Source organism: Fictibacillus sp. B-59209, assembly GCF_036216745.1.
Taxonomy (GTDB): Bacteria; Bacillota; Bacilli; order Bacillales; family Fictibacillaceae; genus Fictibacillus_C; species Fictibacillus_C marinisediminis.
This window is the reverse complement of the sequence record NZ_JARMMC010000005.1, coordinates 1-45,789: the sequence shown is the minus strand read 5'-3', so window position 1 is coordinate 45,789 and position 45,789 is coordinate 1. Positions and strand designations below refer to the sequence as shown.

Sequence of the window (45,789 nt, the reverse complement as noted above, 5' to 3'; positions counted from 1 at the left end):
TGCCTGAAGGTCAATTTTCGATTTTCCGGACAGCCCCTTCAACTATTACTTGCCAAATACACCTTTTAATACAAACATGACGTTGGCAGGACGTTCAGCCAGACGGCGCATGAAGTAGCCATACCAGTCGTTTCCATAAGGGACATAAATGCGCATTTTGTACCCTTCCTGCATGAGTTGATCCTGGCGCTCTACTTTAATGCCGTAGAGCATCTGGAATTCAAACTGATCCATCGGGATGGAGTGCTTTTCAACAAGCGCTTTTGTATAGTTGATGATTTCGTCATCATGAGTTGCAATAGCCGTATAGTTGCCATTCAACAGGTGTGTTTCAATTAGTTTTTTATAGTTTTCGTCCACATCAGTTTTGTCAGGGAAAGCGACTTCAGAGGATTCCTTATATGCCCCCTTAACAAGACGAAGATTTGGATGGTAATCATTTAAATCCTTCACATCATCAAGTGAACGATAAAGGTAAGCCTGAATAACGGTTGAAATATTATCAAATTCACTTTTCAGCTTTTTGAAGATGTCCAGCGTTTTCCCGCAGCGCGTGTAATCCTCCATGTCGATGGTTACGAATACATTATGCTTCTGGGCAGTTTCCATGATCTTGCGCATGTTCGCCATCACAAGGTCATCACTGATGTCCAGACCCATAGAAGTCAGCTTTAAAGAAAGCTGGGAATTGACGTTCTCTTTTGCGATAGCTTTGATCGCATCGATACAATGCTCCGTCATTTCCTTCGCCTCGAGCTCGTTGTCGACAAACTCTCCTAAATGGTCGATCGTGACAGGCATACCTTTCTCATTCAGCTTTTTGATTGCTGAAATGGAGCTGTCCAGTGATGCTCCGGCAACAAAGCGGCTCGCTCCAAACTTGAGGCCGTACCTCTTTGCAAGCTTCGTCATTGTTTTGTTCTTCGCAAGAAACAGAAAGAAATCTCTCATCGCCTGTTCCATATCTTTTCCCCCTATAAATTCAGTATCAGTAATCATCTATTTTCTCTTTTATCGGTGCCAGGCACCCGAATTACACAAGTGTGTAATTAAGGTGCCTGGCACCGCATAATTTACTGAACTTTCAATGATGTATCCGCTTTAATAATATCATTTATTTTAACAATAATGGCTTTTTTGAAAAATTTCGACATTTTTTGTCGGAAAACCTTCACCTTACAAGACCATCATTGTTTACCTTTATTATATGAGGCATGAAGGGGAATTTCTTCTTTCCAGCCAGCAAAAACCCCCTTCATACCACTATTTTCCACTATTCTGGCGGTGCTGTTCGTTTAGTTGCTTGATCTCTGAAATAATCTCTTTTATTCCTTCTTTGCCTTCTGGATAGCGTTCGTTCCAATGTTTCACAAGAGCAGGCATCGATTTAGCAATATAGGTATATAAAGCCCACATCTTCACTTTTTCTTTCTTGTCCTCATCACTGTCTCCAAGCAGCAATTCTGTATATTTCTCCAATAGACCATCAAACTGTTCGCGAAGCTGCTGTTCCATGTTGATTCCCTCCCATTTTCCGTCATTGTAACAATAGCGATATGGAAAAGAAAGCCCATCAACATGAACTTCTTTTCCTTGTATGTTATTTCCACCAAACCCTTTGGGGGTAATTCTCTGTGCCAATGATAACCGCTTCTCCAATTTGAGGAGCAGCAACGGGAACATTTCTTTTCCCCGCTTCTTTCGTCACGCGTTCGATCGGATCAGTCCAATCATGCAGCGCCAGCGTAAATGCTGACCAGTGAATGGGAATAAGCAAGTCACCTTTCACATCAATAAATGCCTGAACCGTTTCCTCTGGCATCATATGAATCTCTGACCAGCGGTCGTCATACTGTCCGCATTCCATCATCGCTGCATCAAATGGGCCATATCGATCTCCAATATTTTTAAAATGAGGGCCATACCCGCTGTCCCCGCTAAAAAATATTTTAGACTGCTTTCCTTTGATCACCCAGGAACACCATAGAGTCGTGTTCCGATCCATTAAACTGCGCCCAGAAAAATGCCTGGCAGGTGTACAGACAAGATGAAGCCCTTCCCACTCCATTTCATCCCACCAGTCATGTTCACTAATTCGTCCGGATTCTACTCCCCAACTCTCCAGATGGCTCCCCACTCCGAGCGGGACAAAGAACCGCCCTGCTTTCTCTTTCAATTTTTTGATGGAACGGTAATCAAGATGATCGTAGTGATCGTGTGAAAAAAAGACCGCATCAATGAAAGGCAGATCTTCTATAGTAAAAGGCAATATCTTGCTGTACCTCTTCCCTCCGAACATAGGAAAAGGAGAAGGAGTTTGTCCAAACATCGGATCAAGAAGTATGCGCTTGCCATCCATCTCCAGCATGAGGGCCGAATGGCCAAACCAGGTGATCCTTGTGTTCTTTTCGAGACCATCCTGTACTTTGAGTTTTACCATTTTCAGCGGTTGATCAGGTCTTCCCATTGGATTTCCTTTAATAAAATCTTTGGCAATCGAGAGGGTCGTAGATAATGAGGTGTCCATCACAGTCGGTGTCTCATTCACAAAATGATCATGTTTAAATTGAAAAGAGTTTTGAAAAGACTCCCTTTTTTTGCTGATGGTCTTCTGCCAAAATCGGGGTACCCATTCATAAAAAAATACACAAAAAGCAAAAGCACAATAATCGTGAATAAAACTGCCATCATACGATTCTCCACCTGTTCTTTTTTAGTAGTATGTTCCTGTTTTCAGTATACAATGACTCCCGCCCTAAACATCAAAAAAGACCGATGCACGAGGCATGCGGTCTATTATATTCAAATCGATACAGAGAACATAACAGCAAGATACAGCACCAACGCTGATCCAGCAGTCAGCAGGAAAACAAATAATGAACGGACACTCTTTCGGATACAGTAAATGGCGGCCAAAAGTAAAAGAAGAGCACCAGCAGCTAACAGTCCTGTAAGGGCATTTGGACCAAGATGTACTGATGTCCCGGCATGCACGCCCTTTTCAATAAACGCGGTAAAGAGCTGTGACGGCTTTTGAAAAGCCAGCGTTTGCGATACATCATGAGGAGGTTCCTGCTGTACCATAACGGAGGTCGCAATAAAGATAAATAGAAGGAACACACTTTCCAGCCTCATCCACCTGTATGGTGAAAACGAGGGCTCACTCATTTTCCTCCGGATCCAAATCGAGTTGACCAGCGCGTAAAAAATGACAACAACAAGCAGCACATGCTTGATCAAAAGAGCCTGTCCGTAGTTCATCATCCATGAATTATAATATTGCGGAACAATGTAGCTCATGAGCCAGATCCCCGCACCGATGGTCACACTTAGACAAACTAGCGCAAACGGTGTAAACCATTTTAAAAAGACAGGAATCTTCTCACGGTCTTTGGAGAGCCAGCTTACGGCCAACAACGTCCCTGTCCAGCTGGTTACGGCAAGAAAGTGGAGAGAATGAGCAGCAAGGCCTCCCCATTCATTCAGCGTTGCGGCATGGCTCGTATAGCCGACAGCAGCCGTGATCATGACCCCGATAAACAAAGATAGCTTAGCAAGAAACCGGTCCTTGGAGACATCGTTAAAATAAACAAGAACAAACAATAGAAAAGAGAGGGCAAGAATAAAGAACCAGCCCTTTCCGATATCAAAGGAAAATAAAATATCATTCAGTGTGGGCCAGAATCCAAAGTCCTTTCCCAAACTTAACGCAAGCTCAAGAACTTGGGAAAAAGCCGCAACAGGTATGAGGAAGATGCAAGCCAGCAGCCACTTTTTGTGCATATGAATAAAGGGACGTTTCTCAACAGGCATTGAATATAAAAGGAACGTTCCTATAAAAAGTGAAAAAACTAAATATAATACAGCTTTCGCAACAAACAGCATACGAGAAAAAATCCCCCTGTGTAGTTTTGTATATACCTTTAGTAATCTACCATAAATTCACAAGAGACACCACATAGAGGATGCGGCCACCCCGTTGGTTACCTTATAAAAAAAGCAAGCTCCTTAAAGGAAACTTGCTTTATTAATGCATACTAGACTCTTTTTTTCATTCTTTTGGCGGTACTGCGAAATTCTTTCAGTCCTTTTCTTGTGATGTTGAAATTCTGATCCACGTAGCCTGCTTGCAGCAGTGACTCAGATACCTCCTGGCTTATTGTCGGCTGAATGGATTTTACTTTTTGGTTCAATTCATCGAACGTCGCACCTAGAATGACGTCCTTTCCAAGGACCGCCACAAGATCATTGATGCTGTTGACTGTCCCGCTTTCTGCAGGGGAAGGGCCGTTTGCAAATTCATCCGCTTCCTCAAGCTGAGCCGATACCTTGTCCGCTTCCATCTGAATCAGTGCTGCTTCCTTCTCTTTTTGCAGGAGGTAATCAATGTAATCTCTCTTGTCCTCTTGCTCAAGATCTTGACTCAGCAGCAGACGGTCGATGATTTCATTCTGAACCTTTTTTACCCGCTTTAGCTGGTCTTTATGCTCTTCAAGTGTTTGCACCAATTCTTCTTCATTTTTAACAGGCACATTCTCAGCATAAGCCACTGTATTTTCCATTTTCTTGTTTCGTTTCAAGAGCCCCGGCGCGCTGCCTCCTAATAAGCGGACAATCTCGTTTACCTTTGAGTAAAACAGCACCGCGATGGCAATCGCAAATACGGCTAAAATAAATGATAATAAATCCGAAAAATGAAACGTAAATTTTGCTGTCGCTACTTTAAACATGAGTACCATGCAGAACAGGCTGATCAGGATGATCTTAAACCAGCTGTTTCTGTTTTTAATCTTATCGTCCATCGTTTGTTTCATTAAAATGTTCCTCCTTAACTTCCGAAACCACTGCGTTTGAAAATGAGAACTTAACATCAATTCGTGAGCCATTAATCATATATGGCTATATATGTATTGTAAACAAAAGGGAATGAATTAGCCAAACGTAAAGAAACCCCATCCCGATTTTCGGGGAGAGGGCAGTGACATACTGTATGATCCGCCGACTTTCTTTGGACAGCATAGGCTAGATCAAAACAATTGTTTTATTGCTGCTGATAATTGTTCCCGGATTGTGGCCGTTCTTGCAGATCTCCGAAAATGCGCCCTTCTGGTCAAAGTTAAACAAGTGAATCGGAAGCTGAAAGTCCTTTGCCAGTATCATTGCTGTCTGGTCCATGACCTTTAAATTGTTTTTTATGGCTTCTTCATACGAGAGGGAGACGTACCGTTTGGCCTTCTTCTCTACCTTAGGGTCACTGCAATATACACCATCTACCCCATGCTTGGCAACAAGCAACGCTTCAGCCCCCATTTCCAGGGCGCGCTGAACCGCTGGATAATCTGTTGAAACAAAGGGCTGCCCGTTGCCTCCCGCAAAAAGTACAATACTTCCCCGCTCAAGGTACTTTATACTTTTAGCACGGTTATAATGCTCTGCAGCTGCGAGAGGTTCTGAGGCCATGACGATGACTTCTCTGTCCGTCAAACTCTTTAGAGCGCTTTTAAGCATTAAGCTATTGATCACCGTTCCTAACGTTCCAATCTGGTCTGCTTCTACCCTGTTCATTCCCCATTGCTCAGCAAGGCTGCCTCTGAATATGTTTCCTCCCCCTATCACAGCAGATACTTGAACGCCAGAGTTCGCTACATTAATCATTTCCTGTGCAATATGGTTGAGTTTTTGCGGATTGAACCCAAAATTCCCTTGCCCTGCAACTGCTCCGCCGCTTAATTTGATCAGTACCTTCTTATACCTCAACATTTCTTCTCCTCCCTCTAGGTAAAATCAGCATTTGATCTGATGTTGTCTGTCCATGCATAAAAAAAAGAACCAAATCCCTTAAAAGGCTTTGTTCTTCCTATGGCGGGTATGATTCCATTCGCGATCAATTATTCTTACATCCATGAGACCCGCCTCCTTTTTCTTCTACATTATATTGATGAAGGATCCAAAAAGTTCATCGAAAAATAGCAAAAAAAATAAGACATACCACTATGTCTTATGCGGATGCTAATTTTCTTTCGTTGCTTAGAACCGTAATTACGATATCCTGGGTATTGGTCCCATCACATACTGTGCAGCCATCTGTACCATGGTGCAGAATGTTCAAGCAGTCTTTGCAATATTTCATGAAGCATTTCTCCTCTCTTGGTCGCTAACTCATCTACCTGCAATATACCCACATCTATGGAAGTAAAAACACGGTGCCAGGCACCCGCATTACACAAGTGTGTAATTACGGTGCCTGGCACCATGTTTTACTTCGTAGTTAATACTCCCACTGCTGCTTCTTTTCTGTTTTGAACCTTCACCTTTTTCCGTTCAGCATTAAACACCAGGTTTAAAACAATCGCTGTGAGGCTTCCGGCTACAATCCCGTTATCTGTTAAGATTCGTACAGCCTGCGGAAGCTTCGCAAAGAGATCCGGCTCCACTGTTACTCCCAGGCCAAGCCCGACGGAACAAGCGATAATCAGAAGATTTTCCTGTTTGTTAAAATCCACATCACTCAGCATTTTAATTCCAGAAGCGACCACCATTCCGAACATGGCGACCATCGCACCTCCCATAACTGGAGTTGGGATCAAGGTCGTCACTGTTGCAACTTTTGGGACAAGACCGAGAACAATCAACATGCCTCCCGCTGTATAGATGACATTTTTCGTACGGATGCCCGATAGCTGAACGAGACCTACATTTTGTGAATAGGTCGTATAAGGGAAAGCATTGAAAACTCCACCCAGCATTACAGCGAACCCTTCCGCACGGTAACCTTTTGTCATCTGTTCGGGGCTGATCTCTTTGCCGCAGATTTTTCCTAACGCAAGGAATACACCCGTTGACTCAATCATACTCACGATCGCAACGAGAACCATCGTCAATATGGCGCTGGCATGAAACGTTGGAGGACCGAAGTAAAAAGGTTTGACCATATGGAACCAGGAAGCATCCGCAACAGGTCCGAAATCCACTTTACCCATGAAACTGGCAGCAACCGTACCTGCAAGAAGTCCAAGCAAGATGGAAACCGCCCGGATAAAGCCTGTAAACAATCGGTAAACAATAATGATAAACGCAAGAACGCCGAACGAAAGCATCAGATTGTCCGGTGAACCGAAATCTTTGCTGCCCTGCCCCCCGGCCATATCCTGAATCGCGACAGGAATAAGCGTTACACCAATAATCGTTACAACTGAACCCGTAACAACCGGAGGGAACAGTTTAATGATCTTGCCGAAAACGCCAGCAAGCAGCACAACAGCCAGTCCTGATACCAGGATTGAACCATAGATCGCAGAGATCCCATACTGAGACCCAATTGCGATCATCGGTCCGACGGCAGTGAACGTACAGCCGAGAACAACCGGAAGCCCGATTCCGAAAAAGCGGTTATTCCAAACCTGCAAAAGGGTTGCCAGCCCGCAGGTCAACAAATCAATGGAAACCAGATAGGCGAGCTGTTCGGTTGAAAGCTTCAATGCTCCGCCAACGATCAAAGGTACGATAACGGCCCCTGCATACATCGCAAGCACATGCTGAATGCCGAGTGAGAATAACTTGCCGTTGGTCATTTTCATAAACTCCAAGCCTCCTGTCCGCTTCTGGTGAACGTAATGGAACCATTGGAAAGAGAATCGACTCTTGCCAACGACTCAACCCTGTAACCTTTTTTCAAAAGCTTCTCACGTCCAGACTGGAACGATTTTTCAATTACAATGCCAAACCCGGCGACTTCTGCTCCAGCTTCTTCTACAAGGTTCGCCAAGCCGAGTGCAGCTTCTCCATGAGCAAGAAAATCATCAATCACGAGGACCTTCTCACCCGCTTTTAGCCATTTTTTCGAAACGGAGATTTCATTTTCTTCTTCTTTCGTAAACGAATAGACTTTCGCTGTCAAAAGATCACCATTCTGGGTCAGCGATTTGCGTTTCCGGGCAAATACAACCGGAACACCCAGCTCGAGACCGGCCATGACAGAAGGAGCGATACCTGATGATTCAATCGTAAGTACTTTTGTAATGCCCTCGCTTCGATACAGGCGAGCGAACTCCTGGCCAACCTTCTGCATCACTTGAGGATCAATCTGATGATTCAAAAAGGAATCCACTTTGAGCACCTGATCCGAAAGTGCCTGTCCTTCTTTTAGGATTACTTCTTCAAGAAAGTTCATGATATATCTCCTTTACGGTTTACTGACAAAAAAAGACCCGGAAAAGCGCCTCCCTACGTGAGTGAAGCGTTTCTCCGAGCCATCATATGTACCCGAAAGGTAAAAAATCGAAAGGTTTTCACCTGCAGCACGTGCAAATAAAAACAGAACGATTTAAGCGACACCCGTAGTCGGATCATTTACGGCAATCCGGTAGAGACTTGCAGGCCATATCCCTGCTATTATACGAGTCTATGAAGTTAGACACATTATAAAATAATTTCCTCAAAAAAGGAAGTATCGTTCGGAAAAAAAGTGAAAATACCAAAGAATCGCTTTGTACAATATAAAAAAGTTTGAAAAATCCAAACTATCTAATTTAAAAAGCCGGCTCAATTCTAACAGGACGAGCCGGCTTCCAACCTGTTATTTCTTGATAACCCCGCACAGGACGCGGTCTCCCGAATTTCCGGTAGGATCGGTCTTGTAGTCATCCGCTTTTGCATGAACGACAAGTGCAGTGCCACCCTCTTTCAGGAGGGAATTGCTCTTGCCTTCCTGAAGGGTAACGAGGGAAGACATGAGGTCACCTGTCGCTTTACCGGATGAATCTGCTTTTATATTCTTCAGATCCCCCACATGCGGGCCTTTCGGGTTTTTGAAACCATGCATTTTGCTTGTTGGATTAAAATGCTTTCCTGCTGATTCAAACTTCGGCGCTTCACAAACTCCTTTTTCATGAAAGTGGATTCCGTGTTCACCTGGGGTAAGACCTGTCGACTCCACATTTACTTTTACCCCTTCAGCTGCCTGCTCAAGTGTTGCCTTACCGGCTTTCTTGCCTTTCGCATCCATCAACTCCACCGTAACAGGCTTTGCCTTTGTCATGCTGGATGCTCCTTCTGATTTTTTTCCACTGTCCATATTGTGATTTTTATGATTTCCCTGGCCTGTTCCGCCGCACGCAGCGAGCAGCATACAGATCATCAAGACGCATAAAGCGATGGTCCATTTCTTCATAAAAAAAATCCTCCTTTATAGTAAACACATTTATGTGTTTACCTAGTCATCTCATTTATGTATGACCTAGTCTCACATTTATGTGATGACCTTGAAAGAGGATTTTTAAACCTTTAAAAACCTAAATAATCCGTTGGAAGGACTTCTTCGTTAATTTTGCCGCTGACTTTCGAAACCTTGTATCCTTTGGCATGGGGCCTTGAACTTACTGCTTTCGTAAGCTCTCCATTCATAAAATGAAGTGCTGCTCCGTCGTCGGCTGCATACCCTTCCGATAAACCATGCAGAATGAGGTCATGATACGAAGGCCGTCTGTCCTTTTCCCCGTCGTAATGAGGGCAGTTGCTTCCTTTCAGAATCCCGAGACAAGATATCTGGGTCAGCTGGCCTGGGATGGAATCGGTGACTCCTTCTTCAAACCAGCAAAGCGACCCGGCACTGATGCCGGCAAGGACAATGCCCTTTTCATAGGCTTCTCTCAAAATATGATCCAGCCCCCACTCCCTCCATAAAACCATAAGATTTCTAGTGTTGCCCCCTCCAACGTACATCACGTCCTGTTCAAGAACAAAACCTCTAAGATCGGCAGATGGCGGCTTGAACAGTGAGAGATGAGATGGAACACACTCATGCTTTTTAAAGGCTTGATAGAAACGCTCTATATAGCCTTCAGCATCACCGCTCGCTGTCGGCAAAAAGCAAATCTTCGGGTTTTTCTTCAGAGATTGCCGCAAGATATACTGATCCAAAAAAGGGTTTTCGGGTTCCATGGAAAACCCGCCCCCGCCCAATGCTATGATCTGCTTCAACATCAACGCCTCCTTATGTTTTTAAATCCTCTATCGTTAATTTTTTTTGATTCACCAAATAGGCTCATCCTGAATAAACGGATGTTGCCTTGATTTTTCATTAATAAAGTCCATTTCAATATGGTTTGTCAGCCATGTTCCAATGTCTTTTAATTTTGAGTTCATTGATTAGTCTCCCTCTCAAGACATAATTCTTCTGCCTTCATCTTATCAAGAATAGGAAGTTATAGAGTTAACTTTGTAAGAAAAAAACCACCTCTATTGGAAAGGCGGTTTATTGGAATTAAATATCCCTTCCCCAGAACTGGAACAATTCTTTCCTTTGCTTTTTGTCCGATTCGAAACTCATGAGACAGCTGTAGAACGTTAATCATTTCCTTTTCTCCTCCATGTGTAATACTCTATCAGCACGCATGTTACTAACATTTTTTTCCAATGTTAATCCTTCCTTTGAAACCTTCAAACTTTCTTAAGATTTTAAAAGTTTATGGTAGGATAATAGAATCAAGAAAATGAAGGGAAATGAGGAGATCGTATGTTTAGATGGCAAAACAAAGAAGCTTTGACAGCCCTTGTAAAAGAGCTTGTGGAAATTCCGAGTATCTCTCAGCAGCCAGCAGAGATTGCGATGGCCGAACATCTCTATTACACGCTGGGGTCTCTCGATTATTTCAAAGAAAAACCTGATCATTTGCAGCTTCAGCCTATGCCTGATGGTCGAAAACTATTAACCGCTTTTGTACAGAACGGCTCACACGAGGATACAATCATCCTTCTTAGCCATTTCGATGTCGTCAATGTGGAAGATTTCGGAGATTGGAAGCATTTAGCTTTTCGGCCTTCTGAATTAACAGAACAGTTTTACCAAGCTGATACACTGCCTGATGGTTTAAAAGAAGAAATAGAGGAAGAAGATTGGCTGTTCGGACGGGGAACCATGGATATGAAAGCCGGTGTTGCCCTCCATCTGTCTATGGTCGAGCAAGCAGCACACGGTAAATTCCCAGGAAACATCCTCATGGTATCTGTACCCGATGAAGAAGTTAATTCTGCGGGAATGCTTGCTGCTGTACCGGTATTAGAGCAGCTGAAGAAACAGTACAGCATTACGTACAAAGCCTGTTTGAACGGGGAACCTGCCTTTACCCGTTATCCCGGTGACCAGAACCACTATTTGTATACAGGGACGGTAGGCAAAATATTGCCCGGATTTCTTTGTTATGGCCGCGAAACACATGTCGGCGAGCCTTTTGGCGGTTTAAACGGAAATCTCATGGCCTCAGAAATTACAAGAATGCTTGAGTTGAACATGGACTTTTGTGAAACGATGGACGATGAAGCGATTCCTCCTCCAACCAACCTCGTTCAAAAAGACTTAAAAGATCATTATTCTGTCCAGATTCCGCATGTCGCCGTGACCATGTTTAATCTGCTTATGATGGAAAGATCATTGGGGGATATCAACACGCAGCTTTTAACACTCGCCAAGAAAGCAGCAAAGCAGATAGAATCCTTTTTATATGAGCGTTCCCTGCAATATTCGAAACTTGTCCCTTTTGATGTAAAAGAAACCTCCATATCCGTTTTCACTTTTCAAGAACTGTATCAGCGTGCGGTCGAACTGCACGGACAGGAAGAAATCACAAGGCGTGAAAATTATATCCTGTCCAACCATCCTCATCTGGATGACCGCGATGTTACGACCATGCTGGTGAATGACCTGGCAAGCTTATGCAAGCAGTACGCGCCGATGATGGTTTTGTTTTATGCTCCGCCTTTTTATCCGGCTGTCTGTTCCAAGGATGATGCACTCATTCAGCAAACCTCCCGTGAAGTCATTCAGTTTGCAAAAGAAAAGCATCAGATCACTCTAAGAAAACAGAATTATTTTGCCGGGCTTTCTGATCTAAGCTACATCGGCCTACCATATGAAAAGAACGAACTAAAACCATTACTTGAAAACATGCCGATATTCGGTGAGCGGTACAAGCTGCCGATCGATGAGATGGCAGCAATGACAATGCCGGTTATGAATCTCGGTCCGCTGGGACGTGATGCGCACAAATGGACAGAACGGCTTCATGTGAACTCATTCGTTCAAACACAGGACTTGATTTCCTATACCATTTCCAAGCTGTTGACAAATGAATAGTAAGGTTTAATGGCATGTTTTATCCCGTTCGTGGCAAGAATAGCAGATGGAGTCGTTGTCAGCTTTAACCTGCCATGTAAAAGAATTTATGAAAACGGGGGAAAAATATGGCCTGCTATAGTGAGTATGAAGCATTAAAAGACGTAATTCTTTGTCAGCCTAAATTCATGAAAATCCGGGAAGTCATCAACGAAACTCAAAAATATTACGCAGATGAAAACATAGACACTGAATTAGCCATGCAGCAGCATAAGCAGTTTTCCAAAGCATTGGAGGACAGAGGAATTAAAGTCCACCAGCTTCCTCCTCTTGAAAAATATCCGGAGCAGGTGTTTACCCGCGATATCGGATTCACGATCGGCCACACCCTCTACATTTCAGAGATGGGACGGGAGATCAGACAGGGAGAAGAAAAAGTATTAAAAGAATGGATGAATGAAGAACATATCACCATTAAAGACTTAAAGAACGACAGCATTGAAGGCGGTGATGTCCTGCTGGACCGCAAGACGGTCTTTGTAGGCGTCAGCCACAGGACGAGCAGGGCGGCGATAGAAAGCCTGATGCAGCATGAGCCTGATTACAATGTTATTCCGGTGCCCTTCAACGAAAAATACTTGCATCTGGATTGTGTATTCAACATTCTTTCACCTGAGGAAGCGATCATTTATCCGCCCGCTTTTCATGAAGAAGAACTTAAACTACTAACTTCAAGATATAAAACGATCGAGATTAATAAAGAAGAGCAGTTCACGCTTGGCACAAATATTCTCTCGATTGGCAATAAAACGGTTCTTGCTCTGCCCGTCAACAAGGAGATTAACGCAAAATTAAGAGAAAACAGTTATGAAGTGATCGAGGTCGATATATCTGAAATCATAAAATCCGGCGGTGCCTTTCGATGCTGCACTCTTCCACTGGACCGTAAAAGGGACTGTCCAAGAAGTCTGTAAGCTGTTGATTTCCGTTCCAGGCTGCTCGCTTTCCGCGGGGCGTGCGNNGACTTTCTGGACAGCCCCTTTGTTTCTTTCTTATTCGGCGTGCAGACGTTCGAGCCAATCGTTATCAATTCTTGCCACACAGGCGGTGACCAGCTTAACCGTATTTTCAAAATCATCTCGGTGCAGGATGCTGTTGTGGCTGTGGATGTACCGGGTAGGAACGGTGATGGATAAAGCGGGAACGCCCTTGCCATCAAATTGAGCTTCTCCTGCATCCGTTCCTCCATTTTCAAGAGTAGCCAGCTGATAAGGAATGCCTTCCTCCTCCGCCACTTGAATCACAAAGTCTCTTAATCCTTTATGCGGAATATAATAGTTGTCTTTTAAAATAATAGCAGGACCTTTTCCGGTTTTTACTAAACCCCTGTCTCCAGGTACATCATCAGCAACCGTTACATCCACCGCAAACATCACATCAGGTGAGATGGCTGCTGCAGAGGTTTTTGCTCCGCGGGAGCCAACTTCCTCCTGAATGGTCCCTACGCCATAAACGGTATTGCTGTGTTCCTGATTATGCAAGGCTTTCATGACTTCAATAGCTGCAGCACATCCAATCCGGTTGTCCCAAGCTTTCGCTGCTAAATATTTAGAGTTTTCCAAAACAGAAAATTCAGTGTCAGGAACAACAGAGTCTCCAGGCCTTACCCCAAACACTTCCGCTTGCTGTCTGCTCTCTGCTCCAATGTCCACAAACATATCCTTTATTTCTACCGTTTTCTTTAAGTTGCGGACATCCGGAAACTTAAAGCCAAGTATTCCCGTTAACTCTTTCTTTCTCGTAATGACTTTTACCCGGTGAGCCATCATATTTTGCATCCACCAGAAGCCAAGGGCCTCCACTCGAAGAAAACCTTCCTCTGTAATATTGGTGACCATAAATCCGACCTCATCCAAATGGCCTGCGATCATAATACGCGGCCCATCCGAATTCCCCTTCTTCTCTGCGATCAGGCTTCCAAGATAATCATGGGCCATACGGTCAGCATAGGGAGATATGTAGTTTTCCATCACTTTTCTGGCAGCTCTCTCATTCCCGGGCACACCGGGTGCATCTGTTAAATCTTTCAGCATCGTCAGCAGTTGATCCATTGCTGATTCACTCCTCTTTTATTTCTATCATTCATCAGCTTTTTTAATAGTAAGACTTTTTTATTAAATATACCACACAGTCTATTTTATTCCCATAAAAATTCCTTTTAAAGTAAAAAAATAACTTAATGTCACTTCGACTCGTATTTTGTAACATTTTGAAATACAACTGTAATATTATTTCACGAAAATAACTGGTTTTTAAGTGATATAATTACTTTTGTGATTTATAGATTGGTAACATTTGCATATTGAGGGGGACTTATAGTTGGGAAGTAAGATTTTAACAGCGACTTTATCATTAACCATTGGGCTATCCGGATTTACATATACAACAGCATCCGCTGAAACATTAAAAGACATTCAACAAAAGCAAGCTGAAAACCACATTGAAAAATCAAAGAAAAACAAACAAGTCAAAGAGGTTCAGGGTGAACAGGACCAGCTTCTTAAAGAGCTGGACAAGCTTGAAGCTTCTTTGAAAAAAACAACTGGCGATATTCAGACAAAGAAAAATGAAATCGCTGAAACAAAAGCAAACATTGAACAGCTTCAAAATGAAATTGCTGTCCTGGAAAAACGAATCGAAGAACGCGACGCCCTATTAAAAAACCGTGTCCGTAACATGTATGAAAATGGCGGTGCCGTAAAATATCTTGACGTTCTTCTCGGTTCCCAAGGATTCGGTGATTTTCTTGACCGCATGATCAGCCTGAATATCATTGCCGAACAAGATAAGACAATTCTTGAAGAACATAAACGCGACAAAGAAGATGTCGAAAAAAAGAAGCAGCAGGTTGAATCCCAGCTTGCCTCTTTAAACAGCAAACTATCAGATTTGAATTCTCTTAACAGCCAATTAAAAGACAATAAAGCCAAGAAAAACAAAATCATGAAAAGCCTCAGAAGTGAAGAGCAGCATCTTCATGATGACATTGGCAAGCTGGTAGAAAAAGACGCACTTCTTGCTGATCAAGAGAAAGCGATTAAAGCAGAGATTGCCAGAGCAAAAAAAGAAGCAGCTGAACGCGCCCGCCGTGAAGCAGCAGAAAAAGCGGCCGCAGCAAAACGTGCAGCACAGCAAAAAGAAGCAGCTGAACGTGCAGCAAGGGAAAAAGCGAAGCAGCCTTCCCGCCATTCTTCACCGGCGCCAGCACCTGCTCCTGCTCCAGCGCCTGAGCCTTCTTATGAAGCACCGAGTGCGGCAAGATCTTTCATCTTCCCGTCAGCTGGCTATGTAACTTCTCAGCTCGGTTCTAGATGGAACAAGTTTCATGCCGGGATTGATATTGCCAAGGCTGGCTATGTTCCGATTCATGCTTCTGCATCCGGTACAGTAGCACGCTCATATACGTCTTCTACGTATGGTAATGTTGTATTCCTGTCTCATTACATCGATGGACAGCTTTATACAACGGTTTACGCACATATGAGAGACCGTGCAGTGAGCACAGGACAAACCGTATCCCAGGGCCAAACTCTTGGACATATGGGCAGTACAGGACATTCTACTGGCCAGCATCTTCACTTTGAGCTTCACAAAGGCCCGTGGAACGTAAACAAAACCAATGCGGTTAACCCGCTTCCTTACATTCAATAAAACGATGAAAAAGAACTGGCTGAAAAAATTCTGCCAGTTCTTTTTTTATGTACGGAAAAGCCCACCCGGTTTTTGCTGCCGGGCGGACTTTTTACACGAGTAAACGGCGCAGCGGATGACCTGTATATTCTGCCATCCTTCTGAAGTTCGGCCGGATGATCTGTCTTGTGAGAAAAGCAGATGTCGTCGCTCCGGGCCTTCTTCTCTGATTGAGTACATCAATAAACTCTCCTAGCATTCCTGCTCCTATACCGTGGCCAAAAAACATCCCATTTCCTAAATCAACGAGATTCTCACCCTGCCACTGCGGTGTTGCCGGATGAAACTCAGGATTTTGGATATAGCGGATATCTCCCGGCAGCGAATCTCCCTGGTAGACTGACGTTAGCTGAAGATCCTCATCATGCTCTGTGCTCCATAACAAAAGACCTCTGAACAGCTGGTTAAACGTCGATGGCCCGATCGTTTCCAACAGCGCCTTATAGAGAATAATCATCATGGCAGTCGTACACTCGAATCCGTATTTTCGCCCCTGGACGAAGATATCCGTAATGGCATCCGCCGGTGTGACATCGGGCCTTAAGAGAAATCCGCCGTACGCAGTCAGGATCCAGAAGTTACGGTTAGCTTTCGCTGTTGTGAACGTCGCAAACCTTGCTCCGCTGTCTTTTAGTGCATAAGCTGATGATACAATGTTGGCGCGATAGGTAATCTCAAACTGGAGCTGGCGGGGATTATCATAAAAAAAGGACTCTCTGCTGTTCAGCAGTTTGAGGGCAGTTCCCCGCTGGGCCTCTGAAAATTGTCCTCTCCCCGGTATTTCTTCTATTGAATTCAGTTGCGTTCCTTTTACATAGATCAACTTTAGCCCCCCTGTTCACACAGGATAATATACAAGATATGGGGACACATGGAGAAAGGTGATTACTTGGCCCAGTGCGATAAGCCCGAAAAACAAAAAAGAGGCGCTATGCCCCTTCTTGATTAATAAATTTAAAGTTTGTAGATCCGGTAACGATTTTGTCCTCTTTCTCTTCCTCTCTGTCTGCTTTTTCCCTCTGTCTTCCTGATTCAAAGTGCGTCTGCAATCCTTCCGTCACGAGATTAAAGGAATAAATCGCAATTCCGAACATGATAACAGGGCCAAGTGCGATCAGTGGATGAGCGAATATGTTCTGATAATACTCACCGATCAGCCCTGACCATTCATTGGATATGGATTGCGGAGGGATATCACAGAACGGCGCATAACAGACATCCGTTCCGCCGAAAAACAGCTGAAAGTAACCTAAATGCGCAAAAATAATCAGTGCTGAAACGCATTGCTGTGTAACGACAATGAATAATTTTGGCAGCAGGTGAGGTACAACATGCTTCATGAAGATTCTCAGCTTTCCCGCTCCAAGCACCTGTGAACTTATGATAAATTCTTCTTTTAGCTGAGCGGTTATCATATTGCCGATCATCACACTGACCAGGGGTACGACGAGAAGCGTTAGAATGCTGACCTCAAGGAAAATTCTCATAAAAAAACTATAGGTGAAGTATTCTTTGTCTCCGGAAAGCTGCTCCGTCAGCACAGGCTGCAGCAAAAAAATAGCAAGGATGGTCAAAGGGACGTAATAAAAGGAGCTTAACAGTTTCTCCAGACCTTTTCTTGCCCAGAGCGGAAAATAAAAAGCATACGGAATGGCGATAAAAAAGGCGATCACCACGCGCAGCAAGGCGATTAATATGGCAAAGGGAATCGTGTATTTGGCACCCTGCACTACTTTTGCGAACATGTCATAACCCTGCCTGTCCGTTCCAAAAGGCATTTCAAGGGAGGCTGGCAGCGGTGCAGCTTTAACTGCCTCGCCTTTTTCGTTGTACAATACAACTACTTTTTTAATGTTGCTGTCAAAGACAAACTGATGGACAAGGCTTGAACCGACAAGGGCAGCCAGTACAAAACAGCCGATCCAAAACTTTACGCTTCTGATCATGCCCCCACCGCCTGCCGTATACGGATCGACAACAAGAATTCAAGGAATGCGAAGAAAACAAAAAACGGGAATGCAAGAAAAATTAAGACTACTGCCATGATTTCCGGCCTGAAATCCGAATAGAGGTAATACGTGATCCCATTGATATTAAAGATCCATTCCACAATCAGCAGATTTGAGATCATAAACCAAAGAACCGTTTTGGAAAAATGAAAAAGCGTTTCGTGAGTATTTCTCGTCACATGAAACAATAAGACATAGATTTTCCTTAGCCCTTTTGCCCGGCTGAATTCAAAATAGGGTTTCCTGCTTTCTTCCTCTGACAGCAGAACCATCATCTTATAAAAATAAATTAGCGGCAAAATGGTCAGACACATGATGGGAATGACATAAATCCGCTGTTCACCGACAGAAGCAACATCTGATAAAAGAATATTCGTCTGCTTATAGAAGAACACGATAAATATCTGAACGAGGGCAAATACAAGCAGATCGGGAAGAGACTCTAGCAATGTCAGCAGGTTTTTAATAGCAGCTCTGATCTGTTCAGGCAATATCATCGTCAGCCATGCCAGAAGCTGAGCAAGAAAAAATGCCAGAATAAACGAAGTAAGCAGTATGGTTAATGAATAAAAATAAGGATCCACAAAATCTGGGAATAATGACCGTGAATGTTTGTATCGTATGTATTCCAAATGTCCTGGATGAAGCAAAGACGTACCCACTTCTTTTACTTTTCCCCAATATAAAGGCAGGCTCTTTGTTAAGAATAGAACCGGCAATCCACTGATTAAGATGATGGAAACAACCGTCAGCATAAATTGAATCAGCATTTTTCTTACAATCGCCATTCTATCCCTCCTTTTTCCTTTACTAAATAGACGTTTAATATTTCATAATTGTTACAATTTTAACATAAATAAGCAGTTATTTCGTCGGTCATCCCTTAAAAAATTAAATTTTATTCGTTTAGATCTCGTTTATTTTTAACATTTCTTGACATATTAAAGAAGATGATAATTTCAAGGAGAGAATAGTATGTTAAGAAAAAAATACAGCATAGCCTTGCTTGCTTTTATGATTTTTATGATGATATTGCCCATCCATTCGGGAGCAGCCGGTGAGTTTCCGTTCACTGTTTATCCGGTACCAGAAAAAGGAAAAATTGTCCAATGGTCAAAAGTAGACAAGCTCCTTCCAAAAGGAAAAAAATTCAAGGTCATTGACCTGGAGACCGGTTTTTACTTTTCTGTCCAACGCCGGGCAGGAAACAAACATGCGGACGTCCAGCCCTTAACCTACAAGGATACAGCCGTCTTAAAGCATCTTTATAACGGAAAATGGAGCTGGCGAAGAAGAGCGATTTTGATTCCCGTAAAAGGTAAAATGCTTGCTGCCTCCATGCATGGGATGCCCCATGGACACGGTGCCCTGCAAAATGGATTCCCCGGGCATTTCTGCATTCACTTTGCCGGCAGCACCACCCACAAGACGCGGAACGCTGACCCCTCTCATAAAATGATGATCTTAAAAGCAGGCGGCAAGCTTGATGATTATGCCCATCATGCGAACCCCCATCAAGTGGCAGAAATGTACCTGCTGTCGCTGAAAGAAAACGATCCAGATTTGATGAAGCCTGTCTTGCCTGAGAAAGGTAAAGTGCGAAAAGAACTGCTGAAGTCAGCGCGCAGCATATCAGCCATCCATTACGATATTCGCGGGAAGGAATCACGCAAGCATCTGGCCGTCAAGACCATTATTCCCGTTAAAACTGTGATCTTTCGGAAGAATGTGGGGGCAGAAAATGTACACTTGTATATCACTGTGGCACGGTTATCTCCATGGTCTTCCTGGAAAATTAGTGAGGTTGAGTGGGGGGAATAGGGGTTATTCAGATGGATGTAAAAAATAAATTTTATCTTTAAAGGATCCTGACACTGGAAGATTCATGGAACATAACATCTTGTGTGCTATTGAAGAGGAAGAGATCAGGAGGAATTGTCTAAATTGGCAGTTATTAATGGTACTGCCCAGGAGTAATTCATAGTCAACCAATGCCATAAGGTGAGCATCTTTTGATGTTTTCAGGCATTTCGGGCATATCCACTTTGCCTGCATTCTCTTCATCGGTAAATAACCGCAGTCGGGGCAGTGGACCCCTGTTAACAGTTCATCAGTTTTAATATCAAACCGCTGTAGTAAATCAATGCTTAAAGGCGTGTGCTTTTTACTCATTTGTCGTAGCAGCTTTTTTATCAATTTGTCTGTTAGGATCGGACTAAGATATAACCTTTCAAAATCATTTACTTTTTTGGACAATTTACCACTGTGAATGACCATCTCAAGGTGTTCTGCTTGATTATCTCTAGAATTTTTAATTAAGGTGATAACGAGGCTTTCGATGGGGATTTGGTGAAAGTGATGTTGATGTAGCCAGGCTCTGAACTGCTGTTCATGTCTCTGTATTTGCAGGATAGGATCAGGGAACGCCTCCTCTTTTTCGTCGGTGATTCGTATTAATTGATTAAACGTTTGGTCAAAAACAAGAGTTCCAGAGATGTTTTTTATCTCTAATAACAAAATGAATTTCGATGAGACAATAAGAGTGTCAATTTGAAAATAACGAACTCCGTCTGACAGCCTAACATCATGAAGAATGTAGTATTCCTTCTCCGGCAGAAAACCTAATACGTAATCAATAGACTCTTCTCCTCTATAACCGGCCATATATTTAGCAAAACTCGCCTCAATATCCTTTCTCTGAGGATGATGCTGCGGAAGCCGTCTAAGTAAAGCGTTTAATTTTCGAATAATAAGCGGCATTTTCCGTTCTTTAATGATCAAAAATGTCACTTCCTTTATAAAAATTATAAACGGCGGGGGATTTAGCGAGCTAAATCTCCCTCGGCAGAAATTGAAATTCAGATTACCCGCCAAAATGGGTGATTTACCCGCTGAAATGCCCCTTTACCTGCCAAAATCATAAAATACCCGCCAAAACAAGACTTTTACCCGCCAATATCAGATTATGTCAACTAGATCACAACCCCACAGTAACCCAAGAGCTACTCAAAACCTTCTCTACTCCACCCCATATTTCTTCAGCTTGTCATACAAACTGGTTTTCCCGATTCTAAGGCTTTTCGCGGCCTGGAGTTTGTCGCCATGATGCTCCCGTAATGCCGCTTGCAGCACTCTTTTTTCAGTATCCTCTAGTATTTCCTTCAGGCTTTTCGCTCCCAGTGCCATGACCGTATCTTCTTTTAAATAATCGGGAAGTGCGTCCTGTGTGATCCACTCTCCCTGGCACATGTGAACGGCTGCTTCCATTACGTTTTCAAGTTCTCGGGCATTTCCCGGCCAGTTATGCTTGGCGAAACGGCGGGTGACGTCCTCATGCATCCCGAGAATTCTTCTGCCTGTCCGCTTATTGATTTTTTGGAGAAAATGCTGTGACAGCTGCTGGATGTCTTCCGGCCGCTCGCGCAGCGAAGGAATATTGATCTGGATGACGTTGATCCGGTAAAACAGATCTTCACGAAACCGCTGCTCTTCTACCATCTTCTCTAAGGGCTTATTTGTCGCAGCGAGAACACGGACATCGACTTTTACCGGTTTGACACTGCCTACTGATTCTACTTCTTTTTCCTGAAGGACACGAAGCAGCTTGACCTGCATGTGCATCGGCATATCCCCGATCTCATCAAGTAAAAGCGTTCCCCCGTCTGCCAGCTGGAACTTTCCCAGCTTTCCGCCCTTTTTTGCTCCGGTAAAAGCTCCTTCCTCGTACCCAAACAATTCGGATTCGAGCAGCTGCTCAGGAATGGCCCCGCAGTTGACTTTGATGAACGGCTTATTGCTTCTCTCGCTGAGCTGGTGGATGCTGTGGGCGAAAAGTTCCTTTCCGGTCCCGCTCTCCCCGCGTATGAGCACGGCAACCTCGCTGGTCGCGACCTTTTTGATTCGGTCTTTCATAACCATGATCTGAGTGGATTTCCCCACAATATCATGCAGAGAATACTTGGCTCCGGTATTCTCCTCCTGCACATTTCGATAATATTCCAGCTCCGTTAAGAGATTTTTAATGTGGGAATTCATCGTACGCCATTCTTCGGTATCACGATAGGTGACCGTTCCAACTGCCCCCACAGACTCTCCGTTCCGGAAGATCGGAATGCGGTCTGCGATCATATAATTTCCCTCGATATACTGAAGATCGGCAATCTCTTCTTTTCCGGTTTTGGCAACGATATGCATCCTTGTATTTTCTATTACATCGGTGACATGCTTCCCGATCGATTCAGTTTGATTTACTTTTATAAAATCGCAATAAGCTTTATTGATATACGTGATGACTCCATTCGCATCCACGACAACGACACAATGGAACGCATTATCAAGGATCGTCTCGAGGAGTTCATCCTTAAATTGGTTTTCTGTAATTAACAATCTTGCCACCTCAGTATTTATGAAAGAAGCCGCCCTCTTTGAAGCAAGGCTGCTCTCCCCTTTACTTTTCCAATGTTTGAGCCCCGGCATAATGGTCTTTCACCTGGTCCCTCAACGCTCTTTTTAGAAATTTGCCGACAGACGTTTTTGGTATTTCTTCGATAAACAGCACATCGTCAGGAATCCACCATTTTGCAAATTGTGGTTTTAGGTATTCTTTGATGTCTTCCTTTGTCACTTTGCCTTTTGCTCCGTCCTTTAATACGACACAGGCAACCGGTCTTTCCTGCCATTGCGGATCAGGTATAGCAACCACAGCGGCTTCGTATATATCATCATGAGCGATGAGAGCGTTTTCAAGATCAACAGAAGAGATCCATTCACCACCGCTCTTTATTAGATCTTTCGTACGGTCGACGATTTTTACTGTTCCTTCATCATCGACTGTCACTACGTCACCTGTATGAAGCCATCCGTCTTCAAACGCCGTACTGTTTTCATCACCGTAATATTCATCGGCGATCCAGTTGCCCCTTAAAAGCAGCTCGCCCATCTCGTTTCCATCCCATTTCACGTCACCGGCTGCACCTTTTACCTTCATTTCCACACCGGGAACGAGGTAGCCCTGCTTGGCCCGAATGTTCAGCTTTTCTTCATAATCCAAGTCTTCCTGATAGCTTTTAATCCTTGAAAAAATAACAAGCGGGCTCGTTTCTGTCATGCCGTATGCATGAGCAAACGGGATGTTGTGCCTCGTCTCAAAGGCTTTGATCATTCCTTTAGGAGCCGCTGAACCACCGCATAAAATATAACGCAGGCTTCCTGTATCATAGTTTCCTTCCTCCAGCTCTTTCAATAGGCCAAGCCAGATGGTAGGAACACCAGCAGTGATTGTAACTTTCTCCCGTTCGATCAGTTCCGCGAGCAGCTTCGGTGTAAACTGCGGCCCAGGAAGCACCTGTGTCGTTCCGAACCAAACGGCGGCAAACGGAAGGCCCCAGGCATTCACATGAAACATCGGAACAACAGGCATGCAGATATCCGACTCAGATACACTGCCTCCATCTGCCAGTCCGAGCGCCATGCTGTGGAGCACGATTCCGCGGTGCGTATAGACGACACCCTTTGGATTACCAGTCGTGGCTGACGTATAACACATGCCCGCAGGTTCATTTTCATCGATATCCGGATTAAAGATGAAAGAAGGATCTCCTTCTTCCAGGATTTTTTCATAATGATACAGCGGTTCAAGCGTTGAATCCGGCAGTTCAGGTTCATCGGTCATCAAGACAAATGCCTTAACCCCTGTGATCTCATCTTTTAATTTTTCAATCAGCGGCAGGATGTCCTGATCAATAAGAAGAACCTTATCATCAGCATGATTGATGATATACGCGATATGAGCGGGAGACAAGCGAATATTGATCGTATGAAGAACGGCCTCTGCACCGGGTATAGCAAAGTAAGCTTCCAAATGGCGGTGATGGTTCCAGGCAAGCGTCCCTACCTTATCTCCCTTTTGAACGCCAATCTTTTTGAGCGCACTGCTCAGTCTTCTTGTCCGGTTGGCGATCTCACGGTACGTAAACTTTCTGATGCCGGATGCGGTCCGGCTGATTACTGTCTTTTTTGGAAAAAATGCTTCTGCATGTTCCATCATGGCTGTTACTCTTAATGGCACGTTCATCATCATCAAATTCCTCCCTTAGATAAATAAAGATTTTATCCTGTTGAATCTGCTGCTTCAGTCCTCTTTTGTACCTAGTTTACTACTTCCCCACTCATGCAAAAATCCCTTGTTTCTTTTGGGGAAATGGTTGTAATGGGATTATTTTCCTACTAGAAAAGCGCAAGCGCCCTGTTAAAGTCCGACAAGCGCTGGAGCTGGACATTACTTCTATGCAATTTGGAAAATAAAAAACCAAAAAGCATAAAGTTGCCCTTTGGTTTTTTCTTTATTTTTTCAAATACGGCATCGGCTTTGGAATGGGTATAGGCTTGACAGGAACAGGTTTAGGTTTCATCCATCTCGCTTTGGATTTTTTGTCAGGAAGCGGCAGCAAGCCGTTTTTCTGCATGGGTCCCCATTGCAAACTTTCCTTTGGTCTCATGGGTTTCGTTTCGGCCCGGCTCTCAAGAACCGGGTGAACAGCTCCGCCACCCAGCAGAATGGACATCATGATGGACAAAAAAACTTTCAAATGGAATCCTCCTCTCTTTACTTTTAGGTTGTTCTATTGACTTAGTCGTATGCTTGCAAGAAATGTTTCATTTAACGGCCTAACAAAAAAAGCGCTTGAAGAAACGAAGCGCTTGAATTTCTTTTTTAAACTATAGATACATTTGTTTGATCTTTTCAGCAACAGCGTCTATATTGCTTGCCACCTGCGGAAAGGAATACCCGACATACAACGGGGAGGCGGCGAATCGCGGAACGACTTTGGCAATTATTTTTTCTTCCCACTGGTAAAAGAAGAGATTATAGCTGTTGCAGGTTTTACTGAACCCGTTCAGCAAGAAATGGGTGGAGAGCTGAATGTAATCAGCGAGCTCTTTTACTTTGCTCCGGTCTTCAAGCAGAATGTTCAGTTCATAGAATCCCATTTTCGGCTTTGTTGAAATGTTGAATTCGATGCCAGGCTGTTTTTCAATGATGATTCCTTCAAACTGTGACGGATGGATATTCTGATGATAATCTGCTTCTTTAAATCCTATAATTTGCATATGCGGGTGGCGGAGTGTTCCGCCAGAATACGGTCCATGGTTCTTAAAGAAGATAACGGATTGGTATTCTCCGCTTTGTATGGTCTTTTCCCATGCAGAAAGGCCAAATTCAAAGAGTTCATATAGATGTTCTTTTGAATACTGAGACAGCTCGGAGTAACACTCTTTTGTTTCAATCAAAACCGTCTGGAACGCGTTGGCAAGCACCGGATATTTATTCTTGAGCCAGATGATGTCTCCTTTTTCTTCGATAATGCCTGTCAGGCTTCCCCTTTCACAAAAAGGGCACTTTGTTTCTGTGTTCCGTATGCTCTCTGGTTTCTGTGTGCCAATGTTCATATTAAAAAGAAGATGTGTTTGCATGGAGATCACCCTTTATTCAGTGTTATGAAAGCAGGAAAACAATCCTATTTATCTTTCTACTCTCAGGCAGGAAAAACCTCTTCTTAACGAAGAGGCTTTTCTTTCATGTATTCTTTAAATGCATTTTTCACTTTCGGAACAACATAATGGCTGCCGCCCTTGTCCTGTACATTTTCAATCATCATGGAGACGAGAAGGCTTGGCTGTTCCTGGTTATACGCAACGAAATAACCATTTTCCTGGCCTTTCTCGCCAATTTTGGACTTCAGCTCTGCCGTTCCTGTCTTCCCGGCAAGTACGATATTTTTAAGTGGCGGCTTGTATCCTGTTCCTCTCTTATCCCCAACGACTTTTACCAGATCACTTCTGATTCTTGCAGCCGTTTCCGGGGAAATGACGTTTTTCTTCCACACTTTAGCTTTCGGATTATCTGCTTTCACCAACTGCGGTGCGATTAAATTCCCGTTATTGATAAAAGGAGTATAGGAAAGCCCGAGGTGCAGGATGTTCATTTCCACTCTTCCCTGCCCATATCCGGTATCAGCAAGCATACCTTCTGAATCAATGTCTTCCTTCTTCAGTGAAGAATTTTCGAAATCCAGATCAAACGGCATGTCTTCATTAAAACCAAACCTTTCTGCACCTTTCACCATGTCTTCTTTTCCGATGGCCAGCGCTGTTTGGGCAAAGTAAATGTTATCGGAATACATGAGGGCTTTCTCAAGATTAACAGATGGCACCGCAGAAACCCGGGTTACAAATTTCTTATCCCAGCCTTTCTTCTGCCACTTTTTCCCGGAGATGGCGACTTCCTTGTTTGGATTCAGCTTATTGGTCTCCAGACCGATGGATGCCGTAATCGGCTTAAACGTGGATCCAGGGGCATACGTGTAAGCAAAACGGTTTAACATCGGTTTCTTCGGATCTTTTTCAAGCTTCTGGTATTGTGAACCCGAGATCCCCAGTACAAAATCATTCGGATCGAAACCCGGGCTGTTCACAAGGGCAAGAACCTCTCCTGTTACAGGATTGATGGCCGAAGCAGTTCCGACATCCTTTTTCATCTGATTGTAGAGGTCGCTTTGCAGATACATATCAATGTTCAGTGTTACTGATTTTCCATCCACCGCTTCTTTCTTGGCAACCGTTCGTTTTTCGTTTTCACCAGAATCAACGATCCTGATCAATCCGCCGTTTTTCCCGCGGAGCTGCTTTTCATAAAATTTCTCAAGGCCTCTTCTTCCGATCACATCGGTAGATTCGTAGCCTTCAGATTTTAATTTTTCAAGCTCTTCTGCTTTAATCGGCTGCACAAATCCTGTTAGATGGGATCCCGCTTCTTTATAAGGATACACTCTCGTCTCGATGGACTGAGTGCTCACTCCCTTGATTTTCGCGACTTTTTTAAGACGAGGGTCTTCCTCAGCAATGGTCTTAATCGGTACAAAGAATCCAGGCTGCACCCATGAAGCATTCAGAGCGTTATCGATGGTCTTCTTATCAATACCAAGCACTTTTGCGAGCTGTTCCTTGCTTGCGTCTTTATTTGCTGGTAGATTTTGAGGGACAATCCCTACCTGGGAAGCCACTCCATTAACAGCGAGTCCATTTCCATTGCGGTCAAGGATTTCTCCCCGCTTCGCTTTGTTCGTTTGAACCCTCACTTTATCTCCCTTTGCCATGCCCGGGAAGATCTGTGAATAATCCCAATCAATGTACCAGTCTTTCTTGTTTTTCTTTTCCTGCTCTTTCATTTTTATTTTATTCTTGTACTGAACAGGGCCAGCGAGCGTATCCATTTTTACGCTGTATGTATATGTGATGTTTCCGTTCTTGTCCGGCTCAGGCTCTTCTTTCGGGATAAGAGGTTTGATCGAAACATCTTGTGCTTTAATCCCGCCATAAATCGCTGAGTATTTCTTCACAAACTCATCCTTTGTAATCTCTTTTTTGCTCTTGTCTGACAGCATACTGTACATCTTATCAAACTTCATAGACTGCCAGTTTTTCATGTAATCTTTTAATCTCGGCTCCGGTTTAGGACCGTCCGAACAGCCGGCGATCACCATGAGCATCAGCGCTATGAAAAATATACCTAACCTATGTTTCAATGATATTCCCTCCTGGCTACTTCACTTTCTGTTTCTATTTTAATCCAATTAAAAAAATAACCGAAGCAATAACCCCTCACTTCAGCTTTCGTTTTATAAATCTTTTTTTGGACGCCAATAATCTTCTGCTGTCATGCTAAAATACTGAAGCTCCATATTCCATAGGCTTATATCCTTTTCCCAGGCCATCCCAACTTTTTTCAGAACCTTTCCTGAACCTTGGTTTGCAGGCATTGCAAGCCCAATTAATCGGTTGAGATGCAGTCTTTCAAACACAGCTTTTACACAGGCTGCCGCTGCCTCGGCTGCAAATCCTTGGCCCCAGCTTTCCCTGCTGAAAACATATAAAAGTTCGACTTCATCCAAATATTTTACATAATTCAATCCGCAATGGCCGATCAGTTCCCCATCTTTCATCTGAACGGCAAACGTTCCAAATCCACGGTCCTCCCAGCCTTTAATAAAAAAAGCCATCATTCGCATCGCCTCTTCAGGTGAATAAGCCCCCCGTTTGGGTAAATACCTTCCTACCTCATCCTGCCCAAGCACCCGTGCATAGTTTTCAGCATCTTTTTCTTCATCAAACATTCGCAGGATCAGCCGATCGGTGACGAGAGTCTGAACCGAGTCCATTCCATTTCCTCCCCGTGATTGCTCTTTTCTATCATGCTACCATACACTCAATGAAAAGTATGACTTTTTGGGATGAACAGGTTAATCCTTCTAATAAAACGGGAAAACACAAACTAATAAATTCCAAGTAAAGAGGTGTCCGTCTGATGAACAGTGGTAACTGGTATGTAGAGAGACGTGCAAATTATAAAACGTGGAAAGAACGGTTTGATAAGGAAATGACGATGCAGCAGTCACTGATCTATGGAGTGCCTACGGTTCTTATGATTCTTTGTATCTTTCTCAAATAAGTTTGGTTAACAATGTTGGAGCCCTCTGAAGTGGATGGGATGGAAGAGCCTCATTCATTCGCCAGCTGCCTCCATCCTCACGGTAAATGAAAAAAACTTGAGGGTCTCTTTCAAGCATCAGTTTGAGATGAGTATCTGGATGGAATTCATGAATAAGCTTTTTCAATTAAAATAAAGGGGCTGTCCAAGAAGTCTGTAAGCTGTTGATTTCCGTTCCAGGGTGCTCGCTTTCCGCGGGGCGTGCGGTGAGCCTCTTGGCGCTAGCGCCTGCGGGAGTCTCACCTGTCACGCTAGTCCCGCAGGACAAGGAAAGCTTCGGCAGCGTTATATCGCACGAAGAAAATGTGAAGTTCATTTTCGAGGNNTTTCTGGACAGCCCCTTTTATTCAGTATTTCAAGATATCTTACTTTGGCCGTTCAAGCGTGAAAGTCTCCCCAAGTTTTGAGTAATTATTGCCCGCTAGCCTGCTGACAGGCTTTAATCCTGCAGCATCAATGCGGCCTTCTTCGTACAAATCTTCTCTGATATGATAGTGGACGATTTCCCCGATGAGCAGATCACATGCCGGATTTTCTTCACTTCCGCCAAGCGGAATGGACTGCTCCAGGACACACTCCAAGCGGATGCTTGCTTCTTTTAAGCCTGGAACAGCTACTTTAGTGCTCTTAATGGGGGTAAGTCCGGCCAGTTCCACCTCACTCTCATCCGGCGGAAGGCTTGCGGCTGTCTGATTGATGGCTTCTACATAGCTTTCATCCGAGATATGAACAACAAATTCACCAGCCTCCATTGCATTCCTTGCCGTATCTTTCGGCTGGCCGTCCGCTCTCTGAACGGAAACAGAAATGAGCGGAGGAGTTGAACTGACTATATTAAAATAACTGAAAGGCGCCGCATTCAAAATACCCTCTTTTGTTGTGGTAGTAACAAAAGCGACCGGCCTCGGAATGATACTTCCTGTAAGAAACTTATAGTTTTCTTTAACGGACAAACTTTTTGGATCGATCGATTTCATGCAGATTCCCCTCTCTCGCGATTAGCTTTTAGAGTAATACTTTTGAAACCAGTCCCGTGCAGCCTCTGCCTCAGGCTGTGTGAGCTGATGGCCGTAATCTCCCCAGTACGTTTCCACATTCGCTCCTGCTCCTTGCAAGAGGCTTTCCAGTTCTTCCGTCTCCTGTGGAGGGCAGATCGGGTCATTTTTACCGGCACCGATAAATATCGCTGCATTCTCGAGATTTGGCAGTGTGATTCCTCTTAATGGCACCATGGGATGATGAAGGATTGCGCCGCGCAATTCTCCTTTATAGTGAAATAAAAGGCTTCCGGCGATATTCGCACCATTCGAATAGCCGACCGCTACGATATTCTGCCGGTCAAACTCATATTCATCGGCCGCATGATCTAAAAAGTCATGCAGCTCTTTCGTGCGGAATTTCAAGTCTTCTTCATCGAAGACCCCTTCAGCCAACCTTCTAAAGAAGCGAGGCATTCCATTTTCAGTGACATTTCCTCTGACACTTAATATAGAAGATTCCGGTGAGATCATTGAGGCGAGCGGCAATAAATCCTCTTCCGTACCACCTGTTCCATGGAGCAGAAGCAATACTGGTGCCTTTTCGTTTCTTCCTTTGTTAAATAAATGCCTCATTTTACTTCATCCTCCTTTAAAACCCGAACTTCTGCCGGCATAAGCACAGATTCAATCTTTTCCCGCTCTGGCTCAAGCCACGGAGGAAGAAGAAGATTTTTACCCATAATGTCTTTCGGCTCGTCACGTGCAAATCCAGGCGGATCAGTCGCGATTTCAAAAAGAATACCACCTGATTCGCGGAAATAGATCGCATTAAAATATTGACGGTCAATAACTGGTGTTACTTCAAAACCGCTCTGCTGAACATGTGATCTCCAGCTTTCATGGTCCTCATTATCGGAAGCCCGCCATGCGATATGATGAACTGTACCGGCACCCATCGTTCCTCTTCCAACGGCTGACGTTTTAATGTCAATGATATTTCCCAGATCGGATGCAGCTCTAAACCTGATGAAATCATCGTCTTCACCTGCTTTTTCCAAGCCCATGACATCAGTCAGCAATCTCATCGTTTTTTGAGGAGCACCTGACAACAATACCGCACCGCCAAATCCTTTGATTGCAACCTCGGCAGATACCCCTCCAAATGACCATGTACTGTTTTTTCCTTCACTGCGGCTTACCAATTCAAGATGAAGTCCGTGGGGGTCATCAAAGGCTAAATACTGCTCGCCAAAGCGCTCTGTTTTTTCAAAAGCTACGTTAAATTTAGTTAGGCGCTCTTCCCAGAAGGTTAATGCTCCTTCAGGTACCACGAACGCCGTGACACCCACCTGTCCCGCTCCTGTTCTTCCACTATACGCGCCAGGCCAAGGAAAGAAAGTCATAATCGTCCCTGGCGAGCCTTCCTCGTCTCCAAAATAGAGATGGTACGTACCCGGGTCATCAAAGTTTACGGTTTTCTTTACGAGGCGCAGCCCCAGCACTCCAGCATAAAAATCAACGTTTTCCTGTGGATTCCCAACAATAGCTGTAATGTGGTGAATTCCACTTGTCCTTTTTTCCACAATCATATCTCCCTTCATATATACCCTGTTACTATTCCCTTTTATATTGAACAAACACTCCTACTTACTTATAGTAAGTATAATAACAAACGTAACTTACTTATGTCAAGCGCTTTAGACGTTATCAATTTTATGGTTTTTATAAGCTGAAAGCGGATAAAGAGGTTACTTATTCCATTTTATAACGTTAAATACGAACATTAAAATTAATTTTTAATTAAAGGTTCGTAAATTTTATTGTTTTTGTTTTCAGAATTTGATATAGTTACTAAGGTTGAGTGAAACAACACGCAGAAGCTTGAATTCGGGAGGTTCTTTTTATGAATAACAAATATGATGTCATTGTGGTTGGAGCTGGTCCGGCCGGAATATTTTCTTGCTATGAATTAACTCGCAAAATGCCGGAAGCCAACATTTTATTGATCGATAAAGGCCATGATATTTATTCAAGAAACTGCCCGATCCTGCAAAAGAAAATTCAAAAGTGCCCGCCTGCTGCCGGAAGAAAAGAATTTGCCGGCTGCCTTCCAGCCTGTTCGATTACGAATGGCTTTGGAGGAGCAGGAGCATACTCTGATGGAAAGTTTAATATTACAAGTGAGTTTGGCGGCTGGATGACTGATTACCTGCCGGATGAAACCGTGATTGATCTTATAAAATATGTAGACAGCATTAACCTTGAACATGGAGCGACAGAAACCATTACTGACCCGCTGACTGATGAAGTGAGAGATATCGAGAAGCGCGCGTATGCTGCTGGATTGAAGCTTCTCCGTGCACAGGTCCGCCACCTTGGAACGGAACAAAACCTTGCTATTCTGACCAGCATCTATGAATACTTAAAAGAAAAAATCGAAATGCGCTATAAAGCAGAAGTATTGGATCTTGTTACAGAAAAAGTGGATGGCATGCACAAAGCAACTGGCGTGGAATTAAAAGACGGAACGATCCTCTCTGCGGATAAAATCGTCATCGTTCCAGGCCGCGATGGCTCATCATGGCTAACCAAGATTCTGAAAAAACGCCGGCTGAAAATGGCAGCTAACCAAGTGGACATCGGTGTCCGTGTAGAAACATCAAACGTGGTGATGGAGGAAATCAACGAGCATTTATATGAAGGGAAATTTGTGTTCAACACGTCTGTCGGCACAAGAGTCCGAACGTTCTGCAGCAATCCGTCAGGACACGTAGTGGTCGAAAACCATTCAGGCATCATGCTGGCAAACGGGCATGCCTACAAAGACCCTGCTCTCGGAAGCCCGAATACCAACTTTGCTCTGCTTGTGTCCCATAAATTTGATGATCCATTTGATGAGCCAACGGAATATGCACATGAAGTATCGAGGCTTGCTAACCAGTTATCCTCTGGAGGCTTGGTCGTACAAAAGTACGGAGATATTAAGAAAGGCCGCCGTTCCACTGAAAAAAGGATCAAAGAAGGCTTTCTTAATCCAACAATGAAAGAGGCGGTTCCTGGTGACCTCGGTTTAGTTCTTCCTTATAACACGATGAAAAGCCTGATTGAAATGACAGAGGCACTGAATGAAGTAACCCCTGGTATTTCTTCAGAACATACATTATTTTATGGAGTAGAGGCCAAATTCTATTCTGCCCGGCCGAAGCTGAATGACCGTTTTGAATCAGAGATTTCCGGCCTCTATGTCGGCGGAGACGGCGCAGGGATTACGCGAGGACTTGCACAGGCGAGCGCGTGCGGAGTCTGGATCGCTCGTGACATCGCTGATAAATTGAACACAAAAGAAAAGGAACTGGCTGTCATCGGTTAATGCCAGACTGGAGGACCGTTATTTTTACGGTTCTCTTTTTTTATGGGGCTGTTTTCGTCTTTTAGGAAAGAGCCTTTATATAAATGTTTGAGAGTGAGCTGCCTTGCGTTACACTAGAAGTAGAATCTTTCAAAGGAGCTGTTTCGTATGTGTGGCAGATATTCTTTGTATGCGGATATGCATTTTATTCAGGAAGAGTTTGTTATCACGATTCCCAAAACCTTGCCTCAGCGCTTTAACATCGCTCCATCACAAAACGTGCTGGTTATTACCTCGGATGGAGGGACACGAAAAGCGGAAATGCACCGCTGGGGGCTGATTCCCTTTTGGGCGAAAGATCCCAAGATCGGCTACAAGATGATCAACGCCCGGGCCGAAACGGTAGATGAGAAGGCTTCATTTAGAGGTCCCTTGAAAAATAAGCGTTGTCTCGTGATAGCCGATGGCTTTTATGAATGGAAAAGAGAAGACAAACAAAAGCAGCCGTTTCATATCCGGCTGAAAAACCGTAAACCTTTTGCCTTTGCCGGCCTCTGGGATCAATGGGAACAAAATGGAGAAGTGATTACGTCCTGTACTCATATCACAACACGCCCGAATGCATTGATGAAAGACCTCCACGACCGCATGCCGGTCATCCTGACAAAAGAAGCAGAAGAAAGCTGGCTGGATCCTTCCATTCAGGATAACGAGTACTTAAAATCTCTCCTCACTCCATATGATAGTGAACAGATGGAGGCATTTGAAGTATCACCGGTTGTCAACTCACCGAGAAATGACGTGAAGGACTGCGTTGTACCTTTATAAAATTTTTAGCTTGATTTATCAATATCCATCATTTAACATTATGAAAACGATACATGGCTATGAAGAAGAAGAGTAGATGGCACGTACACTTCAGAGAGCTGGCGGTTGGTGAGAGCCAGTGTGGAAATGCGATTGAATGGGCTTCTGAGCCTCAAACCGAAACCGCTGGGAGTAGGCTTTGACGGAAGGTCTTGCCGTTAGAAGGAGACAGGTATTCGGTCTTTGGATACTGTTAAAGCGGACTGCTTAGAGCTGTTCATCAAGGTGGCACCACGGGGTTTCTCGTCCTTAATCAGGATGAGGAGCCCCTTTTTTATTGGACAGGAGGAGATTAAATGGAGAAAAAAATTGTACTGACTGGAATCAAGTCTACCGGAAGGCCGCACATCGGAAATTATATTGGAGCCATTAAACCAGCTCTCCAGCTGGCTGAAAACGATGCCTATTCACCTTATTACTTTATTGCAGACTACCACTCTTTAACAACGGTTCAACATGCAAAGCAATTCAAGGATTATGTATATGGCATTGCGGCAACCTGGCTTGCACTCGGTCTTGACCCCGAAAAATCAACCTTTTACCGCCAGGCAGATGTTCCAGAAATTTTGGAGCTCGCATGGATTCTCTCCTGCCTCACACCAAAAGGTTTGATGAACCGCGCCCACGCTTATAAAGGTTTGATTGAGGAAAACCGGCAGAATGGTCTCGAGCAGGATTCCGGTATCAATATGGGTGTGTTTACGTATCCCATCTTAATGGCCGCAGATATTTTATTGTTTCAATCGGATATTGTCCCTGTCGGCAAAGACCAGATTCAGCACGTGGAAATCGCCAGAGACATCGCCGGACATTTCAACCATATATATGGCGAGACATTCAAAATGCCTGAATACAAGGTTGACGAAGAAACTTCAGTCGTTCCGGGGCTTGATGGCAGGAAGATGAGTAAGAGCTATAACAATACGATTCCTCTTTTTAGTGAGGAGAAAGAGTTAGAGAAACTAATCAAACGGATTGAGACGGATTCTAGTTTACCTGAGGACCCAAAAGACCCAGCTCGTTCATCTTTGTTCTTAATCTATAAAGAATTTGCATCAGAAGCGCAGGTGAAGAGGATGCGTGAGAGATATGAGAATGGAGTTGGCTGGGGAGAGGTTAAAAAAGAATTGTTTCATGTTATGAACGCCTATTTGGAAACACCAAGGCAGCGTTATATAGAACTCATGAACAACCCGAGGAAAATGGATGTAATTCTCCTGCACGGAGCTGAAAAAGCTCGCCGGCGGGCGAGACCATTTCTTGAAGAGGTTAAGGAAAAGATAGGTTGCTGAGTGACGGCTTCCGCCCATTATTTGGTTCAGCCGCCCGGTTCCTCTCTCAAAAAAAGGCCGCCTCAAAGGCGGCTTTTTCCTATTCTTACACTCTTTCTCATGAAACGTCATATCGTTGTGATTTTCTTCCCTTTGTTTTCAAAGAATAGACAGCCACAGCAATTGCAATGATAAAAACGGCCAGACCGAGAAGGCTCGCCTTATGAACAAATGCGGTAACAAGGTACCATTTTGCACCTACCGTTCTGCCGATCATGATGAACAGAAAACTCCAGATAAATGCACCGGTATACGCATAAAAGGCGAATACACGATACGGAAGCGAGGACATCCCTGCAAAATAGGCTGTGAGATGCCGGATTCCTGGAATAAAGTATCCAAACATGATTAATGGTTTTCCGAAACGCTGAAAGTAAGTTTGTGAGGTGTGTATTTTATGTGTTGATAAGTGAAATTTCGGTCCATATCTAAGCAATAAGGGTAAACCAAAGCTCTTTCCGAGCCAATAGTTGATCGTAATCCCGGTCGCTGATCCTGCAAAAGCAGCGAGCAGTGTCAAAGCAAAAGAAACTCCACCCGTGTAAACGATATAACCGGCAAAGGTCAGCAGAAACTCATCCGGCACTGGAAGACCGATCACACCAAGCGCAAGAAGGAAATACAATGCAAAATACCCGTAATGATGAAAAAGATTTTGTAAAAAGATCTCCATACAACACCAACTAGTTTAGGATAGTATCTCTATTTTACCGAAAATATACAATTTTGTATCGTTTTTTTACAATTCTTTTATTTTCCAATCCAAAAGACTCCTTTTTTCGACATTATAAATCTCTCTTCTTTTTCACTTCATATGTCATATACATGTTAAGGAGATGAATTGGACAAAGGGTGAAATCATGGGAAAATTTCTAAAAGGAACACTTATTTTATCTTTGGCAATGCTCTACACAAAAGTCGTGGAATTCGTAGTCAGCGTCCTTCTCGCAAGATCATTGGGCAGTGAAGGTATGGGATTTTACATGATGGCACTGCCGGTGATCGGACTGCTGATCACGATTGCCGCTCTTGAATTTCCAACCGCCCTCTCAAAGGTTTTGGCCGAAGAGGAAGTACATCAGAATGACAAACAGAGGCTCCAGATCGTTAAGGTATCGTTTTACGTCATCATGGGATTAAGCCTGCTCCTTGTGCTGATCAGTGCAGCCGTTACGCTGTTGCTTCTAAAATGGGAGACTATTGATACTCGGCTCGGGTATCCTTTGCTTGCTCTAATCCCGATCGTGCCGGTTATAGGAACGACCTCTATTCTGAAAGGCTACTTCAGCGGACTTCAAAAAATGAAGCCCATAGCAATCGCTCAGCTTTTAGAAAAAACGGCGCAGCTGAGTTTTATTTTTTACGTCCTGCAATATATGAAAGGTTTGCCCTTAGAATATAGAGTTGTTGCTGCTGTATTGGGAATTGGGGCCGGTGAGCTTGTCTCACTGTTTTTCTTTTCAACGTCGTTTTTACTAGGGCAGCGAAACTTAAAAGATGTTTCGAAATCAGATTTCACACCTGTTCCGCGAAGAAGCATCTTAAAAAAGCTGTTTCAAGTAAGCCTTCCTACGACTGGAGTCCGCATCCTGAACGCCCTTACTGCTGCAGTGAATCCGATTTTGATCACGCAAAGTTTAATGTTCGCCGGAATTACAGCATCAATCGCCACTAAACAGTATGGCATGCTTACGGCGTTTGCGATGACAATCGGCTACTTTCCGGGATTTATCGGATATTCACTGTATGTTTCACTCGTTCCTTCCATTTCCGAAGCACGCTCCAAACAGGATGAAGCAGGGCTGCATCAGCGGATCCACCAGGCTTTTCATATTACCTTTCTTTATGGCATTCCGTGCTCGATCGTGATGTATTTTTTTGCAGACGAACTTACCGTGCTTTTCTATCATTCTCCACAAGCCGGCCAGTTTTTGATGCTCCTCTCACCCTTTATTCTGTTTCATTATTTGCTTGCACCGCTTCAGGCCATCCTATTTGGCCTGGGAAGAGCAAGAGATGTGTTCTCGCAAACCATATGGGTTAATATCCTGTCTATCCTGCTCATTCTTTCCCTTGCTTCACAAACGTCGTTTGGCATCCATGGGGTCATTATTGCAGTGAACTTTAGCGGGGTTTTACTTTCCTTCCTCCATTACCACACCATCGTGGAAGAGGTGAAGTTCAAGCCTAAGCTCGCAGAATACTTTACGTTCATTGCATCAGGAGTTGCAACCATCTGTCTGTGCGAACTAATGCATACCACCCACTATGAAAACCACCTGTCGATCACCCTTCTGCTGATCGTCGTGTTCTCCTTTTATTATGGAACGCTATTCCTGCTGCGGATGCTGCAAAATGGCATCGGCCGCCTTTGGATGAAACCTCAAAAATAAAAAGGACCTGATGAGCTCCCATCAGGTCCTTTTTTTACGCACGTTTCATTTTAACTTTATAGATAAGCCAAATAAGCAGCACTGCCGCTACAGCCGTGAGAATAGCGTAGAATCCCAGGTTGTGAAAGTACTGCTCAACAACACTCCACTTTCTGCCCAACTCCTTTCCGAGCATGATAAACGTGAAGCTCCAGACTAATCCACCTGAATAGGCATACAGCGCAAACCTTTTAAATTTCATGGCTGAAATACCCGCGATATAAGCAGTAATATGGCGGATTCCCGGAATAAAATAACCGATGATAATCATCAGGTTGCCATACTTTTGAAAGTACCATTGTGTTTTTTCTATTTTTTCTTCCGTAATTCCAATTTTAGGGCCAAACGTTTTCAGAAATGGCAGACCAAGTTTATAGCCTAGAAAATAACTGACGGAGATTCCGGACATCGCTCCCAAAAAGGCAGACAACAAGGTCAATGCAAACCCTGTTTTTCCTTCGTAGACTAGATAGCCTGTAAAGGTGAGTAAAATTTCATCCGGAACCGGCAGACCAATTAAACCAAAGGCAAGAGCAAGAAAGATACCGACATATTCATAGTGAATAATAAAATCCAAAATTGTTTTACTCATAGATTACCCCTATACGGTTTTGATGTCTGTCACTGCCTTGCCTAGCTCAGCTGCACGTTCGTTGGTCGCTTGAACCGCCTTTTGGATCAGCTGTCCAAAATCAGCTTCTTTTAAGATCTCCAGCCCGGCCGCTGTTGCCCCGCCTGGTGTAGTGACCGCTTCCCTAAGGTCAATCGGTGACAAACCGCTTTTTAACATGACCGCAGAACCATAGATCATCTGTGAAACGAGCTTCCGTGCCTGGCCTTCTGATATCCCATAACTTGAAGCAGCATTAATGAGAGCAGAAGCAAATTCATAAAGAAAGGCTGGAGCGCTCCCAGTAACAGCAGTAAGTTTATGTATCTGCTCTTCAGTGCATTTTTCGGAGGAGCCGATACTGTCCAACAAAATTTTCAGCTGCTGTTCTTGGTTAGCATCCAAGGTTTCAGCATGTGTATAAATGGACATGGATTCTCCCGCCTCTGAAGCCGTATTAGGCATCACCCAGGCTACCGGTGTGCGAGCAGGAAGGTTATCCTCCAGTTTTTTGAGTCCGACTCCAGCCGCTACGGAAATGACAAGCTGGCCATCGATAGCGGTTGAAAGTTTTTCCAAGACAGCATCATGGGCGTCAGGAGGAACGGCAAGAACAATGACAGAACTTTCACGCACATGATGAATCCAGTCTGTTGTCGTCTCCACAGCATATAACGAAAATAGCTGCTGAAGCCTTTCCGTGTTCCCCTGATTTCCTGCGATGATCGATATATTATGGTCTTTAGAAGACTGAAGTCCTTTAATCATTGACTCTGCCATGCGGCCTGCGCCAATAAACAGAAATGTTGTACTCATTTGTTGATCTCCTTTTAAACAAGTGATTTCAAAAGCAAAAGGCGTTCAAAAAGAACACCTTTTCTCTATTGTAGCTTATTTTGTTTAAAAATCTATCAGGGACTCCATTTTCTTCTGATCGACCGTTTTAACGACTGCCGCCAATAGTTTAACTGTGTTTTCCAGATCGCTCTTGCTGACCATGGAAACATGGCTGTGGATATAACGCGATGCGACACCGATGACAAGTGAAGGAATACCTTTTTTAAACAAATGGAACCTGCCGGCATCCGTTCCTCCGCCGAGCATGACATCCACCTGGTAAGGGATGTTATGTTTCTCGGCGATCTCGATCACCATGTTTCGCAGTGGAACGTGAGGCACCATAGAAGAGTCAAGGAATGTTATGAGCGGACCAGCTCCGAGCTTGGCTTTGTTTGAGTTGTCACCCGGTCCATCTTGCGCGATCCCAACATCCATTGCAATCGCAAGATCAGGCTCCATGGCATAAGGTGCGGTTGCTGCTCCCCTTAAGCCGACTTCTTCCTGAACTGTAGCTCCACAGTAAATGGTGTTCGGGTGGTCACTGTCTTTGAGTTGCTTCAACACCTCCAGCGCAAGATAGCAGCCCGCACGATTATCCAATGCTTTTGCCAGGATTGTATCGTTATCTGGCAAAAGTTCAAACGGACAGATCGGCATGATCGGATCTCCAACCTTGATTCCCCATTCTTTCACCTGATCTTTATCGTTTGCCCCAATATCGATAAACATTTCACGCATCGGATAGACTTTTTTCCGTTCTTCCAGAGTCAAAATATGCGGAGGCTTTGACCCTACCACACCTGTGAACGTTTTCTTGTCTGTAATCACGTGAACTCGCTGGGAAAGGATAACTTGATCCCACCAGCCGCCGAGCGGAACGAACCGCAAATAGCCATCCTTCGTAATTTCGCTAATCATGAAAGCTACTTCATCCATGTGGCCGGCAAGCATGATTTTAGGTCCATCGGCTGACCCTTTTTTCTCGCCAAAAATGCTTCCCATGTGATCATAAACAAGCGGTGCACCGGACTTTTCGATCTCACGCTTCATAATTTTTCGTATCTCGTTTTCAAAGCCTGGAGCACCATTGGTTTCTGTCAGTTCTTTTAAAAGATCCAAATCAATCACCATCCTATATCTATAGAATGGTAAAAATGCCCTTGTTTTATTACAAAGCATTCAAGGTTTTATTTATAGACGATTAAGGAATACTTAAATAATAAAAAAAGGAGGACAACATTTTGCCAAAATTCCAATTGGGCGATCAGGCCCCTGACTTTACAGCAGTAACAGCAGAAGGAGAATCCTTTCATTTTTATGACCATTTAAAAACGGATGACCGCTTTCACTTGCTTGTATTTTTCCGCGGAGAATGGTGCCCGGTATGCAACGAACAGCTCCAGGATCTTGAGAAGCATAAAGAAACGTTCCGTGAGCTGAATACTCACATTCTTGCCATTTCTACTGACGAAACCGCCAACCTGGCAAAAATGAAGCAAAGCAGGACACTCTCTTTCCCCGTTCTGAGTGACAAGGATCAGGAAGTAATTAAAGCTTACGGCGTCTATTACCATGATGATACCTATTATGATGATCATGGCTCACATGGAGAACCGGCTGTCTTTCTCGTTGATCCGCAAAAAAGAATTCTTTATCTAAGCGTTCAGACCGGCCCTTTCGGAAGGCCTTCCGCTGAAGATCTTCGAAAAACCATTAAGTACATTCAGAAAACATTGCGTTAAAAAAAGAGCCTCCAAGGTTCTTTTTTTTATTACACATGGAGTTCAAAAAACTCGATAAAAAAAAAGAACCCCCAGGGCTCTTTTTTTAGGTTGTTTTCGTAACCTTTGTTGCTTTTAGGAGTGGTTGATTTCCGTTTCAGGAGGCTCGCTTTCCGCGTGTCTCACCCGTCCCGTTAATCTAATTTTGTAAAGACCTATATTGAGGTCATTCATATTGTGCACCCCTACTGATTCTTGAAAGAAACCCTCAAATTTTTTTCTCCTTTAGTAGGGATGTGATCGCTGGCGATGATAAGAGCTGGCTGGTTGTGAAACAAATGAACCGCCTGAAAAGCAGATGGGATAAGCTTGCTTATACCCTTCTGCTTTTCAAACGGCGGTTCAATCACACCCATTTTTTCACACATGAAGTTCCATCGCTTCAGCCACTTGAATGGCTTTCAGCAAGGCTTTCGCTTTATTGAAGGTCTCTTCGTATTCGTTCTCCGGAACAGAATCAGCGACGATGCCTGCCCCTGCTTGAATATAAGCTTTTTGATTTTTAAACAGAATCGTACGGATCGTAATGCAGGAGTCCATATTCCCTGAAAATGATAAATATCCGATGGCCCCTGCATACGTTCCTCGAGCTTGCGTCTCAAGTTCTGATATGATCTGCATGGCTCTGATTTTCGGAGCTCCGGACAGCGTTCCGGCTGGAAGGCAAGAGATCAGAGCGTCAAAGAAGTCTTTATCGTCTCTCAGCGTTCCAGTTACGTCCGATACGATATGCATGACATGAGAGTATCTCTCAATCTCCATAAATGAGGACACTTCCACACTGCCATACTCTGAAACCCTGCCGATATCGTTCCTTCCTAAATCGACAAGCATGATATGTTCTGCCACTTCTTTTTCATCAGCCAATAATTCCTCTGCTAATAGCTGGTCTTCCTCCATGTCTTTTCCCCGGGGACGAGTCCCGGCAATCGGCCGGGTTCTTACCTGCTGTCCTTCTACTTTGACAAGCAATTCTGGTGATGAACCAACGATGGTCTCATCCGGCATCTTCAAGAGATACATGTAAGCGGATGGGTTTACGATCCGCAGAACCCGGTAGACGGTCAGCGGGTCCGCTTTTGCTTCACTTTCAAAGCACTGTGAAAGCACGACTTGAAAAATATCACCGGCAGTAATATATTCTTTAGCCTGCTCTACCATCCTGCAAAACTCTTCTTTTGTCAGATTAGATTGTACGCCGCTTATATCAGCTTCCTGCTGAGGAAGGTAGCGAAAGGCTGGAACAGGGTGGTTCACATTCTTTTCAAGCTGTGCCAGCGTATCATGTATGGACTGTTCAGCTTTTTTGTAGGCTTCTTCTATTTGTTGCTCCGTATGGTTCTTCGGAACATGAAGGTTGCAGACGATTTGTATGGATTGTTTTAAATGATCAAAGACAATCAGTTCATCTACGAATAAAAATTTCATATCATCGGTATTGATGACATCTTTGCTGTGAGGTGGAATGTTTTCAAAATATTGCAGGATATCATAGCCGAAATAACCGACTGCACCGCCTGTAAATTGAGGCAGATTGTTATGCGCGGGACTTTTGAATTGGTTGAGGAGAGACTTTAAAATATCAATTGGATGCCCTGTAAAGGTTTCAACCCGGCCTTTTTTCTTTATGGTTGTATTACCCTTCTTGCACGAGATTACCATAAAGGGATTTTTTCCGATATACGAATACCGGGCCCATTGCTGGCCGCCTTCTACACTCTCAAGCAAGAAAGAATAATCTTCCTTATAATACGTTTGATACAGTTCAATGACTGTATGAACATCTGCGAATAACTCAATGCTTACAGGAACTAAATTATAGCTTCCTGCCAGTTGTTTTACTTCTTCCAATGATGGTTGAATCATGGCTATCATCCCTTCTTTACGAGAGACGAAGATTAGCAACCATAACCGCTAATCTCAGCTCGGCTCTGCTCTGTTCTTTTGTTCCCACTCAACTCTTCTCAACTAACCTCACGATTAAAAATCACTATATAATGCAATAGGAAAACTGTCAACCGTTACTTTCCGGATTCAACCTCATTTCAACAGGGAAAGCTACCTATGATGAGATTACTATAGTAGAGGTGAAAAGGAATGAAAGCAGTTGTTATTAATGAATATGGAGGAAGAGATCAGCTTGTGGAGAAAAAAGTGAACGATCCAAAGCCTGGTCCGAAAGATGTCCTCATTGAGATCCATGCCACTTCCGTTAACCCGGTGGACTGGAAAATTCGCGAGGGGTACTTGAGAGACAATCTTTCCTTCACTTTTCCAATAATACTTGGATGGGATGCAGCGGGAGTAGTGAAAGAGGCCGGCTCTTCTGTGACCAAGTTCAAGCCGGGAGACGAAGTATTTACACGGCCGGCAACAGAACGGGACGGCACCTATGCTGAACTGCTTGCTGCTGATGAAGAATTGGTCGCCTTCAAGCCAAAAAACCTGACGTATGAAGAAGCAGCCTCTATTCCCCTCGTTGGCCTTACAGCATGGCAATGCCTGGTGGAGTTTGCAAACATCCAGGAAGAACAAAGGGTCCTTATTCACGCAGGCGGAGGAGGAGTCGGCAGTTTTGCTATTCAGCTTGCTAAAGCAAAAGGAGCTTATGTCCTATCAACAGGCAGTAAGGATTCAGAGGAGATTATCAAAGAATCTGGTGCAGATGAGTTTATTGACTATAAAGTAAAAGATTTTTCCGAAGCGATTGAACCCGTAGACATCGTGTTTGATACAATCGGCGGGGAAGTGCAGCATAACAGCTATAAAGTGATCAAGCCGGGTGGAATTCTCGTTTCCATTGTCAGCCCACCGGTACAGAAGGAGGCTACCAATCATTCTGTCAAAGCTGGGTTTGTCTTTTTGGATCCTGACGGAGACCAGCTTGCTGAGATCGGAAAGTTGATTGAGGAAGGGAAAATTAAACCTTTTGTGGGAGAAACCTTTCCTCTAACCCAAGAGGGTGTAAGAAAAGCTCACGAATTAAGCGAATCTCATCATGCCAAAGGGAAAATCATTATTCAAGTGAAATCCTAGTCTTCAGCAGAAATGAGGCCTGTAACGAAGGATATATCATCCATCGTTACAGGCCATTTTCAATGTAAGAAAACCTAACATAACTATAGAAATCCTTTCCACCATCATGATAAGGTTAACTTACATTTTCTTTTCATAAGGAGGAAATTATGATTCTTTCCCATCAGTTAACACCAGAAGAAAAAGAAAAGGTTAAGCAGTTAAAAAGTAAAATAAACCGCACGGATTGTCCAGAAGAAAAATCCGCCTATGAAAATCAGCTCATTAAGCTCATGGAAAGAATCTTCATACGCCATAAACTTCAGCGTAGAAATGAATTATAACTGAAGCAGTTTCACGAGATCGAACCCGAAAGCCTCCTCCGTCAACTGCTGTTCTCCAATCTGTATTAATTCTTCCCCAAGCTTTATACCGCCAAGCTTTTCATACGCTGCTTTGCATGGATTATCTTTCAAAACCCAAACAAGCATCGTACGATAGCCGGAATCGTATTGTTTTTGAGCAAAATGCCGGATTAGACTGCTGCCGATCGTTCTTCTCTGATACTCCTGCAAGAGATAGATGGCATACAGTTCAGATTCATAAGGAAAGCGGCCTGAGCGATTGGGACCGCCGGAACAAAAGCCAATAATCTCCTGATTAATAGATACTACATATAAAAAACTTTTCTCCAGTGGCTTTTGAATGATGCCCATCCACAAATCCTGCCTGTCCTTTGCCTTCATCTGCTCCAAGTATTCATCGTTAACAATTCCCTTATAAGTCGTTCTCCAGCTTTCAACCTGCACGAAAGCTATTCCCTTTTCATCTCCCGGAATGGCTTTTCTTATCTCCAATCGAATCACTTCCTCCCTAAAAAGATGTGATATTTCGTTTCAGCTTTTCCGATCTAGTTTCAGCTTTTCCGATCTAGCTTCAACGCCTAAAGACTCTGCCACTTCGATCTTTGCCAGAAAACAAAAAGCGTTTTATGGCAACGCCCTCCAGTGCCTGTCGTCTTTAAACAGGCGTTTCAGCTTTTCTGTATTATTGATAAAAACTGGCGATGATTTTTGCTGCTGGCAGGAAGAGGAGCTGCCCGAGCAAGGTTCCGATCAGCTTAGTCGTGATCAGCAAGATAACGAGCGCTTTCACATCGCCGTAGGGCCGCTTTCCTCTGATCGCCTGATCGGTAATGATCGCTGACTTTGGATCAATAAAGAAGGTAAGCATGATGGTTGCTGCTCCATTAATCATGCCGGAAGAAGCTGCCGCTGCCAGCTGATTCTGGGATGGAACCAGCAATGAGGAATAATTGGCGGCAAGTACCCCTATTGTATAGATACCCGTTACTACCGCATGAAGAAGCAAGAATCTTTTAGGAATTTCTCTAAACCGAAGTTTTTGAAGCATTTTCTTCTTCGGAACCGTTGCTTTTTTTACAATGCGTTTCATATTGTTTGCGTGCAGCGCTTCAAACACGAGGGAAGGAACAGATCCTGACAATGCAATTTTCTTCACCCCGATCTGAAAAATTTTCAGGAAAGTGGGAATTACAAAAACCCCTGCTAGAGTGCCTGCTGTAGCAGCGGCAATAACGTATCTCATATCGCTGAGGGGATCCAGATCTTTTGCAATACTAAACCCTATTATCTTTCCGATCAAGGGGGCCTGAAACATATTTGCCGTTCTTGAAACTAGTACAAAAAGATTAAAAATGGAAAAAGATAATGCCACTTGCCCTGTTTTAACAGAGTTCAGTCTAACAGAATAGCCAAGAGTATCAATCACATGAATGACGAAAGTCAGTAAAATCAATTGAATAAGAACATGATCCATCTCTCTAACACCCCTTCGCCGCAAATTTCGATTTCTTTTTCATTTCCCCGGAAATTGCTGTATTTTGTAATGTAATCATAGTATATATTTTTCGTACTTTCGCTGATCATTCCTTCTCACTTGTAACCAAAAATAGGGGCTGTCCAAGAAGTCTGTAAGCTGTTGATTTCCGTTCCAGGGTGCTCGCTTTCCGCGGGGCGTGCGGTGAGCCTCTTGGCGCTAGCGCCTGCGGGAGTCTCACCTGTCACGCTAGTCCCGCAGGACCAGGCAGGCTCCGTCAGCGGTGCATCGCACGAAGAAAATTGACCTTTATTTTCGAGGAGTCTCGCAC

Annotated in this window: 44 protein-coding genes, 1 riboswitch and 1 other annotated feature; of the genes, 12 read left to right on the top strand and 32 right to left on the bottom strand. The window is 43.9% G+C overall.

Annotated elements, in window-relative coordinates:
- Nucleotides 1-45 precede the first annotated feature (45 nt).
- The 11 genes from P4361_RS02505 to P4361_RS02455 all read right to left on the bottom strand — a co-directional run bounded on the left by P4361_RS02505 (nt 46) and on the right by P4361_RS02455 (nt 9,978).
- Nucleotides 46-963 carry a proline dehydrogenase family protein gene (locus P4361_RS02505; protein WP_053358484.1) on the bottom strand — a complete coding sequence of 306 codons (918 nt, stop codon included), beginning with the start codon at nt 961-963 and terminating at the stop codon, nt 46-48.
- 300 nt (nt 964-1,263) lie between these two features.
- Nucleotides 1,264-1,515 (bottom strand): YusU family protein, encoded by a 252-nt coding sequence (locus tag P4361_RS02500; protein ID WP_328088214.1) that lies wholly within the window; start codon nt 1,513-1,515, stop codon nt 1,264-1,266.
- Nucleotides 1,516-1,600: 85 nt separating this feature from the next.
- Nucleotides 1,601-2,527, bottom strand: coding sequence for an MBL fold metallo-hydrolase (locus tag P4361_RS02495; protein WP_328088212.1), 927 nt, complete (start codon nt 2,525-2,527; stop codon nt 1,601-1,603).
- A gap of 275 nt (nt 2,528-2,802) precedes the next feature.
- Nucleotides 2,803-3,885 (bottom strand): copper resistance D family protein, encoded by a 1,083-nt coding sequence (locus P4361_RS02490; RefSeq protein WP_256224400.1) that lies wholly within the window; start codon nt 3,883-3,885, stop codon nt 2,803-2,805.
- A gap of 152 nt (nt 3,886-4,037) precedes the next feature.
- Nucleotides 4,038-4,814 (bottom strand): hypothetical protein, encoded by a 777-nt coding sequence (locus P4361_RS02485; protein WP_053357248.1) that lies wholly within the window; start codon nt 4,812-4,814, stop codon nt 4,038-4,040.
- A 208-nt stretch (nt 4,815-5,022) separates the two neighbouring features.
- On the bottom strand, nt 5,023-5,760 hold the full coding sequence (gene pyrH / locus P4361_RS02480) for a UMP kinase (RefSeq protein ID WP_256224401.1): 738 nt from the start codon (nt 5,758-5,760) through the stop codon (nt 5,023-5,025).
- Between the two features lie 238 nt (nt 5,761-5,998).
- A complete protein-coding gene (locus tag P4361_RS02475) occupies nt 5,999-6,130 on the bottom strand; it encodes a hypothetical protein (RefSeq protein WP_255357545.1) in 132 nt (43 codons plus the stop codon).
- Nucleotides 6,131-6,257: 127 nt separating this feature from the next.
- Complete coding sequence (locus P4361_RS02470; protein ID WP_328088209.1) at nt 6,258-7,577, bottom strand: nucleobase:cation symporter-2 family protein; 1,320 nt, start codon at nt 7,575-7,577, stop codon at nt 6,258-6,260.
- Nucleotides 7,574-8,170: a xanthine phosphoribosyltransferase gene (locus P4361_RS02465; RefSeq protein ID WP_328088207.1), complete on the bottom strand. Its 597-nt coding sequence runs from the start codon at nt 8,168-8,170 to the stop codon at nt 7,574-7,576. The genes P4361_RS02470 and P4361_RS02465 overlap by 4 nt, the downstream gene beginning before the upstream one ends.
- A gap of 147 nt (nt 8,171-8,317) precedes the next feature.
- Nucleotides 8,318-8,419, bottom strand: a riboswitch (purine riboswitch).
- A gap of 156 nt (nt 8,420-8,575) precedes the next feature.
- Entirely contained in the window at nt 8,576-9,169 is a 594-nt protein-coding gene (locus P4361_RS02460; RefSeq protein ID WP_328088205.1) for a superoxide dismutase family protein, read from the bottom strand.
- Nucleotides 9,170-9,282: 113 nt separating this feature from the next.
- Nucleotides 9,283-9,978, bottom strand: coding sequence for a peptidase E (locus tag P4361_RS02455; RefSeq protein ID WP_328088432.1), 696 nt, complete (start codon nt 9,976-9,978; stop codon nt 9,283-9,285).
- A 535-nt stretch (nt 9,979-10,513) separates the two neighbouring features.
- Here P4361_RS02455 and P4361_RS02450 point away from each other — a divergent pair.
- Together P4361_RS02450 and P4361_RS02445 are read left to right on the top strand one after the other, a co-directional pair.
- Nucleotides 10,514-12,130, top strand: a complete 1,617-nt coding sequence (locus P4361_RS02450) for a M20/M25/M40 family metallo-hydrolase (protein ID WP_256224408.1) — start codon at nt 10,514-10,516, stop codon at nt 12,128-12,130.
- Nucleotides 12,131-12,237: 107 nt separating this feature from the next.
- Complete coding sequence (locus P4361_RS02445) at nt 12,238-13,083, top strand: dimethylarginine dimethylaminohydrolase family protein (RefSeq protein ID WP_328088204.1); 846 nt, start codon at nt 12,238-12,240, stop codon at nt 13,081-13,083.
- Nucleotides 13,084-13,161: 78 nt separating this feature from the next.
- Here P4361_RS02445 and P4361_RS02440 read toward each other — a convergent pair whose 3' ends face one another.
- On the bottom strand, nt 13,162-14,220 hold the full coding sequence (locus P4361_RS02440) for a M42 family metallopeptidase (protein ID WP_328088203.1): 1,059 nt from the start codon (nt 14,218-14,220) through the stop codon (nt 13,162-13,164).
- Between the two features lie 268 nt (nt 14,221-14,488).
- Here P4361_RS02440 and P4361_RS02435 point away from each other — a divergent pair, with 268 nt between their 5' ends.
- Nucleotides 14,489-15,820 carry a murein hydrolase activator EnvC family protein gene (locus P4361_RS02435; protein ID WP_328088202.1) on the top strand — a complete coding sequence of 444 codons (1,332 nt, stop codon included), beginning with the start codon at nt 14,489-14,491 and terminating at the stop codon, nt 15,818-15,820.
- A gap of 91 nt (nt 15,821-15,911) precedes the next feature.
- On the opposite strand, the gene P4361_RS02430 is transcribed toward P4361_RS02435, so the two are convergent.
- The 3 genes from P4361_RS02430 to P4361_RS02420 all read right to left on the bottom strand — a co-directional run bounded on the left by P4361_RS02430 (nt 15,912) and on the right by P4361_RS02420 (nt 18,656).
- Entirely contained in the window at nt 15,912-16,682 is a 771-nt protein-coding gene (locus P4361_RS02430; protein WP_328088201.1) for a protein-glutamine gamma-glutamyltransferase, read from the bottom strand.
- A 106-nt stretch (nt 16,683-16,788) separates the two neighbouring features.
- Nucleotides 16,789-17,805 carry an ABC transporter permease gene (locus P4361_RS02425; RefSeq protein WP_328088200.1) on the bottom strand — a complete coding sequence of 339 codons (1,017 nt, stop codon included), beginning with the start codon at nt 17,803-17,805 and terminating at the stop codon, nt 16,789-16,791.
- Nucleotides 17,802-18,656 carry a hypothetical protein gene (locus tag P4361_RS02420; protein ID WP_328088199.1) on the bottom strand — a complete coding sequence of 285 codons (855 nt, stop codon included), beginning with the start codon at nt 18,654-18,656 and terminating at the stop codon, nt 17,802-17,804. The genes P4361_RS02425 and P4361_RS02420 overlap by 4 nt, the downstream gene beginning before the upstream one ends.
- Nucleotides 18,657-18,843: 187 nt before the next feature.
- On the opposite strand from P4361_RS02420, the gene P4361_RS02415 reads away from it, so the two are divergent.
- Complete coding sequence (locus tag P4361_RS02415) at nt 18,844-19,689, top strand: hypothetical protein (RefSeq protein WP_328088198.1); 846 nt, start codon at nt 18,844-18,846, stop codon at nt 19,687-19,689.
- Between the two features lie 3 nt (nt 19,690-19,692).
- On the opposite strand, the gene P4361_RS02410 is transcribed toward P4361_RS02415, so the two are convergent.
- The 7 genes from P4361_RS02410 to P4361_RS02380 form a co-directional block, all read right to left on the bottom strand.
- Nucleotides 19,693-20,649, bottom strand: a complete 957-nt coding sequence (locus P4361_RS02410; RefSeq protein WP_328088197.1) for a nuclease-related domain-containing protein — start codon at nt 20,647-20,649, stop codon at nt 19,693-19,695.
- 237 nt (nt 20,650-20,886) lie between these two features.
- Nucleotides 20,887-22,254, bottom strand: coding sequence for a sigma-54 interaction domain-containing protein (locus P4361_RS02405; protein WP_328088195.1), 1,368 nt, complete (start codon nt 22,252-22,254; stop codon nt 20,887-20,889).
- Nucleotides 22,255-22,315: 61 nt separating this feature from the next.
- Nucleotides 22,316-23,944 (bottom strand): long-chain fatty acid--CoA ligase, encoded by a 1,629-nt coding sequence (locus tag P4361_RS02400; RefSeq protein ID WP_328088431.1) that lies wholly within the window; start codon nt 23,942-23,944, stop codon nt 22,316-22,318.
- Nucleotides 23,945-24,209: 265 nt separating this feature from the next.
- Entirely contained in the window at nt 24,210-24,455 is a 246-nt protein-coding gene (locus tag P4361_RS02395) for a hypothetical protein (protein WP_062233003.1), read from the bottom strand.
- A 130-nt stretch (nt 24,456-24,585) separates the two neighbouring features.
- Nucleotides 24,586-25,341 carry a DUF4931 domain-containing protein gene (locus tag P4361_RS02390; RefSeq protein WP_053357228.1) on the bottom strand — a complete coding sequence of 252 codons (756 nt, stop codon included), beginning with the start codon at nt 25,339-25,341 and terminating at the stop codon, nt 24,586-24,588.
- Nucleotides 25,342-25,424: 83 nt separating this feature from the next.
- A complete protein-coding gene (locus P4361_RS02385; protein ID WP_328088194.1) occupies nt 25,425-27,452 on the bottom strand; it encodes a penicillin-binding transpeptidase domain-containing protein in 2,028 nt (675 codons plus the stop codon).
- Nucleotides 27,453-27,545: 93 nt separating this feature from the next.
- Nucleotides 27,546-28,085, bottom strand: a complete 540-nt coding sequence (locus P4361_RS02380) for a GNAT family N-acetyltransferase (RefSeq protein ID WP_328088192.1) — start codon at nt 28,083-28,085, stop codon at nt 27,546-27,548.
- A gap of 146 nt (nt 28,086-28,231) precedes the next feature.
- Here P4361_RS02380 and P4361_RS02375 point away from each other — a divergent pair, with 146 nt between their 5' ends.
- Nucleotides 28,232-28,375 carry a hypothetical protein gene (locus P4361_RS02375; protein WP_156418869.1) on the top strand — a complete coding sequence of 48 codons (144 nt, stop codon included), beginning with the start codon at nt 28,232-28,234 and terminating at the stop codon, nt 28,373-28,375.
- A 404-nt stretch (nt 28,376-28,779) separates the two neighbouring features.
- Here P4361_RS02375 and P4361_RS02370 read toward each other — a convergent pair whose 3' ends face one another.
- From P4361_RS02370 to P4361_RS02360, 3 genes are read right to left on the bottom strand one after another with little or no spacing between them, the layout of a single operon-like run.
- The gene (locus P4361_RS02370) at nt 28,780-29,391 is read right to left on the bottom strand and encodes a flavin reductase family protein (protein WP_328088191.1); all 612 of its coding nucleotides are present in this window, start codon (nt 29,389-29,391) and stop codon (nt 28,780-28,782) included.
- A gap of 21 nt (nt 29,392-29,412) precedes the next feature.
- Nucleotides 29,413-30,027: an alpha/beta hydrolase gene (locus P4361_RS02365; protein ID WP_053357224.1), complete on the bottom strand. Its 615-nt coding sequence runs from the start codon at nt 30,025-30,027 to the stop codon at nt 29,413-29,415.
- Nucleotides 30,024-30,983, bottom strand: a complete 960-nt coding sequence (locus P4361_RS02360) for a ring-cleaving dioxygenase (RefSeq protein WP_091005194.1) — start codon at nt 30,981-30,983, stop codon at nt 30,024-30,026. The genes P4361_RS02365 and P4361_RS02360 overlap by 4 nt, the downstream gene beginning before the upstream one ends.
- A 314-nt stretch (nt 30,984-31,297) precedes the next feature.
- On the opposite strand from P4361_RS02360, the gene P4361_RS02355 reads away from it, so the two are divergent.
- From P4361_RS02355 to P4361_RS02345, 3 genes are all read left to right on the top strand, one after another.
- Nucleotides 31,298-32,764 (top strand): NAD(P)/FAD-dependent oxidoreductase, encoded by a 1,467-nt coding sequence (locus P4361_RS02355; RefSeq protein ID WP_328088190.1) that lies wholly within the window; start codon nt 31,298-31,300, stop codon nt 32,762-32,764.
- A 147-nt stretch (nt 32,765-32,911) separates the two neighbouring features.
- Nucleotides 32,912-33,571: an SOS response-associated peptidase gene (locus tag P4361_RS02350; protein WP_328088188.1), complete on the top strand. Its 660-nt coding sequence runs from the start codon at nt 32,912-32,914 to the stop codon at nt 33,569-33,571.
- A gap of 50 nt (nt 33,572-33,621) precedes the next feature.
- Nucleotides 33,622-33,864 (top strand) — a binding site (T-box leader).
- Between the two features lie 42 nt (nt 33,865-33,906).
- Entirely contained in the window at nt 33,907-34,902 is a 996-nt protein-coding gene (locus P4361_RS02345) for a tryptophan--tRNA ligase (protein WP_328088187.1), read from the top strand.
- Nucleotides 34,903-34,999: 97 nt separating this feature from the next.
- Here P4361_RS02345 and P4361_RS02340 read toward each other — a convergent pair whose 3' ends face one another.
- Nucleotides 35,000-35,614, bottom strand: a complete 615-nt coding sequence (locus P4361_RS02340; protein ID WP_328088186.1) for a DedA family protein — start codon at nt 35,612-35,614, stop codon at nt 35,000-35,002.
- Nucleotides 35,615-35,801: 187 nt separating this feature from the next.
- Here P4361_RS02340 and spoVB point away from each other — a divergent pair, with 187 nt between their 5' ends.
- Nucleotides 35,802-37,334, top strand: a complete 1,533-nt coding sequence (gene spoVB / locus P4361_RS02335; RefSeq protein ID WP_328088185.1) for a stage V sporulation protein B — start codon at nt 35,802-35,804, stop codon at nt 37,332-37,334.
- A gap of 34 nt (nt 37,335-37,368) precedes the next feature.
- Here spoVB and P4361_RS02330 read toward each other — a convergent pair whose 3' ends face one another.
- The 3 genes from P4361_RS02330 to P4361_RS02320 all read right to left on the bottom strand — a co-directional run bounded on the left by P4361_RS02330 (nt 37,369) and on the right by P4361_RS02320 (nt 39,942).
- Complete coding sequence (locus P4361_RS02330) at nt 37,369-37,965, bottom strand: DedA family protein (RefSeq protein ID WP_256224426.1); 597 nt, start codon at nt 37,963-37,965, stop codon at nt 37,369-37,371.
- Between the two features lie 9 nt (nt 37,966-37,974).
- Complete coding sequence (gene proC, locus P4361_RS02325; RefSeq protein ID WP_328088184.1) at nt 37,975-38,799, bottom strand: pyrroline-5-carboxylate reductase; 825 nt, start codon at nt 38,797-38,799, stop codon at nt 37,975-37,977.
- Nucleotides 38,800-38,883: 84 nt separating this feature from the next.
- Entirely contained in the window at nt 38,884-39,942 is a 1,059-nt protein-coding gene (locus P4361_RS02320) for a M42 family metallopeptidase (RefSeq protein ID WP_369795797.1), read from the bottom strand.
- A gap of 122 nt (nt 39,943-40,064) precedes the next feature.
- On the opposite strand from P4361_RS02320, the gene P4361_RS02315 reads away from it, so the two are divergent.
- A complete protein-coding gene (locus P4361_RS02315) occupies nt 40,065-40,565 on the top strand; it encodes a peroxiredoxin family protein (RefSeq protein ID WP_265409731.1) in 501 nt (166 codons plus the stop codon).
- 399 nt (nt 40,566-40,964) lie between these two features.
- On the opposite strand, the gene trpE is transcribed toward P4361_RS02315, so the two are convergent.
- The gene (trpE, locus tag P4361_RS02310; RefSeq protein ID WP_328088183.1) at nt 40,965-42,470 is read right to left on the bottom strand and encodes an anthranilate synthase component I; all 1,506 of its coding nucleotides are present in this window, start codon (nt 42,468-42,470) and stop codon (nt 40,965-40,967) included.
- A gap of 231 nt (nt 42,471-42,701) precedes the next feature.
- On the opposite strand from trpE, the gene P4361_RS02305 reads away from it, so the two are divergent.
- Both P4361_RS02305 and P4361_RS02300 read left to right on the top strand, forming a co-directional pair.
- Nucleotides 42,702-43,640, top strand: coding sequence for an NADP-dependent oxidoreductase (locus P4361_RS02305; RefSeq protein WP_328088182.1), 939 nt, complete (start codon nt 42,702-42,704; stop codon nt 43,638-43,640).
- 149 nt (nt 43,641-43,789) lie between these two features.
- On the top strand, nt 43,790-43,963 hold the full coding sequence (locus P4361_RS02300; RefSeq protein ID WP_156418866.1) for a hypothetical protein: 174 nt from the start codon (nt 43,790-43,792) through the stop codon (nt 43,961-43,963).
- Here the strand turns inward: P4361_RS02300 and P4361_RS02295 are convergent.
- Both P4361_RS02295 and P4361_RS02290 read right to left on the bottom strand, forming a co-directional pair.
- Nucleotides 43,958-44,476, bottom strand: coding sequence for a GNAT family N-acetyltransferase (locus tag P4361_RS02295; protein ID WP_328088181.1), 519 nt, complete (start codon nt 44,474-44,476; stop codon nt 43,958-43,960). The two genes, P4361_RS02300 and P4361_RS02295, sit on opposite strands and share 6 nt — an antisense overlap.
- A 190-nt stretch (nt 44,477-44,666) precedes the next feature.
- Nucleotides 44,667-45,458, bottom strand: coding sequence for a lipid II flippase Amj family protein (locus P4361_RS02290; protein ID WP_328088180.1), 792 nt, complete (start codon nt 45,456-45,458; stop codon nt 44,667-44,669).
- Between the last annotated feature and the right edge of the window lie 331 nt (nt 45,459-45,789).

What these genes read in the sequence shown, in the direction of transcription:
- P4361_RS02345 (WP_328088187.1), top strand. Translation starts at nt 33,907, where the DNA reads ATGGAGAAAAAAATTGTACTGACTGGAATCAAGTCTACCGGAAGGCCG.
- P4361_RS02475 (WP_255357545.1), bottom strand. Translation starts at nt 6,130, where the DNA reads ATGAAATATTGCAAAGACTGCTTGAACATTCTGCACCATGGTACAGAT.
- P4361_RS02400 (WP_328088431.1), bottom strand. Translation starts at nt 23,944, where the DNA reads ATGATGAACGTGCCATTAAGAGTAACAGCCATGATGGAACATGCAGAA.
- P4361_RS02495 (WP_328088212.1), bottom strand. Translation starts at nt 2,527, where the DNA reads ATGGACACCTCATTATCTACGACCCTCTCGATTGCCAAAGATTTTATT.
- P4361_RS02390 (WP_053357228.1), bottom strand. Translation starts at nt 25,341, where the DNA reads ATGCAAACACATCTTCTTTTTAATATGAACATTGGCACACAGAAACCA.
- P4361_RS02375 (WP_156418869.1), top strand. Translation starts at nt 28,232, where the DNA reads ATGAACAGTGGTAACTGGTATGTAGAGAGACGTGCAAATTATAAAACG.
- P4361_RS02330 (WP_256224426.1), bottom strand. Translation starts at nt 37,965, where the DNA reads ATGAGTAAAACAATTTTGGATTTTATTATTCACTATGAATATGTCGGT.
- P4361_RS02340 (WP_328088186.1), bottom strand. Translation starts at nt 35,614, where the DNA reads ATGGAGATCTTTTTACAAAATCTTTTTCATCATTACGGGTATTTTGCA.
- P4361_RS02365 (WP_053357224.1), bottom strand. Translation starts at nt 30,027, where the DNA reads ATGAGGCATTTATTTAACAAAGGAAGAAACGAAAAGGCACCAGTATTG.
- P4361_RS02450 (WP_256224408.1), top strand. Translation starts at nt 10,514, where the DNA reads ATGTTTAGATGGCAAAACAAAGAAGCTTTGACAGCCCTTGTAAAAGAG.
- P4361_RS02490 (WP_256224400.1), bottom strand. Translation starts at nt 3,885, where the DNA reads ATGCTGTTTGTTGCGAAAGCTGTATTATATTTAGTTTTTTCACTTTTT.
- P4361_RS02500 (WP_328088214.1), bottom strand. Translation starts at nt 1,515, where the DNA reads ATGGAACAGCAGCTTCGCGAACAGTTTGATGGTCTATTGGAGAAATAT.
- P4361_RS02420 (WP_328088199.1), bottom strand. Translation starts at nt 18,656, where the DNA reads ATGGCGATTGTAAGAAAAATGCTGATTCAATTTATGCTGACGGTTGTT.
- P4361_RS02470 (WP_328088209.1), bottom strand. Translation starts at nt 7,577, where the DNA reads ATGAAAATGACCAACGGCAAGTTATTCTCACTCGGCATTCAGCATGTG.
- proC (WP_328088184.1), bottom strand. Translation starts at nt 38,799, where the DNA reads ATGAGTACAACATTTCTGTTTATTGGCGCAGGCCGCATGGCAGAGTCA.
- pyrH (WP_256224401.1), bottom strand. Translation starts at nt 5,760, where the DNA reads ATGTTGAGGTATAAGAAGGTACTGATCAAATTAAGCGGCGGAGCAGTT.
- P4361_RS02370 (WP_328088191.1), bottom strand. Translation starts at nt 29,391, where the DNA reads ATGAAATCGATCGATCCAAAAAGTTTGTCCGTTAAAGAAAACTATAAG.
- P4361_RS02460 (WP_328088205.1), bottom strand. Translation starts at nt 9,169, where the DNA reads ATGAAGAAATGGACCATCGCTTTATGCGTCTTGATGATCTGTATGCTG.
- P4361_RS02485 (WP_053357248.1), bottom strand. Translation starts at nt 4,814, where the DNA reads ATGAAACAAACGATGGACGATAAGATTAAAAACAGAAACAGCTGGTTT.
- P4361_RS02505 (WP_053358484.1), bottom strand. Translation starts at nt 963, where the DNA reads ATGGAACAGGCGATGAGAGATTTCTTTCTGTTTCTTGCGAAGAACAAA.
- trpE (WP_328088183.1), bottom strand. Translation starts at nt 42,470, where the DNA reads ATGATTCAACCATCATTGGAAGAAGTAAAACAACTGGCAGGAAGCTAT.
- P4361_RS02350 (WP_328088188.1), top strand. Translation starts at nt 32,912, where the DNA reads ATGTGTGGCAGATATTCTTTGTATGCGGATATGCATTTTATTCAGGAA.
- P4361_RS02415 (WP_328088198.1), top strand. Translation starts at nt 18,844, where the DNA reads ATGTTAAGAAAAAAATACAGCATAGCCTTGCTTGCTTTTATGATTTTT.
- P4361_RS02425 (WP_328088200.1), bottom strand. Translation starts at nt 17,805, where the DNA reads ATGATCAGAAGCGTAAAGTTTTGGATCGGCTGTTTTGTACTGGCTGCC.
- spoVB (WP_328088185.1), top strand. Translation starts at nt 35,802, where the DNA reads ATGGGAAAATTTCTAAAAGGAACACTTATTTTATCTTTGGCAATGCTC.
- P4361_RS02290 (WP_328088180.1), bottom strand. Translation starts at nt 45,458, where the DNA reads ATGGATCATGTTCTTATTCAATTGATTTTACTGACTTTCGTCATTCAT.
- P4361_RS02465 (WP_328088207.1), bottom strand. Translation starts at nt 8,170, where the DNA reads ATGAACTTTCTTGAAGAAGTAATCCTAAAAGAAGGACAGGCACTTTCG.
- P4361_RS02300 (WP_156418866.1), top strand. Translation starts at nt 43,790, where the DNA reads ATGATTCTTTCCCATCAGTTAACACCAGAAGAAAAAGAAAAGGTTAAG.
- P4361_RS02380 (WP_328088192.1), bottom strand. Translation starts at nt 28,085, where the DNA reads ATGGACTCGGTTCAGACTCTCGTCACCGATCGGCTGATCCTGCGAATG.
- P4361_RS02355 (WP_328088190.1), top strand. Translation starts at nt 31,298, where the DNA reads ATGAATAACAAATATGATGTCATTGTGGTTGGAGCTGGTCCGGCCGGA.
- P4361_RS02360 (WP_091005194.1), bottom strand. Translation starts at nt 30,983, where the DNA reads ATGATTGTGGAAAAAAGGACAAGTGGAATTCACCACATTACAGCTATT.
- P4361_RS02440 (WP_328088203.1), bottom strand. Translation starts at nt 14,220, where the DNA reads ATGGATCAACTGCTGACGATGCTGAAAGATTTAACAGATGCACCCGGT.
- P4361_RS02445 (WP_328088204.1), top strand. Translation starts at nt 12,238, where the DNA reads ATGGCCTGCTATAGTGAGTATGAAGCATTAAAAGACGTAATTCTTTGT.
- P4361_RS02305 (WP_328088182.1), top strand. Translation starts at nt 42,702, where the DNA reads ATGAAAGCAGTTGTTATTAATGAATATGGAGGAAGAGATCAGCTTGTG.